A 46,380-nucleotide genomic window follows, 5' to 3' on the forward strand; every position below is an offset into this window, starting at 1 on the left:
GCAGGCGGAACTAAAGATATTTTTGATCAAGTCAAGAAATCTGTTAATGAATTTGTTAACACTGCCAGATTAGGCGATACAGTTACTATTTATAGTTTTGATAGTGATGTAAATCTACAAGCCGAAGAAATTGCTATTGCCAGTAATCCAGATCGGGGTAAGCTGAAACAAATAATTAATAACCTCAAAGCTGATGGTGTACGTACTCACACAGGTAAAGCGGTACAACAAGCACTGCAAACTTCAGCCCGATTAAATCAACGTCCTGATGTAGGCGATCGCACTGTCAGTGTAGTTTTTTTGACAGATGGTTTGGAGGATGTGCAAGGTATTCCTAACCCTGTACCGATTCCTCAAAGTACCCAGCTTTTACGCCAACAACAATGCAAACCTTATGTATTTTTCGTATCTTTAGGACTGAAAGAACACGAAAAGCAACTGAATGATTTTGCCAATAGTCCAGCATTATGCGGTAAAGGGCGAGTACTGCGAGATCCTGGTGGTGTACAACTTAATCAATTAGCTCAAAATATTCGACCGATACTGATTAAACCGCAGCTTGATGTTGATGTATCTAATGCTAATTTGCAATCAATCTTACCAGGAACAACAACTGAAGCATTAAAAATTAATAGTATCAGTAATGTCGATACTAAGGTAAGTTTAACGCTACAAGACCAAAAACAAAGTGGCATTCGCTTAGTTGCACCTAATAGCACAATTATCCTCAAGGCTAATAAATTAACAACCATTCCCGTAAAATTACAAATTCCCGCTAGAGTGCCAGGTAATGTTAGTAATTTGCGCCTGATATTATCGGCAAATGAGCAAGCGATCGCACCACAAATAATTGATTTACCTATCACTATTAAGCCGCAATTAACACTGCAACCAAACAGCTTGGATTTCGGTTCTATAGAAGCAGGAAAAACCAGCCAAACGCAAATTTTAGTTATTAGTAGCACTATCTCAGGAACAGCTAGTTTACAACTGCAAGGCAATGCTAAAGATGTCACGTTAAAACAACCTTCAGCAGCCGTATCCTTGAAAGTTGGAGAAACTAAAATTCCTCTACAATTTGCGGTTGCTGATAGCAGTTTTGACGGTAAACGTACTTTTAATGTAGTTGTTACCCCAGATGACCCTCTGGCTAGCCCCCTTAAAGCCAAAGTGCAAATCCAAATCTTGATGCTACTGGGGCGAAAAATTGTTATTTGGTCAGTATTAGTATTACTGATTTTATTAATTACTTTAACGATAATTTGCTTAGTTCAACGTAAAACTCCTTGGGAATTAGCCCAAGATATTCGCACACGCAACCATTTAGAAGGGGAATTAGAACTATTAGAACCAGCCCCAATATTACCGGAAGAACAATACATCAGCCTTACCCATCAGCACAAACAAAAAATCCATTTGAGTGAAATAGTCTCAGCGATCGCACCTACAAATTGCGATGCTGAATTATTCATCGATTGGCAAGCTGGCAAAAAATATGTATATCTACGGAGTTTACAAGGCAATAACTTTGTCAATAATGAGAAGTTCATTAAAGTTCAACTATACGATGAAGATACAATCCAGCTTGGTAACGTAAAGCTGCGATTTAACTGGATTGGTAATCAACGGCCCTATGAACAAAACAGTGGGCTGGCAAACTTTTAAAGATATCAGAGGAAATTAAATGTCACGTCCCACAGTTGTTTTTCGCCCTACTGTTGTCATCGGGTTAGGGGGTACTGGTTATGAAGTTGTACTCAAGCTGAAAAAACGCTTTATTGATGCTTACGGCGACGTACCAGAAATTATTCGCTTTCTTTCTATTGATACAACCGAAAATATTCAAAGCCGAGAAAAATCACCAGATGGTACTAAAGTTGTTTTAGAATCTAATGAACTGTATGCGATTTCTGTAGCAAATCCAGGCTCTTATACACGAAACGATCATATAGATGAATGGTGGCCTAAAAACATTCCTACAACTGCTTTGATTAGTGGTGCAGGGCAGATTCGCGCCCGTGGACGGTTAGCCTTTTTTGCCAAAGCAGGTGATATTAACGGTTTGATAGGTCAAGCGATTAATGCTGTGCGCGAAATTCGTAGTAGTAAACAAGCATATTCTGATAACTTTCAAGTTTCTAACCGCGATGGAGTCGAAGTTTTTATTGTTGGTAGTTTAGCCGGAGGAACAGGAAGCGGCACTTTTTTAGATGTGGCATTTTTATGCCGGCAATATCTTAATAACTTTTCTAATATTACAGGAGTTTTTGTATTACCTAGAGTCTTTGCAAATCTCCCCCAAACTCATTTAGTGAAATCTAATGCTTATGGTGCGCTGAAGGAAATAGAACACTTTTGGAATTTATCACCATCAAATACCTTAGAGATTGATTACGCTATTACCAAAGTTAAAGCAGACCGCCCTCCTTTCGATGCGGTATTTTTAATGGATGGTGTAAATAAAAATGGTACTGTTGTTAGTCGTCCTAACGACCTGCAAAATTTAATTGCTGATGGTTTATATATTCAAATTGGTTCGCAAATTGGTTTAGATGCTGCTAACGTTGCTGATAATATTCGCGCTTATTTAGCAACTGGTGAGAAAGTCCGAGGAAGGAATATTAATTACTGTAGTTTTGGTTTTGCTACGTTGACTTTGCCAGTACAGCAGTATGAACGGATGAAGCTAGAAGATGCACAAAACTTACTCAAAAATGAGTTGTTGGCTTCTATTGCAAATATTGATATTGGAAACGAAATAGACCGTTTTTTACAAGACTGCAAATTAAGTGAAGCAACTACACTTTTAGATAGTTTGACAGAAAGCGATCGCGGTGGACAAGTCAAACCAGAGTTCCGCATCGGTGAAATGAAATTTGATCGTACATCTCTATCGACGATTCAAGAACTGTACAAGCGACAGTTAGACCAAATGGAGCAAAAAACTGCTAAAGATTTAGCGATGAATTTTTATCGCTTAGAACAAACTGCAACTGTTACTATTTCTGCTTGGTTAGAGCGCAGTCTTAACCGTCCTAATGGTCTAGCTTCTACAATACAGTTTGTCAGCAAACTCGCTCAAAATATAGATGAACTACAACAAAATGTACAGCGTAAAGCCAAAGAAGCACAATCTAATTTTAATGCCTTAAAGTTAGAACCACAAGAAGAAAAAATTAAAGAAGCTGCCGGAGGTATTTTTGTTAATAAAAATAATATCCAAGCAGCTTGTCAAAGATATAAAGAACGGGCTGACCAAAAGTGGCGGATATATTTACATTGGAAGCGGTGTGATAAAGCAGCAGAACTGTGTGGTGTTCTACGAACCAAAATAGAGCAAATTCAGGAACAATGCCAACGCATTCACAGCAACCTAGATAAAGTTTATCGAGATTTAGCACAAAGTTACATCGAAGTTAGCCGTCAAGGTAATTCTGATAATCCTTTTATTCACACTATTCAACGGGTTGACTTAGAATCGAAACGCCCGAAAGTTAGTGGCGATGATTTCATCCGTTGGTATCGAGAACAGTCTCAAAGTTTAACTAATTGGTCTGAGAAAAAAGCTGAAGATGTCAAAGATGAAATCTTGGCATTTATGGATGAAACTTATCGTCCACTCACCAGTATGAATGTTGAGCAAGTCTTGGCAGCTAGTAACCCAGAAGATGCCGGACAAGATTTACAACAACTTGGTAAACTTGCAGTTCCTTTATGGCAATATCAAGACGCAGAAATTCCAGCTAGACAACAGCACGTCATTACAGAATTTTATTACTACGGAGTAGAAAGTAATAACACTATTTTTAGTGACCCACCGCTTGCTAGTCGTATACCTAAAGGTAAAGGTAATGCTTCTTTTGTACCGACAGGCGAACCCCATAAACTTACACTATTTCGTGTAGAAATAGGCGTACCTTTGTTTACACTTAATGGTGTGAAAGATATGGAACTAGCTTATTTAGATCCAGATAAAGTCTTCAAACATCTACATCGTAATTGGACAAATTTACCAAATTTAATTCCCCCAGAAGATGATGGCGGAGCTTTACGCTGGTTTGCTTTAGCTTTAGCACCACAACCTTATTCATTGATTATCAATCAGAGACGACAATACTCTGTATATACAGACCAAGCAAGGAAATTAGAAGATGGTATTTTGCCTTTAGGTGGCGATCGCAAATCAGCATTCAAAGCCTTCAAAAATAATGTACCACTGATTAAAGAAATCGAGGGTAAAGTCGAGCAAATCACCGATGAGAACCAAGAGACAGCCAAAGATTCTTTAGAGAATTACATTAAAGACCTCAATCAACGTTTAAAGAAAGACCAAGTTGATTCTCAAGTTCGAGAACAGGTGGAAATGGAAATTCAAGAAATTGAGGCTTACTTAGAAAGATTGAATGTGATCAGCTAGTACAGATGACCAATTTTCATACTTCATACTTCATACTTCAACCTTTTCGTACTAGCATCATGTCAAAACCAACTATTTTACTTGCTCTCGACCCTCATAGTGCCGCTTTATGTGCAGCTATCAAGCGGCAACTTCAACCATTATCCTCTGTTCAAAGTCATTTAATTGAGGCTTATACTTTCACTTGGGACGGTCAAACTTTTGGGTTTAGTAATGAATTAGATAAGTTTGCTGATGCAAGTTTTGACCTCACATTGATAAACCCCAAACAAGCTTATATATCCCAACTGAGTCAACAGTTTCAACAAGGGACAAAGGAACTGCAAACGACTTTAATTAATTTAATTAAATCAGTTAAGCAAACTCCAGAAGCGATCGCCACCAAAAATGCCGGAGTTGAAATCAGTTCTTGGTATAGAATCTATATCATGATTTCAACCTGCGATCAGCGCGGAAGAGAGGTGATATATGAACTTTCCCGCTTGATTCATTGGCTATTTAGTAAATATTTTGCAGATATCCCCCATAGTTTAGAAGCTTTGTTGCTCTTACCAGGATTATTTGCTCAAGCCAGAACTGAAAATTATAGTGTTGCTTATCAATTCCTGAAAGAATTAGACGACAAAATGACTCAAGGAGTGGTCATTTCTGGTAGTCAAAAAAGACCACCCTTTGATAATTGTTGGTTGATTGATGAACGTATTGGAGAGTTAAGCGTTAATTTAGATAGCTACGCTGATGCTTTTGTCGGTTTTTTGACTCTCGAACCAGAAACAGGCGGCTTGTTAATTGGTATACATACAGTGCGGGGGAAAATTGGTGCTTACAGTACATTTGGCTATGGAGAGTTATTTTTCCCAGCAGACACAGTTATAGACCGTTTGAGTGCAGCGTTAGCCGCCGATATTGTCATGCAGGAGTTTTTACCCCAAGCAAAACTCACCCCAGAAGCAAATCGTCAATTGCTATTAAATGCTAAAGAATTTGTCCTGAGCGAAGAATACAACGATGCGTTACAGCAATTAGAACGAGATAACGGTAAACCAGTTTGGCAAGATTTTAGTCCCCGGATTGATATTCGTCCTGGTAAAGTTCAAGAATACGGAATTGAATTGCAACGTGCTTATAAGCAATTTGAAAATAAAGAGCTAATTTCATCTAAACGCACACTAGAAAGCTGCGGTAAACAAGCACAAGCAGCATTAACTAAACTTTTAGACCAGAGAATTAATGAATATGCTGATGCTGTAACCAGTGGCTTACATGAAGCTGTCAGATTATCCAATATCTTAACTAATCCTTATTTGGAATTGCAAAGTGATTCTATTAGTGATCGCCCTGAAAATTTAGTTACAGAACTCCGCGCCGCCGAAGCTTTTTTAGATTCTAAATTGCAAGTCACAATTAACAGAGAAAATAGCCAAAATCTGCTAAATGAAATTTTTAACTTAAAATGGCAACGGCAGCAATTACAAGACACTGTAGCCGAAACTAATTCCGAAGCAGCTAGCCAAGAACTACAGAAAATTCAAGAAAAATTACAAGTTGCTGTTACTGACTATCATCAAGCCATCAATACAGAAATTGAACAAATTCGACAAACTCGCTTAGTAGCAATTGATGATGCTAGGACTAAAGCGCAAGCAGCAATTACTCTAGCTCAAAAGCAGTTAAATTCCTTAGAAAATCAACTAGAAATAGCTACAGACCAGTTAAATGAATTGTTAGCAGAAGAAAGTCGTTTTCGCTCGTTGTATCTGATTATTTGTCCGGCAATTGTTGCTATTTTCTTAGTTGGGGGGTTAGTTTTAACTGGGCTTTTTAGTCAATCAACTCTTTGGTTATTATTACAAAATATAGGAGTTAACTTATTTAATTACTTACTTTGGGGTTTAGTTACAATATTGACTTACTTAGGTTTAGTTTGGCTGAAGTATAGCACTAATATCCGCGATCGCATTCAAAAAAGCCAAAAACAAATCAAACGTCTAGAAAGTAGTTTAAAGGCTACTGGTATAGAATTACGCCGCAACTATAACGAGCAATTAAAGTTAGAATATGACCTTTATGCTCAAAAGATCCGTGTTGAAGTAGTCAATCATTTGCTTAAAATCGGTAAACAAAGAACTGACACGTTACGCCAAGCTTTATCTAACTTTTCTCAAATCTACGATATTTTAATTGCTCAACGTGAGAAAGCATCTACAAATTACTCCGAAACTCGGTTAGCAGTTTTAACTAACTCAGATATTGATATTTATTACCATCAAAAAGTTTTATCTGAACTACCTATTAATAAATTCATTCAAGAAGAAATTAGCCGTTCTCAATCTTGGCAAATTTCTAATCAAGAGTTTCAAAATAAATTGCTATTTTTTGCTAGGAAACAGTTTGAGCATCTAAATAAATTATCGATTGGAGAAATTTTAAAATCAGATTTGATTTCACATAACATAGCCAATGTGCGATTGAATCAACTTTATAATAGTGCCAAACTATTATTACGTCTTCAAGATGGCGATGCTCACCTAAACCCTACTTCGCAACCAGAAATTAACATTTGGGTAGGAGCAAAAGATAAAGAAGAAATACTCCGACTCTACAGTCGTTTTAGCCGTAATTTAACACCTTTTGTTGCAGAAGATGAAAGGAATGTATGTGTTTTAGTACGTTCTTTAGGTTTTCCAGCTTATTTTCTCAGCCAAATCGAATTTTATCGAGACTGCTATGAACGTAACTCTATCGGACAACAAAACGACAATATCCCTGATTTAATACCAGAAGAAATTGGCACAAGTAAAGAATTGAGTATGGCTTACGAAACGCTAATTTTAGGGTTAGCCTTTGGTTTAGTAAACCAAGATATGCAAGGTAATCATCAGTTTAACGGACAGACACTTGGTAGAGACAGAGAAAAAATTTCTTTAGCTTTTGCCAATGAATTCAACTATCAAGAACTATATGGAAAATTAGAACAACGCGTACAAGATTTTGAACATGATTCTATTTATCTGCAATTGCAGAATTTAGAACAATCATCAAAAGATTTAAGTAATTATGAATCTAAGCTTTTAGCTCGTTTACTGGCAAAATATAACCCTTTAAATTAGCTTTGGTAATGTTTGCTTACCTTCCTCAAGCTTACTATTATTTGAATTGGTATAGCTATAGAACAAGTGCAACAAGCAGCTGATAATCAGTCTGCCTGATGCTATCAGCTGCTACTGTATTTTAATTTTTAACTTTACATCTTGCCGTGTTGCAACACTTGTTGAAGATGATGGCGGATTTCTTGTGCTTGTTCGATGTCAGACTGGCGTAGTCTTTGGAATAATTCTACACAAGGCTGAGAGTTTGCTTGTTCTGCATCTTGGATGTATTGGTCGTATGCTTTAACTGCTTCAGCTTTGTTGTGCAACACGGTGACAAAATCGTATTCCAGGTTGCGAATGGGTTGTTGAGATTGTCCGTTACCTGTAGTCATACTATTTACCCTCATGTAGGTTTCTATTTCATTTCTACCTACCCTACACGAGAGCTTCATCTCCCTAAAAGCGTAGAAAAAAGCACAAAGGCTGCGTTAGCAGCCTCAAGTAGAAGTTGAATTTTTCTAACCACAGAGTTACTACATATTGGCTAATTTACACTAGAGGTTTATTCTCATCACATTGATGTGAATAGCGAAATTCTAGTTCTTTTTGCTTTTCCCTACCCCCTTGATAGACAATAGGGCAGAATTTGGTATTAGCACTCATGCAGTCCATGTGCGGTGTTTTGGCACAGACAAGCAATAAACTTCCTAAGATAAATAACAAGCCACAAATTGCAGCTGTTTGAATCCAAGAAATTTCTAAGGCTCCGTGAACAACTACTTCTCGCAGAACTGATACAATTGTGACTTCAACTGCTACACCTACAGAAATGCTGTGTTCCTGCAAGTAAATCATTAATAGTCGAAATAACTCGACTAAAATCAACACAAATAGTATTTTTGCCGTCACGTGTTTGTAGTCTACTGTCTGTGTTATGGCAATAAATATGCCCCATATCTGAATGATCATGACTGCAAACAAAGTTAAGCACAAGACAATCACAAGTATGTCTTGAAAAGCTTCCATGTTGCGAACAATTGATTGTCGATCCAGCCAGCGATCGCAAAATAAAAATCGGCTCTTGAAGCGTTTTTGCATTGGTATATACCTATCCAATGTTAGACCAAATCAGATAGTCTATCCATTATTCTTATTCTTACCCAATAATTAATATTCGCGCCTCAGCGTGGTTGGTAATTTAAATTTTGTACTTGTTGCAACATTTTTTCGGCATTTTGTTGCCATTGAACATTTCCTTGGGCATGATATAAATCCCTAGCATATTGAAATAATTGAGCAGATTCAGGATATTTTTTCTGCTGCATAAAAACCAAGCCTGCACCATAATAAGCATTAGGATAATTAGAATTAGCTTCCGCCGATTTTCTAAAAGAGTCTAATGCTTCTTTTAACTTGTTTTGACTAAACAAAATTGTCCCAATATTGTAGTGCGCTTCTGTATATTTGGGATTAATTTTAACGGCTTGGCGAAAGGCATTTTTAGCTCTATCAAGTTTGCCTTGCTGTAAATAACATATACCAATGTGATAGTAGGGTTCGGGTGCATTTTTACTATATTCTGTAGCTTTTTTAAAAGATGCGATCGCCTTTTCCCAATCTTGTTGCTGTTGTTTAACCAATCCCAAGTTATAGTGAGCAAAACCCAGCTTCGGGTCTAATTCTACAGCTCGTTGTAAATAATCATTCGCCTGTTGAACATTATTACCTTCTAACAATGCGCCGCCTAAATTGGCAAAAGCTGGCGCAAACTGGGGATCGGCTTGAGTTGCTTGATAAAATGCGTCGGCGGCTGGCTTTAATTGCCCGATTTGTCTGTATGCTAACCCTAAATTGTAGTGTGCTGCCGCTAATTTTGGATCTAGCTGAATCGCTTTTTGAAAAGAGGCGATCGCATCTTGTACCTTTTGAGCTTGAATTGCTTGCAATCCTTGATTTAACAAGTCTACAGCAGGTTGATTATTTGCTTGTGCTAACAGCAAAGCAGACTCAGCCGCAAAAGCTTGAGGAGATAGGAAAAGAATACTACCACCCAATAAGGCAAGATTTATTAGCCCAATTATGGGATATTTATAGAATGATAACGTCATTTATTTAAAGCAATCCTATTTGGTTTTTAAACTACTCGTGGGAATAGAGAATAGAGTGTAGATTGGTTTGTCACTCCTAAACGGACTGCTATCTTCAACTTTCAAGAGTTTATAACGGTTCTCAATCATATTAGGTATATCCTAATCTCTAGCCTTTAGCCTCTAACCTCTAAAACGCTTTGAGGTTTAACAAATATTTTAGAATCTGCATTAAAATTTGGCTTACTTAACTTTTCTTAAGCTAAATCTTACGACACACTACAATTTTTTTAGCATCAGATTAAAGGGAGGATAATTACAAGTTAAAGCAGGGATCATTCTCCTGGCAGAGAACGGATATGTATCCCTGAAACATACAGGTAGTGCAGGTAAGAACAACTTACCGCAGGAGAGGTTGTATGAACGAAAAAGTAATGTCGGGTTCGCGGAACGTTGCAATTGTCGGCCCTTATTTAAGCGGAAAAACTACCTTACTAGAAAGCCTATTATTTGTGACTGGGGCGATTTCTCGCAAAGGCAGTGTGAAAGAAGGTAATACAGTCGGAGATAGTGCAGCAGAATCGCGCGATCGCCAAATGTCTGTAGAAGTGAGTGCAGCCAGCACCGACTATAACGGAACTCGCTTTACCTTTATTGACTGTCCAGGCAGCGTCGAATTTGCCCAAGAAACCTACAATGCTTTGATGGGAGTTGATGCAGCAATTGTAGTTTGCGAACCCACACGCGATCGCGTCCTCACGCTTGCTCCTCTATTTAAATTCCTAGACGATGGGGAAATTCCCCATCTTGTCTTTGTGAACAAAATGGATCGGGCAAATATTCATGTTTTAGAAACATTACACGCCCTCAAAGCAGTTTCTAGCCGTCCTTTGGTCGCGCACCAATACCCCATTATGCAAGGGGAACAACTCACTGGCTTTATTGATATGGTCAGCGAACAAGCCTATCAATATCATTCCGGTGCGCCAGCCGATCAAATACCTTTCCCCGAACATCTTAAAGAAGAAGAACATACAGCACGAGCCGAAATGCTCGAAGCTTTAGCCAATTTTGACGACCACTTACTCGAAGAACTATTAGAAGATATTGAACCACCCCAAGAAGAAATTATTAAAGATTTAAAAATGGAATTAGGGGCAGATTTAGTAGTCCCCGTCTTCTTTGGTGTTGCAGAACAAGATTATGGCGTTAGACCTCTATTAGAAGCACTACTACGAGAAGCACCTGAACCCGAAATTACAGCAGAACGCCGCTTAAAAGGCATAACCAACAAAGCACCTTTAGCTCAGGTATTAAAAACTTATTACACCCCTCAAGGTGGCAAACTTTCCCTCGTGCGCGTTTGGCAAGGCACATTAACCGATGGTATCGTCCTCAACGGTGTGCGGGCGGGCGGACTTTATCGCCTTATGGGACAACAGCAGCAGTCTATAAATGAAGCTGTGGCTGGAGAAATAATTGCTTTAAGCCGAATGGAAGGTATTAAAACTGGCGATACCCTCTCTACACAATCAGCGAAGGAATTAGCAAAAGCAGAACAGTTAGAACCAGTCTATGCCTTAGCTATCACACCCGAAAAACGCAACGATGAAGTAAAACTCAGCAGTGCTATCACCAAGCTATTAGAAGAAGATTCATCTTTGGCTTGGGAACAACATGGCGACACCCACGAAGTTATTCTTTGGGGTCAAGGTGAGATTCACTTGCAAGTCGCCCTAGACAGACTGCGCCGCAAATATAACTTGCCAATGACGACCCATCTACCGCAAGTACCTTATAAAGAAACAATTCGTAAACCTGTAACCTCAGTACATGGGCGTTACAAACACCAAAGCGGTGGACATGGACAGTTTGGTGACGTTTTCTTGGATATCAAACCCCTACCACGTGGCGAAGGCTTCAACTTTAACGAAACTATTGTTGGTGGCGTAGTTCCCAGACAGTATATTCCTGGCGTAGAAATAGGTGTACGGGAATTTCTCGCGCACGGGCCTTTAGGCTTCCCAGTTGTGGATGTAGCGGTGACACTCACCAACGGTTCTTATCACAACGTTGATAGTTCTGAACAAGCCTTTAAACAAGCTGCACGTTTAGCAATGCAAACAGGGATATTCCAAGCACAACCCACCCTGTTAGAACCAATTTTGCGGGTGCGAGTCACAACACCAAGCGAATTTACAGCTAAAGTGCTGCAACTGCTGAGTGGTAGACGGGGACAAATTCTCGGTTATGAGGGCAGACAAGATTGGCAAGGTTGGGATAATATTTCTGCCTACTTGCCGCAAGCAGAGATGCAGAATTTTATTGTAGAGTTGCGATCGCTCACATTAGGTGTTGGTTCCTTCCATTGGGAATATGACCATCTCCAAGAAGTACCAGAAAAACTTGCCGAGCGTATTTTGACTACCAATAATGGCAACGGTAACGGTCAGAAATAAGACATTCTCCTACATATAGAGACGTAGCAATGCTACGTCTCTACCAACCAATTTGTGATCATTCCTCTCCACCACCAACACCAAGATTAATATCAAACCCATCAGCACCATTAATATTAGTGCCAATCATCACCGCACCATCAACTTGAACGTTATATAACTTCGCATCGCTCAAATTAGCATTGGTCAGATTAGCGTTATCAAAACTAGCACCAGTGGCGAATGCTGCTTGAAGATTAGCTGACTGTAAATTTGCACCGCTTAAATCAGCCCCTTCTAAGTTCGCCCCTTCTAAATTTGCACCTTTTAAATTCGCATTCCGCAAATCCACACCTATCAGGTGAGCATTTTTGAGATTTGCACCTGCTAAATTACAGCCAGAACATTCTCTAGTTTCCTGCAAGCGTCGCACCAAATTGTGATTTTCTGCTTTGACGGGACTAATAGTGGCTAAAGAAAGTGTACTTAAAGCTGCGGCTGTCAAAAATATCGCTTTCATAATTATTGGCTTCTGAAGGTATCAGAAGAGGTGAACTACTTATTTGCTACTACTCCATTGTCTTCAATTCCAGAATTCTCACCTCGGACTATAGGTATAAATTTTAAGGTCAAATTCTCAGTGGAGTACTATTACTTAAGCCGTAGCAAAGTTCACCAATTTGTTATTAATATCCTTTTGACTGTAGCCAGTTGCGTAAAGCAACAGATCATGTTCTCTTTTAACAGTATGTAATTATCAATTTGTTAACAGCTATAACCCTGCACATTTAGTCCAAGTCTGAGATTAATAACTCTCAAGTTAGATGTTTTTTAGTTTTTAAGTATTTATAACTATTGCATCTTTCTTAAATCAGAATTATTCTGATTTACATCAGTAAAATTTTATTAACCGTCCCCACATCAACCGCTTACGAGGTAAATATGGTTATTCAAAGAGTTCCCAACGTTGTATTCAAAACCCGTGTTCGTGATGAGTCTATACCAGGGCCAAATCCTTACCGTTGGCAAGACCTCACCACTCAAGATATTTTTAGTGGTAAGCGTATTGTAGTTTTCTCGTTACCTGGGGCTTTTACTCCTACCTGCTCTACCTCGCACTTGCCACGCTACGAAGAACTATATGATGAATTTAAAGCTTTAGGCATTGATCAAATAATTTGTATATCTGTAAATGATGCCTTTGTGATGTTCCAATGGGGTAAGCAGCAAGGCGCGAAAAATGTATTCTTGCTTCCCGATGGTAATGGCGAGTTCACCCGCAAAATGGGTATGCTAGTTGATAAGTCCAATTTAGGTTTTGGAATGCGCTCTTGGCGTTACTCAATGGTGGTTGATGACTGCAAAATTGAAAAGTTTTTCATTGAGGAAGGCCACATAGACAATTGCCCTACCGATCCGTTTGAAGTTTCCGATGCAGATACAATGCTGGCTTACTTAAAAGCAGCTAAGAAACCTGTTGGTGTGTAACTAGATAATTCGTAATTGATAATACGTAATTCGTAATTGTGAGTTTAATTACGAATTACGTATTACGCATTAGTAATTCTTCATGAGGGATACATGACCTACGATTTTGACTTATTCGTGATTGGGGCAGGTTCTGGAGGAATAGCCACCGCCAGACGGGCCGCAGAATATGGTGCGAAAGTTGGCATTGCCGAGTTCGACCGTCTAGGTGGAACCTGTGTCAATCGTGGCTGTGTCCCGAAAAAATTGATGGTCTATGCCTCTCATTTTCCTGATTTGTTTGAAGAAGCGCAAGGTTATGGCTGGAGTCCAGTCGAGAGTTCTATAGATTGGGAAAAGATGATTACGGCGGTTAACAATGAAGTGAATCGCCTCAATGGTATTTACCAACGGATGTTGGATAATTCTAAGGTTGAGGTTTTGCAGGGATACGGCAAATTTATTGACCCACATACTATTATGGTTGGGGAGCGTCAAATCACAGCAGATAAAGTACTAATTGCCGTTGGCGGGAAACCTTTCAAACCCAACATTTTAGGAATTGAACACGCCATCACTTCCGATGATATTTTTCACCTGAAAGAACAGCCCAAACGAATCGTAATTTTAGGAGGAGGTTACATTGGTTGCGAGTTTGCCTGCATCCTCAATGGGATGGGTACTGAAGTTACTCAGGTAATTCGTGGCGGTAGAATTTTACGTGGTTTTGATGAAGACATCCGCACCGAAATTCAGCAAGGAATGATTAACCACGGTATTAAGATTCTCGATAACAGTGAACTAATTGCAATTGAGAAAAGTGCAGAAGGTGTAAAGGTTACTGTTAAAGAAAGTGGCGATAAAGTAGAGACAGTAGTTGCTGATGCTGTCAGTTTAGCTGCGGTTGGTCGCAAACCCAACACCCAAAACCTCGGCTTAGAAAACACTAATGTCAAGCATCGGGATGGGGCGATTCTTGTTGATCAGTATAGTCGCACCCATGAAGAAAATATCTTTGCGGTGGGAGATTGTACGAATAAAGTTAATCTTACCCCAGTAGCGATTAATGAAGGTCGGGCATTGGCAGATACGGTATTTGGCAACAAGCCCCGCGTTATGAGTTATGAAAATATCCCTACAGCTGTCTTTACCACACCAGAAGCTGCAACTGTTGGTTTAACTGAAGCCGAAGCTAGAGAGAAATATGGTGATGCGGTAAAAATTTATAAATCGCGCTTCCGCCCCATGTATTATACTCTGCCAGGAAAAGACGAAAAAACGATGATGAAGCTGATAGTTGATCAGAATACTGATAAAGTCTTAGGCGCACACATGGTTGGTAGTAGTGCTGCCGAGATTATTCAGGGCGTGGCGATCGCTGTTAAGATGGGTGCTACCAAAGCTGATTTTGATGCCACTGTGGGTATCCATCCTAGTTCAGCTGAAGAATTTGTCACTATGCGCTAGAAGTGCTGTTTAATACTGTTGTAATCTTCCAAAAGACATAGCTAGGCTATGTCTTTTGTTTATATAACATTATTTGAATTTTATACCTTATATTCTGCATTTTTTCATTATTCTGTGCTGCTTTTATTTATTATTCTTTCTGATTGTGATACATCTATCTTCAGTGGGGTTAAACACTAAATACGTGTTTGTTAAGGTGACTAACAGTAATCATCAAATACAAACAAATTCATCATGACTTATACTCAAACTAGCGATCCCACAATTCGTGAATGTGTCCAATCATGGAGAAAATTAGATGTAGATGAACAACTAGGTTTGTTCTGGTTCATCTACAAAGAAATGGGTAAAGATGTTACTCCAGCAGCACCTGCTGCTAGTACAGTTTCTCCAGAAATTGCCGAAGGTTTATTTAATCAAGTCAAAGAATTAAGCCATGAAGAACAACTACAAATTCAGCGCGACTTGATTAATAAAGCAGATACTCAAATTGGTCGTGAATATGGTTCTTTGAGTGATACCACCAAGCTTCTATTTTGGTATCGCTTATCTCAAGGAATGGACAGCACTGTAATTATTCCTGTACCTGCTGGCTATCGTCTTTCCTCTGAAGCAGAACAAATTCTGAACAAGGTTAAAGAATTACCTTTTGAATTGCAAATCAATCTTTTCCGTGATTATGTTTCGCCAATGGGTGCTGAACCAAAAGGTGGTTCAGAAATTTAATAATTGACAGTTTTAACCACAGAATTGGTTATCAAGAATAAGCCTGAATTGTAACAACCAATAAGCACAGAGTAAAAATAGCTTTACTCTGTGCTTATTGGTTATAGCAGGGGACAGGTGATAGGTGACAGAGTTAAAAGTCTTTGAGTGTCTAAGTTTTCTTGTCTACTGATGTCCTAACACTACTGGCTATCGCTATACTTATTAAATTCTCAAGTTATAATACTTTTTCCTTATTGATTCCATCTATCTGATGTATGGCAATAGCCACTTTTGTTAGGACACAATCTAGACAGCAAAAGACTTTTAACTCTGTCATCTATTACCTGTCTACTGCTATATATTTAAAAAATATTGATTTATAAACTTAGTAAGTTATTTTAAATAAAAGTTTTTGACTTTTGACTTCCCCGTTCGCATAGCGTCTCCGCAGGAGAAGAGGCTGACGCTGCTGTAATGACACCTCCGCATTTAGGAAACTTAAGCTCCTGATGGACGTTTATTATAAATGTAAGATTTAATCAAAGTATTCTGAAACGTCAGGACTGTTTTCCAAGAAACTAGATGAATAAAATTATACTGAGTTTACTTTCAACCCCTATGCTGATTAGCTCTATTCTGTCTATGACAGCGATAGTTAATCAAGCACAAGCAATTGAGCCATTAGGAAACAAAACAGAAGACCGATTATCTTGTATCCGCAACAAGCATAAGGTTGGTTTAGTGTGTGCTAGAGCTTCTGTATTAGCTCAACTACCTACTAAGCAGGCTGAGGTAGAGTTTTCTAACGATAACGTGCCGATGCTAGAGTTCACAGACCAAGAAAGCGATATGGCAATTCAGTTATTTGGTTGTGACTGTCCTGCTTGCATCAATTCTTTGCGTCAGATGAGTGGTGCTAGACCTTTAGTTTATTAGAATTTGAGTTACGAGCGATCGCTTAATTTTAGCTGTTCAGAAAAGCAACTTTTTAGAGGCACAATAACTGTTGTGCCTCTGTTTTATCTCCTGTAGTCATTTATTAGCAGCCAGCCCAAGTTATCCATTTATGAGATAGGCCTATGTGTAATACTCTGCCACTCATCTCATATTCAGTAATGATTGCTTTTCTTAAATCTGCGCCGCTAATTTCTGCCTCGTTGATGTTACTTGCAATCAAATTAGCTTTCTTAAGATTAGCCCCACTTAAGTCTGCACCACTCATTTCCGCTTCGCTGAGGTTTGCACTAGACAAATTTGCTAGTAATAAATTAGCTCCCCGCAAATCTGCGCGGCTGAGGTTGGTTCGCTCTAAGTTAGCTCTAATTAAGTCAGCACCTATTAAATTGACTTCACTCAAGTTCGCACCACTCAGGTTGGCTCTACTTATGTCTGCATCCGTCAGATTTGCTCGGCTGAAGTTACATCCACTCAAGTTAGCATGGCTTAAATCTGCTCCACTTAAGTCAGCTTCAGCAAAGTTTGCGCCTCTCAAGTCAGTACCGCAAAGATTTATTTGATGCAGTTTTGCGCCAATAAAGTCTCGTTCTCCTGCTGCATATAGATTCAGGAGTTTTTGAGCATCCATATTTTCACCTCACCATGTCTTATAGATATGTAATTCTGTTTATGAATAACACTACCCAAGCCACACCACAGACTTTTTTGTGATTTGCTAGCAACCGAAATCCTAAGAAAAACTTGTATTTGTATTGTGCTATGATTTATCCTATTTGCAACAACTTCTTCACGGAAATATACTTAACGTTCTCATCATTACTAATTAAGTACCATAACTTAATACATTCTGATTTCTTGATTAGTAAACAGAAAGCAATTACACAATTGTTGATTTAATTAGAAAAAACTTATTTATAAAATTAATTTTATTTATCAATATAGAAATCCGGTTTGATTAATGAACAGACTTGTGTAGTTAGGTAATAGGCAGTAGGCAACAGTAAAGAAGGCAGATAACAATATACTGATTTTTTTCAAAAATCAAAGCTGAGTCCTATATTAATATTGCAATTATTAGTGATGGCTATGCAGTAAAATAGAGATTTAAATTTTCATAAGACAATTAACTTGGTTATCAAAAGATTAAATCAGGTTAACAGTCGGTTATTATTTTTTACATTCATGGGTAACGTGAGATGATTTGATAATAAATAGTCAACATAATTTCCTCTAGAATTTCAAGCGATCGCCCAAACCAATATTTAAGCGATCGCTCTTCATTTTTATGAGACAACTTGCAAAAATTTAGTTAGCTATTTGGTGTATTTTAACGGTAAATTATAATTTACTAAATAAAGACAGTTAGATACACATCTAATTTTAAATTTCAACTTTGTGCTTCATGCGTATGAAGTGTTAAGTTTAAAAAATCTATCAAATCTAGAGATTTTTAGTAGCTTTTATCCAGGAATTGTGAGTGAAACCCAAAAAAAGCCCCCCGGTAGTTAGCCGAGGGATTCTGCAAGTCGGTAATTGTCGCACAAAGACATTAGCGAGTATCACCATACCAATTTCCGGCTAATGAAATCTGCCAAAATGCCAAATCGATACTGGCCATAAAACTGCTGAATACATAGAGAGAACTGGTCAGTACCTTCACTCTCAAAATACGTTCCTCGTTGGTGTTGACTATCTAGAGGCAGATATTTAACAATCAACCTGCAACGACGATTAGAATTTAAGTAAAGAAATATTGCGTAGCTTACGGGCATGAAACGGATCGTCTTGATTGCTGGGTTTGAATCGTTCAACGCTGACTTATATAGAAAAGCGGCAACTGTAGCTGAATCTCGCTGTCCTGATTTAGACATTCGGGTGTTTAGCGATCGCGATATTATCAGTAAGCGTGCGGAAGTAGAAGCAGCACTGCAAGGGGCTGACGTATTTTTTGGCAGCTTATTATTTGATTATGACCAAGTTTTGTGGTTGCGCGATCGCCTTGCCCAAGTTCCTATCCGGCTTGTGTTTGAGTCAGCTTTGGAATTGATGAGTTTAACCAAGCTGGGAGACTTTGCCATTGGTGACAAACCCAAAGGAATGCCCAAACCAGTTAAATTTATTCTTGACAAATTCAGCAACGGACGCGAAGAAGACAAACTCGCAGGTTACATCAGCTTCTTAAAAATTGGCCCGAAACTCTTAAAATTCGTCCCAGTGCAGAAAGTCCAAGACTTACGCAACTGGCTAATTATCTATGGTTACTGGAATGCTGGCGGCCCCGAAAACGTTGCATCATTATTCTGGACACTAGCAGAAAAATATTTAGGCTTAAAAATTGGCGACATTCCCCCACCACTCGAAACCCCTAACATGGGATTACTGCATCCCGACTATCAAGGGTTTTTTGAATCGCCAAAAGCATACTTGGAATGGTATCAGAAGAAGGGAACAGGGAACAGGCAACAGGGAACAGAGAAGAAAAACAATATTCAGCCTCCAGTTGTTGGAATACTGCTTTACCGCAAACACGTCATCACTAAACAACCATACATACCCCAACTAATTCGCCGCTTTGAAGAAGCTGGCTTAATTCCCTTACCCATCTTTATCAATGGAGTAGAGGGACACGTAGCAGTTCGGGACTGGATGACGACTGACTACGAACAGCAGCAACGACAACTAAATAATATTGAAACTCCCTCTCTTTCCCAAGATGCAGTGAAAGTTGATGCCATAGTTTCTACCATTGGCTTTCCACTTGTCGGTGGCCCGGCTGGTTCAATGGAAGCAGGTCGCCAAATCGAAGTAGCAAAGCGCATCCTGACTGCTAAAAATGTGCCTTACATTGTCGCCGCACCATTATTAATTCAAGATATACATTCTTGGACACGCCAAGGTGTCGGCGGATTACAAAGTGTAGTTTTATATGCCTTACCAGAACTTGATGGGGCAATTGATACTGTTCCCCTCGGCGGTTTGGTAGGCGAAAATATTTATCTTGTACCTGAACGGGTACAGCGATTAATTGGTAGAGTCAAAAGCTGGGTTGCGTTACGCCAAACACCAGCATCGGAACGGAAAATTGCCATTATTTTATATGGTTTCCCGCCTGGTTACGGTGCAGCTGGTACAGCTGCATTGTTGAATGTGCCTCGCAGCCTCATCAAGTTTCTGCACGCACTCAAAGACCAAGGTTATGACGTTGGCGATATCCCAGAAGATGGGGAAGAATTAATTCGTCAGGTGAAAGAAGCTGATGAAGAGATGGAAAGATGGGAAATGAATAAACCTTTCCCAGATTCCGCTATTACTGTTAACGCCAGAAAATTAGAAAAATGGTTAGGATATCTCCGCACATCTCGCGTTGAAAAACAATGGAAGTCTTTAACAGGTAGTGGGATTAAAACTTATGGTGATGAACTGCACGTTGGTGGAGTGCAGTTAGGAAATATCTGGATAGGTTTACAACCACCGTTAGGCATTCAAGGCGACCCGATGCGGTTAATGTTTGAACGCGATTTAACTCCACATCCGCAATACGCCGCTTTTTACAAATGGTTGCAAAATGAATTACAAGCTGATGCTGTAGTTCACTTTGGAATGCACGGTACAGTGGAATGGTTGCCGGGTTCGCCTTTAGGAAATACGGGTTATTCTTGGTCGGATATTTTGTTAGGTGATTTGCCTAATCTATATATATATGCGGCGAATAATCCTTCAGAGTCGATTTTGGCAAAGCGTCGCGGTTATGGGGTATTAATTTCGCACAATGTACCGCCCTATGGTCGTGCAGGTTTGTATAAAGAATTGGTGGCGTTGCGCGATTTAATTGCGGAGTATCGAGAAGACCCGAAAAAGAATTATGTGCTAAAGGAAGGGATTTGTAAAAAAATTGTTGATACGGGTTTAGATGTTGATTGTCCGTTTGAGGATGCGAAAAAGTTGGGCATTCCTTTTACGCCAGAAAATATCAGAATGTTTAGTGGTCATGCTTTTGATGATTATTTAGTGAAGTTGTACGAATATCTGCAAGTTTTAGAGAATCGCCTGTTTTCTTCTGGGTTGCATACACTAGGTGAACCGCCAAATGAAGAAGAGATGGCGGCTTATTTGGAGGCTTATTTTGGTAGCGAATCAAAAAGACAGGAAGAGAAAGAAATTAGAGATTTATTGATGCAAACCACAGATGAATTAACAAATTTATTACGTGGGTTGAATGGTGAGTATATTCCGCCTGCGCCTGGTGGTGATTTGTTGCGTGATGGTGCTGGGGTTTTGCCAACGGGGAGGAATATTCATGCGTTAGATCCTTATAGAATGCCTTCGCCTGCGGCTTATGAAAGGGGTAAGGAAATTGCACAGAAAATTATCGCCCAGCATTTACAAGAACATGGGAAATATCCTGAGACGGTGGCGGTGTTGTTGTGGGGTTTAGATGCGATTAAAACTAAGGGTGAGTCGTTAGGAATTCTGCTGGAATTAGTTGGTGCTGAACCTGTGAAGGAAGGAACTGGCCGAATTGTCCGTTATGAGTTGAAACCCTTGGCTGAGGTAGGACATCCGCGTATTGATGTGTTGGGAAATTTATCAGGGATTTTCCGCGATAGTTTTGTGAATATCATCGAATTGTTAGATGATTTGTTTTTACGTGCGGCTGAGGCGGATGAGTCGGAAGAACAGAATTTTATTAGAAAACACGCTTTAGCTTTAAAGGCTCAAGGTGTAGAAAATGCTTCAGCGAGGTTATTTTCTAATCCTGCGGGTGATTTTGGTTCTTTGGTGAATGATAGGGTAGTTGATGGTAATTGGGAATCTGGTGATGAGTTAGGTAATACTTGGCAAAGCCGCAATGTGTTTAGCTACGGGAGACAAGATAAAGGCCAAGCTAGACCAGAGGTATTGAATCAGTTGTTAAAAACGAGCGATCGCATCGTCCAAGAAATCGATTCGGTAGAATATGGTTTAACCGATATTCAAGAATATTACGCCAACACTGGCGGTTTGAAAAAAGCAGCCGAAAAACAAAGCGGTAAAAAGGTAACTACCAGTTTTGTCGAAAGTTTCTCGAAAGACACCACACCCCGCAATTTAGATGATTTGCTGCGGATGGAATATCGCACCAAATTACTAAATCCTAAATGGGCGCAAGCAATGGCAAATCAAGGTTCTGGCGGCGCGTTTGAAATTTCTCAACGGATGACAGCCTTAATTGGTTGGGGTGGTACTGCCGATTTTAAAGATGATTGGGTCTATGACCAAGCTGCTGATACCTACGCTTTAGACCCAGAAATGGCAGAGAAATTACGCCAAGCCAACCCCGAAGCTTTCCGCAATATTGTTAGCCGAATGTTAGAAGCGCATGGGCGCGGTTTCTGGGAAGCTGATCAAGATAAGTTAGATAAGTTGCGCCAGTTATATGAGTTGACTGATGAAGAATTAGAAGGAGTGACAGTTTAAAAAAAACTAATTTTATGAAGAGCCTAAATGAGTTCTGTAATATAATTTTTCAGTAATTCAATTAGCTCTTCTTTACTCAACATATTTTCTGCAATTTGCATCGTTAATTCATAAGCTTGTTCTGGCGACATATTCAATTCATAATCATTAATGTTCAAAAATGTTACCATGACATCAAAAGCAGTACGCTTATTACCATCTACAAAAGCATGGTTATTAGCAATATGAAATAAGTATGCTGCTGCTTGTTCAACAATTGTAGGATGTAAAAGCTCACCTCCAAAAGTGGCTTGAGGTTGATAAATAGCTGAATCTAACAAGCCTTCATCACGTATACCTAATGAGCCACCATATAAATTAATCTGCTTACTATGTATACTTAAAACATCTTGTTTTTCAATGAATTTAGGACTATGCAAGATTTCTGTACACCCAATCCCATTTCTTCGTAGATGCCAAAGAAATTAACATAGCTTCTGATTCTTTAGGCGTAAATTCTCCCAAATCTAGCGCATTAATTTCCTCTTCAGATAAAACATGAATATCAAGCATTTTCAAGCTTGCTTCAAATAAAGATTTAATTAAATGTTTTAGAGTTTCTAGAATAATATATTTTTTGTCTTTTTGATAACTTGTAATAGCATTCATACTCTTAACTTCATTGTATAAATTAACAGATTTTATCAGTAAATTTTTGATAGTTTCTCTACTATTATCAAAGTTAAAAAAATCCCAGTATTTATCTACAACTTCCTTAACTGAAAAATCGTATCTCACATAAAATAAAAGGAAGTCATCATTCTGTTCTACTTTTTCCTTAAGCACTTCATTCAGCTTTATACATTTATATAGATAGCTTTGAAACTGTTGAAACTCCTCTTTAAGCTGATTGAGAGATATGTGTCTGCTATTTGCCAAATCAATTATTGCAGCTATCTTTTCATCTTCCACGTTAGTTCCATTCAGGCATTTTTCCAGAATTTCTATCTTTTCCTGAATACTGTCAATTGTTTCTGGCGGAAGAATCAAGCTGTTTAGCATTTATTTTGTACCTGGATTCTAATATCAATTTAACGAAATTTACCAAAAATTGCATAAAGTCACAGCAAAAACTCTGCGTAACTTTGCGTTTACCTCAGCGATACTCTGCGTTTAAAAACATTACGAATTCAACCTTTCTAAAAACTGCTTACCACAGTCTTTGCAGAGATAACGCTGCTTACCGTAACGATGCCCATTTTTAGATAAACGGGATGAATGACAATGAGGGCATATCATTACTTTCATTACTTGCTGTGGCAATGTATACGGTGTTAAATAAGCTACTAACAGTGCTTTGAGTTCTGCATAAAGAGCTTGGCGTTTGCTTTCATCCTGTTTCAGCGCATTCAACAGTAAGGCGTTGTAGGTTCGATGCACCGTTTCTGCTAAAAGTTCACTTTTTTCTACAGCTAAGTCTGGGTTCCACTGGCGAAAAAAGGCGGCAAATTGTTGAATTAGCTGCTGATTAAAGGTTTCGTCAAATAGCTGAAATAATTCTGGTGCAACAAAATACTGAATGTACACAACGCGAGGAATAGGATCTTCAAAGTATTTAGCGTAGATATCGACTGTACACTCGATAAACTCTAATAATGATTGATGCTGGTCGGCTGACTGCATGAGTTTGGTAAGAATTGCTGTCACCCGTTCCATGTGTATCGCTTCGAGTGCATGAAATATGGCGAGTTTATCTGGAAAAAACTGATATAGAGAACCAATAGCTGTGTCTGCTTTCGCCGCAATCATGTGGGTAGTTGCAGCTTCATATCCCACCTCTGCAAAGACTTCGGCTGCTGCTTGGAGGATTTTCTCTACCCTTTGCTGACTCCGCTTTTGCTTGGGTTGACGACGCATCAGCATCGAATCAGGTTTACTTATCGCCATAGTTCTTGACAAACATGAAAAATCTGTCGTATTTTTAATTCAAACATGAAAGTTTTGTCACAATTTTACTCTAACGCGGTCGAAATTAGAGCGATCGCATCATACCAATTCAAACCTTAGGAGGCTACTATGGCAGTGATTCTTCCTGGCGCACCGTGGTTAATTGCCCATCGTTCCATGCTGGTTGTTAACAAGCCTTATAAAGTTGCGCTCAATGGTCGAGATTATGTCCTTTGGCAAAATCAGCAAGGTGAAATTTTCGCCCTTGATAACGTTTGTCCACATATGCAAGCACCTTTATCTGACGGCTGGATTTGCCAAGAACGGGGTACAATTATTTGCCCCTTCCATGCGTTGGAGTTTGATGAACAAGGAAGGTTGCATCAGTCAGGTCAAGTAGGAAGCCAACCTTTAACAACTCCTCTAGAACTGATTATCAAAGATGACTGTATTTGGACATACGCTGGTCATCTTCCGAAAATTCCTGTAGCAGACCTCATCTCCAAAGTTAGCGAAGGCATGACTTTTGTCGGTGTAGCCGGAGAAAAGAGTATTCGCGGAACTTTTTTAGATAACTTGTTAATCAACTATGACTACAACCATCAAAGCGGCACACACAGAGATTTATTTGGTATCAAAGCTAATCGCGTTCCTTTATTTGAGCATGAAGGATATTGGGCTAAGGTTGTCCAAGAACTAGAACGAGAGGATAGTACCTGGAATGATATCCTCCGCAACCCTGTTATTTTAACTGCACCTAAAACTTACACTGGCACTTTAGAGTATGCTTTCCCAGCACTCACAACTTTTCGCACCTCATTTTTGTTAGGAGAAATTTTGCAGGTGCATATCTTGTATCCAGAAACAGAGACTCAAACTAAAACTTTTGTGTTGGTCTTCACCAAACCCAAACACCCAATTCTCTTACCATTATTAAGGCGTTCAATGTTAAGTGCAGTGACAACAGTTGTCGAGCAAGATACACGCGCTATTGAAACTTCTTATCCTCGCCAAACACCAAAGATTCGGCTACCAAACGAGGAAATTATGTTTCATGCTCAAAAGCTATATCATGATTGGTAAGACCGAGAAATTAGTTTTTTATATGCAAAACTCTTTCACTGCCGTCTTTGAAAAAATAGATGATTGGTATATTGGCTATGTTCAAGAATTACCAGGAGCCAATGTACAAGAGAAAACTCTAGAAGAAGCGAGAGAAAGTCTGCGAGAAGCAATAGAGTTGATTTTAGTCTCTAATCGGGAACTGGCAGAGCAGCAACTCTGTGGTAAAGATGTCGTCCGTGAACAAATTACAATTACAGCCTAGTGAAAAGACGTGATTTGATTCGCCATCTTGAAGACAATGGCTGTCTGTTTCTGCGTGAAGGTGGAAAGCATACTATCTTACTATCTACTACAATCCTGAAAATAACAGAACCTCCGCAGTGCCAAGGCATACTGAGATTCTGGATATTTTAGCTGTAAAAATTTGCAAAGATTTAGATATTGCCCCGCCTTAAAACTTGGTCGAGAGAAATCTAACCTTCGAGTATTTGCCGTGCAAACTCAATAGCCGCTTCTGCTGTAGCAATTTTACCCTCAGCTTGGGCTACAGCAATCTCTGTCAGTAGCTCACCTACGACTGGCGACGCTGGAATATTTAGTGCTAACATTAGATTTTTCCCGCTTACTAGCTGAGTGGGATGAGCGACCAGATCATCAGGGTTAAGGTAGCGGCTGATTAATGGTGCGTAAGTGCATAGCAGTTTGTCTCCTGATATCGCCTCTACCAAAGTATCTTGTGCTACAGCCAATACTGCGATGGCAGGAAATACATTACCTGCTTCTTGGAACAAAAAATATTGTTCTCGCAAAGATTCTTTGGTAAATTTTAACTGCGGGAACAGTTTAAGTGCCGTGGTAACGGCGCGAATTTCAGCACGGCTATAAGTGAGTTCTTGTAGGTCTATTTCTGCAACTTCGGGATGAGTATCTACAAGACAAGCAAGTTTGGCGATACCTAACCAAGTAGTTTTGATAGTATCACGCACATATTGTTGTAATTCTGCACCAAGTTGCGGTGCAAGTATGGCTGCGGCTGTATCAACGGCGACGAGTTTATCAAAGTTTTCTGCTGTGGCATTTTTGAAGAAATAGGCGAGTAAACCATCTTTCCCTGCACTGGCTAACCAAGGCGTACCTTGAGGACTAGCTAAAAGATAACCAATTTCTGTTCTGACTCTTTCTGCGGCGACTGTGCTGATGTGTGATGCTAAAGCGCGAATAGTCGCTTGGGTATTTGGTTCAATGGTAAAACCCAACTGGGCGGCTTGGCGATAGGCGCGCATTAATCGTAAAGGGTCGTCTTCGAGGTTGGATGGTGATACCATACGCAACAAACCTTGCTGTAAGTCAGCACAACCTTGCAATGGGTCAATGATTTCTTGGGTGTGGGGATTGTAGGCGATCGCATTAATTGTAAAATCACGTCTATGCAAGTCAGTCTCTAAACTATTGCCTTCTTGTTGGGCAAAGTCAGCCGTGGCTTGGGGAAATACTACACGGGCAATTTTGCGTTCTGCGTCGAGTAAGACAAAACCAGCTTGATAATGTTTAGCGATCGCTCTGGCTACCTTCACCGCATTAGATGGTATCACAAAGTCAAGATCCCAATATTCACGAGTTCTGCCCAGAATAGCATCACGCACCGCGCCACCAACCATGTAAGCTGGTTGTGGCAACCATTCCAAGCTAAAAGGCCAATTTTCTGGCGCGAGAATCGAGTGAACCCAACTGTGCATTGTAATAAAAATCAACCCAGTAACTAGTGAAGAAGACCTTCGCTTACGTTAGATTAGCAATAAAGCTCCTGGAGTTGGTTATATTATGTGTATTTGCGTAAACTGCCACTACGTAGACCGTTGTGTAACTTATCATGCCGTAGAAACCCAACACCAACAGCCTCACTTAACTGAGAACCCGACTTTTGATCCTAATGAACCTTCTATCAATGTCAACATCCGCACCAAAGAGGATGTAATTGAAATGGAATGGGACGTTGTTGGCTGTCTTAGCTTTAAGCAAGAAACTGGTAAATGGTCGAAATTGCGTCCAGGTGAACTAGTACCGACGTAATGGAAATGATAAGTAATTTTCAAGCGACTACTGCTGTTTCTTGTAGTAGTCGTATATTTTTGTGATTATATGCTTGAATAAAGATGACGCAAACTTCAAAGAAATTAATATAATTACTCGCCTTGGCAACGGAATTAACAACTTTATCAGCCCAAAAATACGCTTTATCACTCCACACTACTACGCCAGAATTAGGCTTGGCTATGAGTAACTTTGCTGGAGAAACTCGCACAAACGTTTGGAATTTGGGGCGTGATTTATCTAGTTATGTGCATCAATATTTAATTGATTTTATCCAACCACAAACTTGGGCAGACTTGGCATTTATAGCTGTTGCTAAAGGGCCAGGCGGTTTTACAGGAACTCGTATTGGTGTAGTCACAGCCCGCACTTTAGGGCAACAATTAAATATTCCCGTGTTTGCTATTTCGACTTTGGCGGCGGTAGCTTGGTCAAACAAAAATGACTATAAAAAAGCAATTGCCATAGAAATGCCAGCACAACGAGGTAAAGTATTTGGTGCTATTTATCAAATTAATTCAATCACTTCTGAATTGACAACTTTATTTCCTGATACAGTTCTCACACCAGAAGCTTGGCAAGAAACTTTAACTAACTGTAATATTGAGTATCAACTAATTCAAGCACAGTCTGGTTTAGCGGCAACTGTAACAAGTATTTTGGAACTTTCCTATTTAGACTGGCGACAAGGAAAACGTACTGAGTGGTCAGAGGCTTTACCTTATTATGGGCAACATCCAGTAGAAATTTAAACTTAGTGGTATTTCTCCACATTATAGTTATACTTCTGTCATCACCACGTCAAATTTATAAGTTAAAACTAAAACGTTTATAGATAGAGATGTGCTTAATTAATATTAATTAAGGAGTATTGATGTGTTCAGCCATAAATTATTTCAGTTTTTAACAGTAGGAACAATTACACTGGTTGCTACTGGCGGTGGGCTAAGTTTGACAGGATTGTTACACCAAAATTATCTTAACAATTCTTCACTATTTACCCAATCGTTGGGTAATAAATTACCAGATAATTTAAACGGGTCAGCTTTAGCAAATGCACAAGATGTTGCTTTCAATCAAAACAAAGAGGCTATACCAAAAGAACTGCAAGGGCAAACTATTTATCAAGCAAAATTACCAATAACAGATAAGGTAATTGCTCTTACTTTTGATGATGGGCCTGGCCCCAAAAATACAACAGAAATATTAGATATTTTAAAGAAAAATCATATCAAAGCTACATTTTTTGTGGTTGGGCAAATGGTTAGCTTCCATCCTCAAATTACTAAACAAATTGCAGATGATGGTCATGTCTTAGGTAATCACACATGGCATCATTGGTATCGTCGCATGAATGTAGCTACAGCTGCTAGTGAAATTAACCGTACAGCAGATATCATCTATAAAACTACAGGAGTAAAAACCACATTATTTCGTCCACCTGGCGGCTTTTTACATAATGGTTTAGTTGATTATGCCAAAAGTCAAAAGTATGCGATCATGATGTGGTCAGATGAGTCAGGAGACTCGCAACGTCATGGACAAGCGGCAAGACTAATTAAAAATGTCGAAAAAAGTGCAAAACCCGGTGGAATTATATTGATGCACGATGGTGGTGGTAATCGTTCTCAAACTGTTAAGGCATTGCCGCAAATTATTGCATATTTAAAGAACAAAGGATATAAGTTTGCCACTATACCTGAACTTTTGACAATGCAAACCCAAGCCAAAGATGTGCTGACAGCAGAATCATCTATAGTTACCAAAGATGAACATCCCAATCAGAAATTGCATCATCAGTAATGTTATACAGGTAGCTAAATCATTTCAAACTCTAATTGATGACTCTTGAGAAAATCATGAGTGAAATGATCTACCACATTTGTATCAGCAAGTTCTAAATTATAAAAATCCACAGCTTCATGGTCAAAATAAGGCCCAGCGTGCCAAGTTCCCTCGTTTAATTTAATAAAACAATTGCCTGGAATGCGGAAAGCTGCAATTTCTTCTAATACTGGTTCATTTAAATCATTATATGGTGGGCAAACTGCAATTAACCAATCTTTTCCTTCTAAAGAACCTAAACATTGAGTACATTCCATATGACGAGTGATTTTATGGAACTTCCGCCCACGCTTATTTAGACGCATAATATAAAATCGTGGTGTGCCATTTTGTAGATTTAGTTGGGCATCTTCTGCGTCAAAAGCTTTACCATCTGTACTAGCAAAAATTACTTGTCCATAACGCTGAAAGTTTTCTGGGGTGATTAATTCGGCGTGTAATTGTTGTATTGTTTTTGATGTATTCATAAAACCTAATGAATAATTTTTGTACTCTTATCTATAGTTTTTACCACTTTTTAAAAACGAATATTATTTATCTCGTTGTTTTTAGGACAGTGAATAGACCTACCAAAAGAATCGCCGGTTTCTGCATCAGTTACTTCCACAACTTTGGCGTTACTAGTGCAGATAAATCTACCTCTCGCAGTACTCAACTCACCTGGGACAAAACCAGATACTATCCACACCATTCGGTTATTAGAAATTGAGGATTTATACAATCCGGTTTTGGCTGCAAACTCCTCATAGGTTGTAAGTTTTGCTTCTGTTATTTGCATCTTGCTAGACTTTTTAATCACACTTTCAATCGTAATCAAGCGAGCTGCTGGTAAGTTATTGTTTGCTGGGTATATCTTTACTGCTGAGTTGATTGGATTTGCTTGATTAACTTGCTTTTTTGTCACTGGTTTAGCTGTGACTGTCTGCACTAGCAATAAATTAATGATACCAACCAATAATGAAGATATTGTAAAAAGATTAATCATATTGCTATGCGCTACAGAATGCTAAGAATTGGCTATCTTTTTAAATAAATCGCTCATCATTAAGTAAATAAAAAGTGTTTTTAAACTTAGCGATCGCTGTTGATTTCAATAATTACGAAATCAGTATTAGATAGACAAAATCATAACACACGCATCTATAAAATTAATATATTAGTAAATTACCAATCTAATTCTTTAGGAATGAGTAATTTAGGAATTATAGAAGCTTGTATTTGTTTATCTGAAGGTTTTGTATACCACCAAGCCCAAGCAAGGAAAACGGCTTGAAAAGGCAATCTAACTGCTTGAAACCAAGGTGAATCTGAATATGGTATGGTTTCAATCTTAATATGATTTACTGCCATGTTGATATTAGCAGGAAACACAGCAATAAACAGCAAAATTAGTCTCCAAGCCGCAGCTTGACTTACAGGCGGAACTAATAAACCGATACCGCCTAAAATTTCGTAAAAGCCACTGAGATAAACTAATCCTAATGGATAGGGTAGTTGTGGCGGCATAATTTTGACGTAAGGTTCAGGTACAGCAAAGTGTGTAATGCCAACTATGATGATAGATACAGCCAGGATTACCCTAAATAATTCCTTACGCTTGTTCATAGTTTTTCCTCATTCTAGACTTGTGCTTATACTTCAGTTTGCTGATCTAATGTGAATTTGTCTTCAATCAACAGTAGGAAATATCGCGTTTTAGAGTAATTTAGTACCTAAAAGGACTATTAACCTCAAGGCTAGTGTATGACACTAAATTTTAATCGCCGTCAATTTCTTTTACATGGTTCAGCAACCTTTGCTACCAGCCTGCTGCTAAAAGCTTGTAGTACTAACCAAACGCAGACACCAACAGCGAGTAGTGGCACAGAAGGATTTAAAATAGCGATCGCCCTCCCTGGAGTCATCAGCGATAAAGCCTGGAACCAGTCTGGCTATGAAGGCGTAAACTTAGCTAAACAAAAACTAGGTGCAGAAGTCGCCTATGTCGAACAAGTCGCCCAAGCTGATCAAACAGAAGTATTAACAGACTTTGCCCGTAAAAGTTACAATTTAGTCTTTGCCCACGGCGGACAATTTGACGCAGCAGTAGAACAAGTTGCTACACAATTTCCCAATACATTTTTTGTGGGTGTTAATGGTAATGTTAAAGGCGAAAATATCGCTTCTTTACGCATAGATCACCTGCAAGGTAGCTATCTGTGTGGGATTATTGGTGCTGCTATGACCAAATCTAATAAATTAGCTTATATTGCTGGACAGGAATTTCAAGCTACCCAAGAAGAATTGCGCGGATTTCAATTAGGGGCAAAATCAGTTAAACCAAATATTCAAATTGTTTCTACATTTACTGGCGATTGGAATGATGTTGCAAAAGCAAAAGAAGCCACCCTTGCCTTAATTTCCTCCGGTGCAGATGTAATTTATCAGTGGTTAGATAGTGCCTCACCCGCAGTTCTACAAACAGCCAGCGATAAAGGTGTTTACGCTTTTGGTAACACAAAAGACCAATTGGATGTTGCGCCAAAAGCAGTTTTAACAAGTGCTGTAAAAAGATTAGACTTAGCCATAGCATACCTAGCAGAATTATCAAAACAAAAACAGCTACAAGGACAAGTATATTCAATTGGTCTAGAACGACCCGATATATTAACTTTAGGAAACTTTGCAGCAGCAGTACCAGAACAAGTTAAAAATAATGTTCTCAAAATAAAACAAGAAATTATTGATAAAAAACTTACATTTGAAAATTGTAAAGAAGCTGGTAAAGATACCCGTTGCGTCAAAAAAGCCTCAGCATAACAATAAAAACTCCGCGTAACTCCGCGCTTACCTTTGCGCTACTCTGCGTTTAAATAAATGCTGTACTTAGAAAACATTACCAAACGCTTTGGCTCATTTGTTGCCAACGACAATATTACCCTCAGTGTTGATTCAGGTAAAATTCATGCAATATTAGGTGAAAACGGTGCAGGTAAAACCACCTTAATGAATATTATTAGTGGTTTATATCAACCGGATGCCGGGCAAATTTACATACAAGATAAACCAGTTAAAATTTCTACACCTAACTATGCAACAAAACTTGGTATTGGCATGATTCACCAACATTTCATGCTTGTACCCAAGTTGACTGTAACCGAAAATATTATCTTGGGTTTGGAAAATAGCTGGCGTTTAAATTTACGACAAAAACAACAAGAAATCGCTGCTTTATCCCAAGCTTATGGTTTAGAAGTTAACCCGAAAGCTAAAGTAGAAGATTTACCAGTTGGCACACAACAGCGTGTAGAAATTCTCAAAGTTCTTTACCGCCAAGCTAAACTTTTAATTCTTGACGAACCTACCGCAGTCCTCACACCGCCGGAAGTAGAATCATTAATTGTTATTTTACGGCAATTAGCTGCTGCTGGTAACACAATTATATTTATTAGTCACAAGTTAGAAGAAGTAATTAAACTTTGCGATACAGTAACAGTGTTGCGGCGAGGAAAAGTCATAGCAACAACCAATACTCAAGCTGCAACACCTCAACAATTAGCCGAATTAATGGTGGGAAGTGAAGTTAATTTATATGTCAATAAATCACCAGCCTCAGCAGGAAAAGTAATATTATCTGTGCAAAATTTACAAGTTGCAGATGACAGAGGTATTAATGCTGTACGTGATATTTCCTTTCAACTACACGCAGGCGAAATTTTAGGAATTGCTGGGGTAGATGGTAATGGACAGCGAGAATTAGCTGATGCGATCGCTGGTTTACGTAAGATTAAACAAGGTAAAATCCAGTTAGATAACAATCAAACTATTGCTTATATCCCCGAAGATAGGCAAAAGATGGGTTTGATATTGCAATTGAGTATTGCCCAAAATCTCATTTTAAAATCTTTTAAAAACTTACCATTTTGTCGTAATTATTTATTACAAACAGCAGAAATAAAAAATCACGCCCAAGCTGCAATGCAAGCTTATGATATCCGCGCGACAAGAGAAAATATCAAAGTTAGCCAACTATCAGGAGGAAATCAACAAAAGGTAGTTTTAGCGCGAGAACTTGCAGGTGAACCAAATTTAATTATTGCTATGCAACCCACACGCGGGTTAGATGTGGGGGCGACGGCGGCGGTACATTTGCAGTTGTTAGCAGAACGCGATCGCTGTGCCGCAATCTTGTATATTTCTACTGAGTTAGAAGAAATTATGGCCATGAGCGATCGCATTGCCATAATCTACAGAGGTGAATTCGTCGCTATTTTGGATGCACAGACAGCAACAGTCGAAGAGATTGGTTTATTAATGGCTGGCGGAATAAATCATCTAAAATAAAAAAGTATCGACTTTTTCAAAGATATTTACACTGTTGATGAGCAACCCTGTATCTTTTCAGACAGTAATTGAATATGTAGAAGCTCTTTCAACGGAGGAGCAAGATTTACTAGTGGAACTAATTTCTAAAAGACGCATTGAACAACGGCGTAAAGAAATTGCCACAAATGCCGCACAAACGCTGAAAGCAATTAAAACAGGTACAGCCAAGCATGGTAATCTTGAGGAGCTACGGGCTGATTTGCTAAGTGAAGAATGAGAATTCTTGTTTGGGATAGTAGCTTTAAGCGTGCTTTTAAAAGAATTATTTGGAAAAATAATCGTTTAGAAGAAACAATTTTTGAAGTTTTAGAATTACTCGTAAATGATCCATTTGCACCAAGTTTGAAATCACATAAATTAAAAGGTTATTTAGAGGGGTTATGGGCTTGTTGGGTCGAGTATGATTGCCGTATTATCTATACATTTCAGCCAAATACCGATGAGGATGAGGATATGATCGTGCTAATCGATATCGGTACTCATGATGAAGTGTATTGAGATCTAGAGGGAAGGCGATCGCATTGCTGTAATCTACAGAGGTGAGTTTGTCGCTGTTTTAGATCCACAGACGGCGACAGTGGAAGAGATTGGTTTATTGATTGCTGGGGGGACAAACAAAAAATAAAAAATTAAACGTAAATCGGCAAAGTGTGTTAACTTGGCTTGATTTAGTTCAGGGTTAACTACTATGTCACAAGATATTAAAATTTGGGATGTATCTACCACAGGTAATCTTAGTGAAATCAAAAAATCTAAGCTTGACTTTGAGCAACGCATACAAGATTGGTTAGAGCAAGATATTTCTATTATTTCACCTAACTTATTAGTAATAGGAAAAGAAGTTCAAACAGATTACGGTGGATTTATAGACCTTTTATGCCTAGATCAAAAAGGAGATATTTTCATTATCGAGTTAAAACGCGGCAAAACTCCTAGAGAAGTTACCGCTCAAGCCTTAGATTATGCTTCTTGGGTACAACATTTATCAAATGAAAATATTACTAATATTGCTAATAATTACCTGAATAATAAATTTGACCTAGAGCTAGATAAAGCTTTTCAGAAAAATTTTAATACAGAATTACCGGAAGTTATCAATACAAATCATCATATACTAATTGTTGCATCTGAGATAGATACTAGCTCTGAAAGAATTATTAATTATTTATCAGAAACGTATGGAGTAAGTATTAATGCTGTAACGTTTAACTACTTCCGTAGTGAAGATGGTAGAGAATTATTAGCAAGAGTATTTTTAATTGAGCCAAATCAGGTAGAAGAAAATACTCAGCGACAAAATAATTCTAAAAGACAGCCAAATTTATCTTATACAGAACTTGAAGAAATTGCTCAGAGATATGGTTTAGAAAGAATATACTTTGAACTTTACAATAATTTAGTAGGCAGATATTTTACTGTTGTCTCAACAACAAGAAGTTCATTAAGTTTGAAAAAAGGTAACAAAACTATATTTACGTTAATTCCTGTAGAAAGTAATGCTGAAAAAGGTCTTAAATTCCGTATATATACAACAAGATTTGCAAAATCCTTGGGGATAAATCAAGAGCAAATAACAAATTTATTGCCTTTATCACGATATGCTTGGGAAAATTATCCTGGTGCTACACCTGATTGGTGTGGACATGAAGGATTCTTCAAAGATTTGAATGAATTAGACATATTTATTGCTGGACTACATAACATAACTCAAGATGGGAACTACACTAGAACTTAAACAAGTATCCCCATATTTATTGGATAAAATAAAAAAATCTCCTGAATTAGTAGGAATATTTTTAGAAGCAAAATACTTAGAAGATTCAGAGTTTTGGCAACAGTTTACAATAAATTCAAATGACATTGATGATGTTGAGTGGTTTAATGAGGCAACTAATTATGTACAAGAGAGATTAGATAAATTAGTAAAAGATAAACCAAAAGAATTTGAAAAAATTCAGAACGATATCCCTTTAGTTATTAATGAAGGTAAAAATAAATATTTAGATCTGGATAAAACTTGGCTACCAATTAACTTTTTACTTACAGGGTATGACTTTTATGATAAAGCATTATATTTACCTAAATCAGTCGTTAATAAAAATCCAGAAGATCATCTTCCTTTAATTAGAGCAGTAAGTCCCAGTAATGGAATTGAATATGATGGCTGTGATTATCCGTTGTATTATTTTAGTGATGGTGAAGTCAAAACAATAGCCAACGCTTTATCAGATTTTTCCCTTGAGCATATCAGACAAAGGCTAGAATTTCGAGGTTTAAAGGAAGATAGCTATAATCATTTATTTAACTACACATATAACCCCCTTATAAGATATTATCAAGATGCGGCAGATAAGGGAAACGCCATGTTTCTCGACTTTGGTTAGATAGCTAATTTTATGCTTCAATATCAAAATTCACGCCTTCATAAATCAAATCAATTCCACAATTAAAATCAACACGTTCTATAGTGATATCATCACCAACTGTATAAAGAGAATACAGCCACATTCTCTCTTCTCCCCGACGATAAGATTCAACACCTATTTTTTCTGATTCAACCAAAATATATTCTTGCAAACTGGGCATATTACGATAAAAAGTAAACTTTTCTCCTCTATCTTTCGCTTCTGTACCAGGAGAAAGAACTTCTACAATTATTTTAGGATATTGAATAAATTTACGAGCATTTAAATCACGTGAATCGCAGCTTATTACCACATCAGGATAATAGTAAGGACTGTTAATATTTACCTGGACTTTGACATCTGCAACATTGATGCGACAACCTCTAGAACGTAAATGAGGATACAATGCTCGGTAGAGATTTAAAGCAATATCATTGTGGGGAATTGTACCACCAGTCATGGCAAAAACTTCGCCATTCACGTACTCATAACGATATTCTTGTAAAGGTTCCCATTCGAGATATTGCTCGATACTCATTTTTTGAGGTTGAGGGGTAGCAATCATTGCATTATGACCAAAGTAAATCGCATTCAATTCCTGCTACCAATCCTATCACCGCTAATAGCGATCGCCTCCGCCCTCATCGTTGGTGCTATCCTCATCATCTTTGCAGGCGCAAACCCTATCACCGCATACACAGCCTTATTTCAAGAATCACTCTCAACTTACTTTGGCTTTGGTAACACTCTCACCAAAATGACACCGTTATTATTTACGAGTTTAGGTGTCTTAGTAGCATTAAAGGCTGGTCAATTTAATATCGGTGGTGAAGGACAAATTTATCTTGGTGCGTTGGGAAGTACGTTAATAGGGTTATATGTGCAAGGCTTACCTGCTATTATTCACATTCCCTTGGCTTTGTTAGCAGGATTTATCTTTGGTGCGGTTTGGGGTTGGATACCCGGTTATCTCAAAGCTGTGCGGGGAGTCAACGAAGTTATCACAACCCTGCTACTGAATTACATTGCCATAAATTTGATTAGCTACCTCGTCCAAAATCCTTTAAAAGCACCAACCGCACCTAGTCCTTACTCACCATTAATTGCCAAGTCTGCCCAATTACCTATTATTCTACCGGGGAGTCTCGCCCATGCCGGAATTATCTTGGCGTTAATTACAGCAGCAATATTATGGATATTGTTAGTGCGATCGCCTCTAGGATACCAAATCACTGCCGTCGGATTTAACCCCATTGCTGCCCGTTATGCTCGGATGTCGGTTGAACGCACCATTATGTTTGTCATGGCCTTAGCTGGTGGTTTAGCTGGGTTAGCAGGCGCAACTGAAGTAATGGGGTTGAAATATCGCTTATTTGAACAGATTTCACCTGGTTATGGATTTGATGCCATTGCGATCGCTTTCTTAAGTCGCGGTAATATTGGCGGTGTAGTGCTAACTTCTTTATTTTTCGCCGCCTTGCGTAGTGGTGCGAATGTCATGCAACGTAGCGCAGGTGTCCCCGTCACCGTAGTTTATGCTATTCAAGGCTTAACTGTATTATTCATTGCCATCAGCCTCGCCGTAGAAACGCGAAGGAATGCTAAGGCTTAACGCAAAGTCTCGCAAAGATTTCTCTGCGTTACTCTGCGTTTACCTTAGCGATACTCTGCGTTCAAAAATCTTATGAATAACCTCAACTTCTTCTCTGATTATCTCGTTGCCAGTCTACATCTCTCTGTCCCCTTAGCTTTTGCTGCCCTAGGCGGATTATATTCTGAACGGTCGGGAGTGTTAAATATCGCCTTAGAAGGAATGTTACTAACTGGTACTTTTAGCAGTGCAGTAGCTACCTTCTACACCGGGAATGTTTGGGTTGGTGTCTTTGCGGCTGTGGTAGCAGGGGGTTTAGTAGGTTTACTTCACGCTGTACTATCTGTAAGTTTGCGGGTTGACCAACTAGTATCAGGGTTAGCAATTAATCTTGTAGCTGCTGGGTTAACGTCATTTTTAGCGCGGTTGGCGTTTAGTGGTGCTAACACTCAAAGATTACCAGGAATTGCACCGTTAATTATTCCCGGTTTAGCTAACATTCCTGTTTTAGGAATGCTGTTGTTTCAGCAAGATATACTCGTATATTTACTGCTAAGTTTAATTGCTGTTAGTGTATACATTTTATTTCACACTAGCTTTGGTTTAACCTTACGGGCGGTAGGTGAATATCCGCAGGCGGCGGTCACGTCTGGGATATCAGTATCAATGGTGCGCTACTGTGCTGTAGTGCTGAGTGGCTGTCTGGCGAGTTTGGGTGGTGCGTACCTAACTTTGGTAGAAATTCGATTTTTTAGCGAAGGGATGAGTGCAGGTAGAGGATTTATTGCGATCGCTGCTTTAATTTTTGGTAGATGGCATCCTATAGGTAGTGCTTTAGCTTGTTTGTTATTTGGGGCTACAGAAGCTTTACAGTTACGTATTCAGGCTTTGGGTGCGAATATTCCTTACCAGTTTCTTGTTATGTTACCTTATGCGATCGCTCTATTTGCATTGGTGGGATTAGCAGGTAAAGCCACTCCTCCAAAGGCCTTGGGTGTTCCATTCAATCCAGAAAATTCTGATTGAAACTAAGTACGATTATAAAGATAGTAAAAATTGATAGCTATTTTAGTTGCAGTTAACGCCTGACGAAATGTACACTTTTTAGTGATGATGTTTGCTAGATATTGCCACTAGCTTGTTATAGTCTACCCTCAACTTCAGCATAGACCATCAACCTAGTGAGTTCAGATTACGAGCTAATCCCACTCAAGCCGCACACCGCCGTATGAAGGAAACCTCGTACAACCATCAAAATATTTACCAGAGAACATGACCTCGTTAAAAGCGGGGTCTTTCTTCGGCTGACAAACAGAAATTGGGTATGTATTCTTATTTAAAGGTAATGTGCTGCGTATGAATGGACAGCCACTAATTTTGGTTGTAGAACAAAATCTTCATACTTTACAACTACTGAATTTTCATCTTAAATCATTAAACTTCTCTTGCATTTGTGCCAAACAAGGAATCAAAGCCTTGATATTAGCACAAACGCATCAACCTAATTTAATCATGTTAGATATGATGATTTCAGATATCAGTAGCGGACAAGTTATTGATTACTTGAAGCGAGAGCCAAAAACAGCCAAGATTCCGATTATTGCAATGCTACCTTGGTATTCGGTACAAGAATCACAACGACTTTTTTTAAATGGAACTGACGACTATATTACTAAGCCCTATGATTTTAGCAAATTAGAAGCTGTTCTTTCTCATCATCTTAATCAGTTAAGTTTTTCAAGTTTGCTTTCGGGATAGATTCTGGGTTACGCACTTCTGGTAACTGTTTTAAAACGACAATAATTCCAGTTCTTCCTGTGGCTAAGTTTGTCTTCGTCATTAAATCAAGAACTGGTTTACCAATCACTTCCTCAAGTAAACTTTGGAGTTGTGTTTTAATGATTTTATCCAAAAATAAGCGTACCTGTTCTGCTAAACTTTCATGTCCTCCAGATATTAGTGTACGCTCTACCAAAGTAACAGAGTTCTCTAAAGAAATAACCAATTCTGTATCAAAAAAATGACAAAGTACTGGGCTAGGTCTTTGCCCTAGTTGTTCATAATATAAGGCACTGATCCTCTGTGCAATTTCTCTTTCAAGTTGTCCAATGGTTGGGTGTGACATGAATCGGTATCTACGCTTTAAGAATTGTATATTATATTAAACAATTTTAGGTTATTAAACCATTTCTCAAAGTTAATTTTACATGAGTCTTATTTAATTTGTAATTATCTAAAAAAAAGAAGATTAATGCTTTTATATGAATTATCCTCCTAACTATATTAGCTTAAACATACAAAAACTCTCAATGTATAAACAAGGTTAAGCTAATCAGAGTCTAAAAAGCTATCTAAGTTTTAATCAACCTGTAAAATGCAATGAAAAATTTAATTTTTTCCTAAGAAAATTACCTCAAAATATCTGAGTATAAATTGTGCTAATTATCAATTATCAAAATATTTTAGGGGTTGTAATTATCATCTTTAAAGCCAATATTTTCATCTAATTACACTCCAAAAAATTTATAACAATCAGTGTAGAAGATGTAAATAAAATCTATTGCCTATTGCCTCTCTTCACACACAGTTTGTAAATCAAATAGGATGGACATATTATCTAAAATATTTTTATTTATAACAAGCAAGGTAAGTTAAAAAATAGCTGTCCTAAGCTAATAATCACTTAATTTGCTTGTTGAGACCGCAAGGGGAGCCAGCGCGTTGGGCGGGTTTCCCGACTTGAAGCGACTGGCGTGGCAGGGGAGCAGGTTTGAAGTTTTTCCCTAAAATTCCAATTGTGCAACTTGTAAGCACAAAAGCTTACTCAAGGACTCAATCAGTATATTAAAATTATCTATGCGAAAACTCGAAAACTAGATTTTTGCTGACGTTAAAACTAAGCTATACGCTAGCAACTGAGCATTGCTCTCATCCCAAAGATAGATTTATTGTAGAAATAATTTTTAATGCAGCGTAAAAAGGGAAGTAAGTAATCAACTTTCTGGTTTTTACTTCCCTCAGGAATTCTATATTTATCAGGCTACATATTTATTTTGTACCAAACAAGCGATCGCCAGCATCACCCAAGCCTGGGATAATGTAACCGTGTTCATCTAAATACTCATCAATAGCAGCCGTATAAATCTGCACATCTGGATGAACCTCACAGAAATGTTTAAGCCCTTCTGGGGCGGCTAGTAAGCAAACAAACTTCATTGATAAAGGGTTAGTAGATTTTAATCTTTCCACAGCAGCAACAGCAGAATTTCCGGTTGCTAACATCGGGTCAACAATAATCATGTCCCGTTGCTCAACATCGTGGGGAACCTTGAAATAATATTCAACTGGAACTAATGTTTTTGGGTCACGGTATAAACCAATATGGCCTACCCGTGCTGATGGCATTAATTCTAACATTCCATCTAAAATTCCCTGCCCTGCCCGCATGATAGAAACTAACACCAGCTTTTTATCAGGTGCAAGCACTGGTGCATTCATTGGGGCTAGTGGTGTTTGAATTTCTTCATATTTAAGAGGTAAATTTCGCGTTACTTCATAACCTAACAACAGACTAATTTCTTTGAGGAGATTACGAAATTTCGTCGTGCTAGTTTCAACTTTCCGCATCAACGTAAGTTTATGTTGAATTAATGGATGCTCAATAACTGTTACTTGATTTTGCATTTTAGTTATTAGTCATTAGTTATTAGTCATTGGTCATTGGTCACTTTATTCACAAATGACGAAGGACGAATGACCAATAACAATTAAAATACTGTGCCATCACTGTCAATTTGAATAGGGGGTTGACCACCTTTTCTCAGTTCGGCGGCAATTTTGCGCCCTGCTGTCCAGGTTCCGCCTTGGAGTATTTTCACTAAAGGTAATTCTTCCACACTCATACCTAATTTTTCGCGGACTGTTGCAGCAATTTCATCTAATAAAATCACAGTTAACGCACGCCATTCAACTATTAACTCTGATTCTACTGAATGGGATGAGTGCAAAATTTCTGGGTCTTTCAGCTTAATTAAACCCAAATCAAGACATAACCCACCATTACGATATTCTGGTAATCCAGTTAGGGCATCTAACTCAGTAAATATTAAACCTAGTTCTTGTAATGGTTCTAATAAAGAGTATGTCAACCATTGGGAAAGTTTGTGAAAAGGTACTAACCCATCCTCGCTTACGGCTGAATGTTGCCATACATCACCAAGATTAACCCCAGCAATTATTAATCTTCCCGGCCAAATATCACTTAGCCCTTCTAAAACAGCACTTAAAACGGTTGTTGCTGCTAACTGCCCATTTTGCGATTTACCAACAAGATAATTAACTAAATTTCCTGGGCGTGGGTTTTCTTCGCCAAATAAATGCGGGAAAGCAGCCAGCACTTGACCTAATTTCTGTAATAATTGCGATCGCCCGCTAATTCCCACTAATGGATTTTCCGCAGTTACCTGAAAACCATCTGCTAATTCTGCCTCGGTGAACCCTTGCAATTTCACCGCATCCACTTGCGGCAAACCTGACACAGAAAACGCCCCTTGACAAAACATCTGGAAACTAGCAATGGCTAACCCCTCAGAACGCCCCAAACTCAAGCCCGTTTCCGGTTCATGATAACGCCAACTATCCCCCGCCCCCGCATCTAACAACACACTAACAATTGCTAAATCAAACTTAGCAATTGCTTGTTGTAAAGGCGTTAGTCCCGCTAACAAATTAGCCAACTTTGCCAAACGCGGTACACCTTGCGCCTCAAAATGCCGCCAACGACTATGAAACGGAATATCTAAATCTGGATACTCAGCGCGTATTACCTCAATTACATAATCTGCCACCCGCCCCAACTGCGACAAATCACAAACAAAGTGACGCGACTTCCCCTCATTCACCAGCGCAAAAATTTGCCCACAACGTTCCTTTATCGCCCTTGGAGAACGAAGATACTCAATTACTCTCTGTGAACTCTGCGCCTCTGTGGTTAGTTTTTCCACCCTTTACCTCCAAAACATAGGGAGTAGTGAAAATTAACTCTACTCCCCACTCCCCTTGCTTTATTCCAAAGAACGTCCTTTCACATCCGCCAAACCATCTGTATCTAACACCTCGCCTGTAGTATAATAACCAGCAGCTTTCTTCGCTTCAATTTCTACCCGCGCATCTTGAGGAATCAAATCTTCAGGTATCGGAATGCGTTCCACAATTTCAATGCCTGAGTTGGTAATTGCGTTGAATTTCATATTACTCATAGACACCATGCGGTCAATCCGCGTAATGCCTAGCCAATGTAAAACATCTGGCATTAATTCTTGGAAGCGCATATCTTGGACACCTGCTACACATTCCGTCCGGGCAAAATAAGCATCAGCGCGATCGCCTCCTTCCTGACGCTTACGGGCATTGTATACTAAGAATTTCGTCACTTCTCCCAAAGCCCGGCCTTCTTTACGGCAGTAGACAATAATCCCGACACCGCCCTCTTGGGCAGTTTGGACACATACCTCAATCCCGTGAACTAAATAAGGGCGACAGGTACAAATATCCGAACCAAAGACATCAGAACCGTTACACTCATCATGTACGCGCACAGCCACAGGTTTATTAGGGTCAGTAATTGCTGCTAGATCCCCAACAATATATACAGTTAAACCCCCAATTGGCGGTAAAAATACTTCCAAATCAGAACGAGTTACCAATTCCGGGAACATTCCCCCAGTTTGTTCAAACAACGCCCTGCGTAAATCTCCTTCGGTAATATCAAAACGTTTCGCCACACCTGGTAAATACCACACTGGTTCTATTGCTGCTTTAGTAACAACTAAATCACCACCAGGTTTCATAATTTTTCCATCTACCTGCAAGCGTCCTTTTGCTACAGCATCTTGCAGTTCTGGCATATTAATATGCGCCTTTGTGATAGCAATTGTGGGGCGAATATCGTATCCCTTTTCCAAATAAGAAGAGAAAACTTCTGGTGCGATCGCGCCAAACGGATCAAGTGAGACAATCTTATTAAGATCACCCCAACTTTCATGGGGGCCAATATGTTCAATAGGGGAAGTATTCGTTAAATCAGCACGGTGATCTGTTTGTAAAGCACCACTCGCCACCGCTAAAGCCCGGTAAATTGCATAACCACCCGAATGAGTTCCAATTACATTACGATGTGCTTGATTAGTCAGCGTTGCAATCACTGGCCCGCGTGCCATTGGGTCAATTACTCCCCAATGAATTGGAATTGGCTTGGGGCCAAAATTACTTGGATGTGATGTGAGAACAATATGCCGGGACACACTATTTGGCTTTGGCATAGTCATAGTTTTTGTAATGTTTTTATGAATTTTTAGCCACTAAGTATTTGTCAACTATCAGCAGTAAGTTTTATTTTTTTAAATCTAGTTTCTTAATGACTAATTAATTACAACTCTATTATGTAAACTTTCGTAATAATAGTATTGCTTAATACAATTCATAGCACAAATATTGCTGATATTTCATACTAATGTGGAATAAATTTAAAGATGAGGTTAACTGTCACCGTGAAGATAATTTTGTGCGAAAGTTATTAATAAGGTATAAACACTAATCTCAAATTCATGGATTCTTTATCTATCAATTCCTTACTTGAAGACTTGAAAAACCCCAATGCTTTAGTTCGGGAACAAGCAACTAAGAAACTATGGCGCATATGGTTTCAACAGAAGGGAATTCAGGGCTTGGAAAAAATAGACCAAAGTCAAAAATTACTAGATGCTGGTAAAATCACTGAAGCTGAATCAGTGTTAACCGAACTGATTCAAGAACAACCTGATTTTGCTGAGGCATGGAATCGCCGTGCTTTCCTCTACTACAGCATTGGTAAATATCAAGAATCTTTGGCAGACTGTCAGATGGTTATCCAAATTAACCCAGTGCATTTTGGCGCATTGCATGGTATGGGCTTATGTTATGCCGCCATTGGACAGTATGTTGATGCGATCAAAGTTTTTAAACGTGCTTTAGCGATTCAACCCTATTCTTTAGTCAATCAAAAATTAATTTTAGAATGTACACTCAGACTGAGTTAAAACACCTGTCTGAAGTCTACATTTTTTTGTTTTGTGATCCGTTACTACCCTCAACAACAGTGATTCATCGCTTTCATCGCCGCCAGTTTATTCAGTATGGTTCTATCTGTATGGGTAGTAGCCTGCTAGCTGCTTGCACCAACAGCAACCAACCAGCAAATTCTAGTTCACAGTTAGATAAAGTCAGCTTTGGGACAAACTGGTATGCACAAGCAGAACACGGCGGATTTTATCAAGCGATCGCCACTGGTATTTATCAACAGCACGGTCTAGATGTCACCATTAAAATGGGCGGCCCGCAAATACCAAGCGGCACTCAGTTGTTAGTCGGGGGTGCAGTTGATTTCTTTATGGGGTATGGCATCGATGCGATTAACGCCATTGCCCAAGGAATCCCCAAAATTACCGTAGCGGCCATCTTCCAAAAAGACCCGCAATGTCTGATCTCCCATCCCAACACAGCAAAAACTCTCGCAGACCTCAAAGGCAAACCAATTTATGTCTCTGCGGCTGCTAATGTCACATATTGGCCTTTTCTCAAACTTAAGTATGGTTTCAGCGACGACCAAAAACGCCCCTACAACTTTAATCCCGCCCCCTTCTTAGCCGATAAAACTTCAACCCAGCAAGGCTACATCACATCAGAACCCTATGCCATTGAAAAACAAGGCGGAATTAAACCAACAGTTTTTTTGCTAGCAGATTATGGTTATTCTACCTACGCCACAACTATTGAAACCAAAAAAGAACTAGTAGAAAAAAATCCAGATTTAGTGCAGCGATTTGTTGATGCCTCAATTAAAGGGTGGTACAGCTACCTGGAAAATCCCCAACCAGGGAATCAACTAATCAAAAAAGATAACCCCGAAATGACCGATGACCAACTAACTTACGGCATCCAAAAACTCAAAGAATGTGGGATTATTACTTCTGGTACTGCTGAACAACAAGGTATTGGCGCAATGAGTGAAGAACGCTGGAAAGCACTCTACGATAGCATGGTCAATGCTGGGGTTTACCAGCCCAATGTGAACTATAAGAATGCATTTACCTTACAATTTGTCAATAAAGGAGTAGATTACTACAAAAAATCTTAATGAGTAATTTACCAGCAATTACACTGAGTCAAATTAGCAAAGTCTACGCTAATGGCACTGTGGCCCTACAAGACCTAAACCTAGAAATTCCCGAATCGCAATTTGTCAGCTTGGTAGGTGCTTCTGGATGCGGTAAGAGTACGGTACTGCGGCTGATAGCCGGATTGGGTAAAGTCAGTTCCGGTAACATTTACTGGGGCATACCTCAAGCAGTCCGAAAATTAGCCTTTGTCTTTCAAGATGCCGCCCTTATGCCGTGGGCAACCGTGAGAGAAAACATCCACCTACCGCTAAAATTAGCAGGTATATCCAAACAAGATGCTCAACCCTTATTAAAACAGGTATTAGTATTAGTAAGATTGACAGATTTTGCCGATAGCTATCCTCGGCAATTATCTGGTGGGATGAAAATGCGCGTGTCTATTGCCAGGGCTTTAGTAACTCAGCCCAACATTTTGTTAATGGATGAACCCTTCGGGGCATTAGATGAAATTACGCGTAGCAAACTCAACAGTGATTTATTAGATTTATGGCAAACATACCACTGGACAGTGGTATTTGTAACTCACAATATTTACGAAGCAGTATATTTATCTAATCGAGTCTTAGTTATGGGGATAAATCCTGGGCGAATTGTGGCAGATATCGAAATTGATGCCCCATACCCCCGTGATGAAGAATTTCGGACATCGCCACTATATAACGAATATTGCCGGAAGATTTCGCATTAGACATCTCCGAAAACTATCAAACCTTGTTTGTGACTAGCTTATAAGGCGCAAATGCAAGCATCGCGAATTACCTAGTCTATACGCTAAAATAAGGATTT

General features: G+C 38.9%; 42 protein-coding genes and 2 pseudogenes (1 of these 44 running past the window's edge). 26 read left to right on the plus strand and 18 right to left on the minus strand.

Translation table 11 applies throughout. The features are described 5' to 3' along the window. The 3 genes in view from H6G76_RS09225 to H6G76_RS09235 are tightly spaced (at most 59 nt apart) and all read left to right on the plus strand, a layout consistent with a single transcriptional unit that may run on beyond the window. Positions 1–1,665: the 3' portion of a VWA domain-containing protein gene (locus H6G76_RS09225; RefSeq protein WP_190698734.1), read on the plus strand. It extends 165 nt beyond the left edge of the window; only the last 1,665 of its 1,830 coding nucleotides appear in the window; its start codon lies beyond the left edge, outside the window; its stop codon occupies positions 1,663–1,665. A 19-nt stretch (positions 1,666–1,684) separates the two neighbouring features. After that, complete coding sequence (locus H6G76_RS09230) at positions 1,685–4,417, plus strand: tubulin-like doman-containing protein (RefSeq protein WP_190698736.1); 2,733 nt, start codon at positions 1,685–1,687, stop codon at positions 4,415–4,417. 59 nt (positions 4,418–4,476) lie between these two features. After that, positions 4,477–7,527 carry a hypothetical protein gene (locus H6G76_RS09235; RefSeq protein ID WP_190698739.1) on the plus strand — a complete coding sequence of 1,017 codons (3,051 nt, stop codon included), beginning with the start codon at positions 4,477–4,479 and terminating at the stop codon, positions 7,525–7,527. A gap of 134 nt (positions 7,528–7,661) precedes the next feature. Here the strand turns inward: H6G76_RS09235 and H6G76_RS09240 are convergent, their stop codons facing one another. The 3 genes from H6G76_RS09240 to H6G76_RS09250 form a co-directional block, all read right to left on the minus strand. Beyond that, positions 7,662–7,901, minus strand: coding sequence for a hypothetical protein (locus H6G76_RS09240; RefSeq protein WP_190698740.1), 240 nt, complete (start codon positions 7,899–7,901; stop codon positions 7,662–7,664). Positions 7,902–8,058: 157 nt separating this feature from the next. Next, complete coding sequence (locus H6G76_RS09245) at positions 8,059–8,607, minus strand: phosphate-starvation-inducible PsiE family protein (protein WP_190698743.1); 549 nt, start codon at positions 8,605–8,607, stop codon at positions 8,059–8,061. A gap of 83 nt (positions 8,608–8,690) precedes the next feature. After that, positions 8,691–9,617 carry a lipopolysaccharide assembly protein LapB gene (locus tag H6G76_RS09250; protein ID WP_190698745.1) on the minus strand — a complete coding sequence of 309 codons (927 nt, stop codon included), beginning with the start codon at positions 9,615–9,617 and terminating at the stop codon, positions 8,691–8,693. A gap of 398 nt (positions 9,618–10,015) precedes the next feature. Here H6G76_RS09250 and H6G76_RS09255 point away from each other — a divergent pair, with 398 nt between their 5' ends. After that, on the plus strand, positions 10,016–12,055 hold the full coding sequence (locus tag H6G76_RS09255) for an elongation factor G (RefSeq protein ID WP_190698748.1): 2,040 nt from the start codon (positions 10,016–10,018) through the stop codon (positions 12,053–12,055). Positions 12,056–12,113: 58 nt separating this feature from the next. On the opposite strand, the gene H6G76_RS09260 is transcribed toward H6G76_RS09255, so the two are convergent. Next, positions 12,114–12,554: a pentapeptide repeat-containing protein gene (locus H6G76_RS09260; protein ID WP_190698751.1), complete on the minus strand. Its 441-nt coding sequence runs from the start codon at positions 12,552–12,554 to the stop codon at positions 12,114–12,116. 422 nt (positions 12,555–12,976) lie between these two features. Here H6G76_RS09260 and H6G76_RS09265 point away from each other — a divergent pair, with 422 nt between their 5' ends. The 4 genes from H6G76_RS09265 (at position 12,977) to H6G76_RS09280 (ending at position 16,612) form a co-directional block, all read left to right on the plus strand. After that, a complete protein-coding gene (locus tag H6G76_RS09265; protein WP_190698754.1) occupies positions 12,977–13,522 on the plus strand; it encodes a peroxiredoxin in 546 nt (181 codons plus the stop codon). 93 nt (positions 13,523–13,615) lie between these two features. Continuing rightward, positions 13,616–14,968, plus strand: coding sequence for a glutathione-disulfide reductase (gor, locus tag H6G76_RS09270; protein WP_190698757.1), 1,353 nt, complete (start codon positions 13,616–13,618; stop codon positions 14,966–14,968). A 234-nt stretch (positions 14,969–15,202) separates the two neighbouring features. Further along, on the plus strand, positions 15,203–15,694 hold the full coding sequence (locus H6G76_RS09275) for an orange carotenoid protein N-terminal domain-containing protein (protein WP_190698760.1): 492 nt from the start codon (positions 15,203–15,205) through the stop codon (positions 15,692–15,694). 564 nt (positions 15,695–16,258) lie between these two features. Continuing rightward, positions 16,259–16,612, plus strand: coding sequence for a hypothetical protein (locus H6G76_RS09280; protein ID WP_190698763.1), 354 nt, complete (start codon positions 16,259–16,261; stop codon positions 16,610–16,612). Between the two features lie 103 nt (positions 16,613–16,715). Here H6G76_RS09280 and H6G76_RS09285 read toward each other — a convergent pair whose 3' ends face one another. Next, positions 16,716–17,261, minus strand: coding sequence for a pentapeptide repeat-containing protein (locus H6G76_RS09285; protein WP_190698766.1), 546 nt, complete (start codon positions 17,259–17,261; stop codon positions 16,716–16,718). Positions 17,262–18,403: 1,142 nt separating this feature from the next. Here H6G76_RS09285 and bchH point away from each other — a divergent pair. Next, positions 18,404–22,090 carry a magnesium chelatase subunit H gene (bchH, locus tag H6G76_RS09290; protein WP_190698769.1) on the plus strand — a complete coding sequence of 1,229 codons (3,687 nt, stop codon included), beginning with the start codon at positions 18,404–18,406 and terminating at the stop codon, positions 22,088–22,090. Positions 22,091–22,113: 23 nt separating this feature from the next. Here bchH and H6G76_RS09295 read toward each other — a convergent pair whose 3' ends face one another. The 4 genes and pseudogenes from H6G76_RS09295 to H6G76_RS36930 form a co-directional block, all read right to left on the minus strand. Further along, positions 22,114–22,509 carry a type II toxin-antitoxin system death-on-curing family toxin gene (locus H6G76_RS09295; protein WP_190698772.1) on the minus strand — a complete coding sequence of 132 codons (396 nt, stop codon included), beginning with the start codon at positions 22,507–22,509 and terminating at the stop codon, positions 22,114–22,116. Beyond that, positions 22,502–23,131, minus strand: a complete 630-nt coding sequence (locus tag H6G76_RS09300; RefSeq protein WP_190698775.1) for a hypothetical protein — start codon at positions 23,129–23,131, stop codon at positions 22,502–22,504. The genes H6G76_RS09295 and H6G76_RS09300 overlap by 8 nt, the downstream gene beginning before the upstream one ends. 135 nt (positions 23,132–23,266) lie before the next feature. Further along, positions 23,267–23,368 (minus strand): annotated as a pseudogene (locus H6G76_RS36925) (IS1 family transposase); the annotation flags it as partial. 42 nt (positions 23,369–23,410) lie between these two features. Then, positions 23,411–24,016: pseudogene (locus H6G76_RS36930) on the minus strand (TetR/AcrR family transcriptional regulator); the annotation flags it as partial. A gap of 129 nt (positions 24,017–24,145) precedes the next feature. Between H6G76_RS36930 and H6G76_RS09310 the strand changes: the two are divergent. Together H6G76_RS09310 and H6G76_RS09315 are read left to right on the plus strand one after the other, a co-directional pair. Beyond that, positions 24,146–25,099, plus strand: a complete 954-nt coding sequence (locus H6G76_RS09310) for a Rieske 2Fe-2S domain-containing protein (RefSeq protein WP_190698778.1) — start codon at positions 24,146–24,148, stop codon at positions 25,097–25,099. Further along, positions 25,071–25,343 carry a type II toxin-antitoxin system HicB family antitoxin gene (locus H6G76_RS09315; RefSeq protein ID WP_242056352.1) on the plus strand — a complete coding sequence of 91 codons (273 nt, stop codon included), beginning with the start codon at positions 25,071–25,073 and terminating at the stop codon, positions 25,341–25,343. Before H6G76_RS09310 ends, H6G76_RS09315 begins: the two co-directional genes overlap by 29 nt. A 211-nt stretch (positions 25,344–25,554) precedes the next feature. Here the strand turns inward: H6G76_RS09315 and H6G76_RS09320 are convergent, their stop codons facing one another. Continuing rightward, complete coding sequence (locus H6G76_RS09320) at positions 25,555–26,817, minus strand: CCA tRNA nucleotidyltransferase (RefSeq protein WP_190698781.1); 1,263 nt, start codon at positions 26,815–26,817, stop codon at positions 25,555–25,557. An 85-nt stretch (positions 26,818–26,902) separates the two neighbouring features. Between H6G76_RS09320 and H6G76_RS09325 the strand changes: the two genes are divergently transcribed. From H6G76_RS09325 to H6G76_RS09335, 3 genes are all read left to right on the plus strand, one after another. Then, a complete protein-coding gene (locus H6G76_RS09325; protein ID WP_015138282.1) occupies positions 26,903–27,151 on the plus strand; it encodes a Ycf34 family protein in 249 nt (82 codons plus the stop codon). 122 nt (positions 27,152–27,273) lie between these two features. Further along, positions 27,274–27,924 carry a tRNA (adenosine(37)-N6)-threonylcarbamoyltransferase complex dimerization subunit type 1 TsaB gene (gene tsaB / locus H6G76_RS09330; protein ID WP_190698784.1) on the plus strand — a complete coding sequence of 217 codons (651 nt, stop codon included), beginning with the start codon at positions 27,274–27,276 and terminating at the stop codon, positions 27,922–27,924. A gap of 124 nt (positions 27,925–28,048) precedes the next feature. Next, entirely contained in the window at positions 28,049–28,975 is a 927-nt protein-coding gene (locus tag H6G76_RS09335; protein ID WP_190698786.1) for a polysaccharide deacetylase family protein, read from the plus strand. 14 nt (positions 28,976–28,989) lie between these two features. Here the strand turns inward: H6G76_RS09335 and H6G76_RS09340 are convergent, their stop codons facing one another. From H6G76_RS09340 to H6G76_RS09350, 3 genes are all read right to left on the minus strand, one after another. Next, positions 28,990–29,484 carry an ureidoglycolate lyase gene (locus H6G76_RS09340; RefSeq protein ID WP_190698789.1) on the minus strand — a complete coding sequence of 165 codons (495 nt, stop codon included), beginning with the start codon at positions 29,482–29,484 and terminating at the stop codon, positions 28,990–28,992. Positions 29,485–29,534: 50 nt separating this feature from the next. Continuing rightward, the gene (locus tag H6G76_RS09345) at positions 29,535–30,002 is read right to left on the minus strand and encodes a hypothetical protein (protein WP_190698792.1); all 468 of its coding nucleotides are present in this window, start codon (positions 30,000–30,002) and stop codon (positions 29,535–29,537) included. 179 nt (positions 30,003–30,181) lie between these two features. Beyond that, positions 30,182–30,622: a DoxX family protein gene (locus H6G76_RS09350; protein ID WP_190698795.1), complete on the minus strand. Its 441-nt coding sequence runs from the start codon at positions 30,620–30,622 to the stop codon at positions 30,182–30,184. 138 nt (positions 30,623–30,760) lie between these two features. Here H6G76_RS09350 and H6G76_RS09355 point away from each other — a divergent pair, with 138 nt between their 5' ends. From H6G76_RS09355 to H6G76_RS09380, 6 genes are all read left to right on the plus strand, one after another. Then, entirely contained in the window at positions 30,761–31,816 is a 1,056-nt protein-coding gene (locus H6G76_RS09355; protein WP_190698797.1) for a BMP family protein, read from the plus strand. A 57-nt stretch (positions 31,817–31,873) separates the two neighbouring features. Next, entirely contained in the window at positions 31,874–33,340 is a 1,467-nt protein-coding gene (locus H6G76_RS09360; RefSeq protein ID WP_190698800.1) for an ABC transporter ATP-binding protein, read from the plus strand. A gap of 37 nt (positions 33,341–33,377) precedes the next feature. Beyond that, the gene (locus tag H6G76_RS09365; RefSeq protein WP_190698803.1) at positions 33,378–33,599 is read left to right on the plus strand and encodes a hypothetical protein; all 222 of its coding nucleotides are present in this window, start codon (positions 33,378–33,380) and stop codon (positions 33,597–33,599) included. After that, entirely contained in the window at positions 33,596–33,880 is a 285-nt protein-coding gene (locus H6G76_RS09370; RefSeq protein ID WP_190698805.1) for a type II toxin-antitoxin system mRNA interferase toxin, RelE/StbE family, read from the plus strand. The genes H6G76_RS09365 and H6G76_RS09370 overlap by 4 nt, the downstream gene beginning before the upstream one ends. A gap of 190 nt (positions 33,881–34,070) precedes the next feature. Beyond that, positions 34,071–35,117 carry an endonuclease NucS domain-containing protein gene (locus H6G76_RS09375; RefSeq protein ID WP_190698808.1) on the plus strand — a complete coding sequence of 349 codons (1,047 nt, stop codon included), beginning with the start codon at positions 34,071–34,073 and terminating at the stop codon, positions 35,115–35,117. Further along, the gene (locus H6G76_RS09380; RefSeq protein ID WP_190698811.1) at positions 35,095–35,766 is read left to right on the plus strand and encodes a DUF1877 family protein; all 672 of its coding nucleotides are present in this window, start codon (positions 35,095–35,097) and stop codon (positions 35,764–35,766) included. The genes H6G76_RS09375 and H6G76_RS09380 overlap by 23 nt, the downstream gene beginning before the upstream one ends. 10 nt (positions 35,767–35,776) lie before the next feature. On the opposite strand, the gene H6G76_RS09385 is transcribed toward H6G76_RS09380, so the two are convergent. Next, positions 35,777–36,352 carry a Uma2 family endonuclease gene (locus H6G76_RS09385; protein ID WP_190698813.1) on the minus strand — a complete coding sequence of 192 codons (576 nt, stop codon included), beginning with the start codon at positions 36,350–36,352 and terminating at the stop codon, positions 35,777–35,779. A gap of 6 nt (positions 36,353–36,358) precedes the next feature. Here H6G76_RS09385 and H6G76_RS09390 point away from each other — a divergent pair, with 6 nt between their 5' ends. The 3 genes from H6G76_RS09390 to H6G76_RS09400 all read left to right on the plus strand — a co-directional run bounded on the left by H6G76_RS09390 (position 36,359) and on the right by H6G76_RS09400 (position 39,136). Continuing rightward, positions 36,359–37,399: an ABC transporter permease gene (locus H6G76_RS09390; protein WP_190698815.1), complete on the plus strand. Its 1,041-nt coding sequence runs from the start codon at positions 36,359–36,361 to the stop codon at positions 37,397–37,399. Between the two features lie 72 nt (positions 37,400–37,471). Beyond that, a complete protein-coding gene (locus H6G76_RS09395; RefSeq protein WP_190698819.1) occupies positions 37,472–38,404 on the plus strand; it encodes an ABC transporter permease in 933 nt (310 codons plus the stop codon). Positions 38,405–38,734: 330 nt separating this feature from the next. Then, entirely contained in the window at positions 38,735–39,136 is a 402-nt protein-coding gene (locus H6G76_RS09400; RefSeq protein ID WP_190698822.1) for a PleD family two-component system response regulator, read from the plus strand. Here H6G76_RS09400 and H6G76_RS09405 read toward each other — a convergent pair. From H6G76_RS09405 to H6G76_RS09420, 4 genes are all read right to left on the minus strand, one after another. Next, positions 39,099–39,503 (minus strand): DUF2294 domain-containing protein, encoded by a 405-nt coding sequence (locus tag H6G76_RS09405; protein ID WP_190698825.1) that lies wholly within the window; start codon positions 39,501–39,503, stop codon positions 39,099–39,101. The genes H6G76_RS09400 and H6G76_RS09405 overlap by 38 nt on opposite strands. A 923-nt stretch (positions 39,504–40,426) precedes the next feature. Next, positions 40,427–41,062 carry a uracil phosphoribosyltransferase gene (gene upp, locus H6G76_RS09410; RefSeq protein ID WP_190698828.1) on the minus strand — a complete coding sequence of 212 codons (636 nt, stop codon included), beginning with the start codon at positions 41,060–41,062 and terminating at the stop codon, positions 40,427–40,429. Between the two features lie 83 nt (positions 41,063–41,145). Continuing rightward, a complete protein-coding gene (locus H6G76_RS09415) occupies positions 41,146–42,381 on the minus strand; it encodes a URC4/urg3 family protein (RefSeq protein WP_190698830.1) in 1,236 nt (411 codons plus the stop codon). A 60-nt stretch (positions 42,382–42,441) separates the two neighbouring features. After that, positions 42,442–43,698 (minus strand): GTP cyclohydrolase II, encoded by a 1,257-nt coding sequence (locus tag H6G76_RS09420; protein ID WP_190698833.1) that lies wholly within the window; start codon positions 43,696–43,698, stop codon positions 42,442–42,444. A gap of 285 nt (positions 43,699–43,983) precedes the next feature. On the opposite strand from H6G76_RS09420, the gene H6G76_RS09425 reads away from it, so the two are divergent. The 3 genes from H6G76_RS09425 to H6G76_RS09435 are packed head-to-tail and all read left to right on the plus strand — an operon-like array spanning position 43,984 to position 46,282. Further along, positions 43,984–44,454: a tetratricopeptide repeat protein gene (locus tag H6G76_RS09425; RefSeq protein WP_190698836.1), complete on the plus strand. Its 471-nt coding sequence runs from the start codon at positions 43,984–43,986 to the stop codon at positions 44,452–44,454. Between the two features lie 59 nt (positions 44,455–44,513). After that, entirely contained in the window at positions 44,514–45,551 is a 1,038-nt protein-coding gene (locus tag H6G76_RS09430; protein ID WP_313934758.1) for an ABC transporter substrate-binding protein, read from the plus strand. Continuing rightward, positions 45,551–46,282 (plus strand): ABC transporter ATP-binding protein, encoded by a 732-nt coding sequence (locus H6G76_RS09435; protein ID WP_190698841.1) that lies wholly within the window; start codon positions 45,551–45,553, stop codon positions 46,280–46,282. The genes H6G76_RS09430 and H6G76_RS09435 overlap by 1 nt, the downstream gene beginning before the upstream one ends. Positions 46,283–46,380: the final 98 nt, after the last annotated feature.

It is taken from the genome of Nostoc sp. FACHB-152, from assembly GCF_014697475.1.
Classification (GTDB): Bacteria; Cyanobacteriota; Cyanobacteriia; order Cyanobacteriales; family Nostocaceae; genus Nostoc_B.

What these genes read in the sequence shown, in the direction of transcription:
- H6G76_RS09230 (WP_190698736.1), top strand. Translation starts at nt 1,685, where the DNA reads ATGTCACGTCCCACAGTTGTTTTTCGCCCTACTGTTGTCATCGGGTTA.
- H6G76_RS09235 (WP_190698739.1), top strand. Translation starts at nt 4,477, where the DNA reads ATGTCAAAACCAACTATTTTACTTGCTCTCGACCCTCATAGTGCCGCT.
- H6G76_RS09240 (WP_190698740.1), bottom strand. Translation starts at nt 7,901, where the DNA reads ATGACTACAGGTAACGGACAATCTCAACAACCCATTCGCAACCTGGAA.
- H6G76_RS09245 (WP_190698743.1), bottom strand. Translation starts at nt 8,607, where the DNA reads ATGCAAAAACGCTTCAAGAGCCGATTTTTATTTTGCGATCGCTGGCTG.
- H6G76_RS09250 (WP_190698745.1), bottom strand. Translation starts at nt 9,617, where the DNA reads ATGACGTTATCATTCTATAAATATCCCATAATTGGGCTAATAAATCTT.
- H6G76_RS09255 (WP_190698748.1), top strand. Translation starts at nt 10,016, where the DNA reads ATGAACGAAAAAGTAATGTCGGGTTCGCGGAACGTTGCAATTGTCGGC.
- H6G76_RS09260 (WP_190698751.1), bottom strand. Translation starts at nt 12,554, where the DNA reads ATGAAAGCGATATTTTTGACAGCCGCAGCTTTAAGTACACTTTCTTTA.
- H6G76_RS09265 (WP_190698754.1), top strand. Translation starts at nt 12,977, where the DNA reads ATGGTTATTCAAAGAGTTCCCAACGTTGTATTCAAAACCCGTGTTCGT.
- gor (WP_190698757.1), top strand. Translation starts at nt 13,616, where the DNA reads ATGACCTACGATTTTGACTTATTCGTGATTGGGGCAGGTTCTGGAGGA.
- H6G76_RS09275 (WP_190698760.1), top strand. Translation starts at nt 15,203, where the DNA reads ATGACTTATACTCAAACTAGCGATCCCACAATTCGTGAATGTGTCCAA.
- H6G76_RS09280 (WP_190698763.1), top strand. Translation starts at nt 16,259, where the DNA reads ATGAATAAAATTATACTGAGTTTACTTTCAACCCCTATGCTGATTAGC.
- H6G76_RS09285 (WP_190698766.1), bottom strand. Translation starts at nt 17,261, where the DNA reads ATGGATGCTCAAAAACTCCTGAATCTATATGCAGCAGGAGAACGAGAC.
- bchH (WP_190698769.1), top strand. Translation starts at nt 18,404, where the DNA reads ATGAAACGGATCGTCTTGATTGCTGGGTTTGAATCGTTCAACGCTGAC.
- H6G76_RS09300 (WP_190698775.1), bottom strand. Translation starts at nt 23,131, where the DNA reads ATGCTAAACAGCTTGATTCTTCCGCCAGAAACAATTGACAGTATTCAG.
- H6G76_RS09310 (WP_190698778.1), top strand. Translation starts at nt 24,146, where the DNA reads ATGGCAGTGATTCTTCCTGGCGCACCGTGGTTAATTGCCCATCGTTCC.
- H6G76_RS09315 (WP_242056352.1), top strand. Translation starts at nt 25,071, where the DNA reads ATGCTCAAAAGCTATATCATGATTGGTAAGACCGAGAAATTAGTTTTT.
- H6G76_RS09320 (WP_190698781.1), bottom strand. Translation starts at nt 26,817, where the DNA reads ATGCACAGTTGGGTTCACTCGATTCTCGCGCCAGAAAATTGGCCTTTT.
- H6G76_RS09325 (WP_015138282.1), top strand. Translation starts at nt 26,903, where the DNA reads ATGTGTATTTGCGTAAACTGCCACTACGTAGACCGTTGTGTAACTTAT.
- H6G76_RS09340 (WP_190698789.1), bottom strand. Translation starts at nt 29,484, where the DNA reads ATGAATACATCAAAAACAATACAACAATTACACGCCGAATTAATCACC.
- H6G76_RS09345 (WP_190698792.1), bottom strand. Translation starts at nt 30,002, where the DNA reads ATGATTAATCTTTTTACAATATCTTCATTATTGGTTGGTATCATTAAT.
- H6G76_RS09350 (WP_190698795.1), bottom strand. Translation starts at nt 30,622, where the DNA reads ATGAACAAGCGTAAGGAATTATTTAGGGTAATCCTGGCTGTATCTATC.
- H6G76_RS09355 (WP_190698797.1), top strand. Translation starts at nt 30,761, where the DNA reads ATGACACTAAATTTTAATCGCCGTCAATTTCTTTTACATGGTTCAGCA.
- H6G76_RS09360 (WP_190698800.1), top strand. Translation starts at nt 31,874, where the DNA reads ATGCTGTACTTAGAAAACATTACCAAACGCTTTGGCTCATTTGTTGCC.
- H6G76_RS09365 (WP_190698803.1), top strand. Translation starts at nt 33,378, where the DNA reads ATGAGCAACCCTGTATCTTTTCAGACAGTAATTGAATATGTAGAAGCT.
- H6G76_RS09370 (WP_190698805.1), top strand. Translation starts at nt 33,596, where the DNA reads ATGAGAATTCTTGTTTGGGATAGTAGCTTTAAGCGTGCTTTTAAAAGA.
- H6G76_RS09375 (WP_190698808.1), top strand. Translation starts at nt 34,071, where the DNA reads ATGTCACAAGATATTAAAATTTGGGATGTATCTACCACAGGTAATCTT.
- H6G76_RS09380 (WP_190698811.1), top strand. Translation starts at nt 35,095, where the DNA reads ATGGGAACTACACTAGAACTTAAACAAGTATCCCCATATTTATTGGAT.
- H6G76_RS09385 (WP_190698813.1), bottom strand. Translation starts at nt 36,352, where the DNA reads ATGATTGCTACCCCTCAACCTCAAAAAATGAGTATCGAGCAATATCTC.
- H6G76_RS09390 (WP_190698815.1), top strand. Translation starts at nt 36,359, where the DNA reads ATGACCAAAGTAAATCGCATTCAATTCCTGCTACCAATCCTATCACCG.
- H6G76_RS09395 (WP_190698819.1), top strand. Translation starts at nt 37,472, where the DNA reads ATGAATAACCTCAACTTCTTCTCTGATTATCTCGTTGCCAGTCTACAT.
- H6G76_RS09400 (WP_190698822.1), top strand. Translation starts at nt 38,735, where the DNA reads ATGAATGGACAGCCACTAATTTTGGTTGTAGAACAAAATCTTCATACT.
- H6G76_RS09405 (WP_190698825.1), bottom strand. Translation starts at nt 39,503, where the DNA reads ATGTCACACCCAACCATTGGACAACTTGAAAGAGAAATTGCACAGAGG.
- upp (WP_190698828.1), bottom strand. Translation starts at nt 41,062, where the DNA reads ATGCAAAATCAAGTAACAGTTATTGAGCATCCATTAATTCAACATAAA.
- H6G76_RS09420 (WP_190698833.1), bottom strand. Translation starts at nt 43,698, where the DNA reads ATGCCAAAGCCAAATAGTGTGTCCCGGCATATTGTTCTCACATCACAT.
- H6G76_RS09425 (WP_190698836.1), top strand. Translation starts at nt 43,984, where the DNA reads ATGGATTCTTTATCTATCAATTCCTTACTTGAAGACTTGAAAAACCCC.
- H6G76_RS09435 (WP_190698841.1), top strand. Translation starts at nt 45,551, where the DNA reads ATGAGTAATTTACCAGCAATTACACTGAGTCAAATTAGCAAAGTCTAC.